Annotated in this window: 61 protein-coding genes and 2 riboswitches (2 of these 63 only partly in view); of the genes, 34 read left to right on the top strand and 27 right to left on the bottom strand. The window is 66.7% G+C overall.

Features of this window, described 5'->3' with window-relative positions; translation table 11 throughout:
- Positions 1-123, top strand: a riboswitch (cobalamin riboswitch); it begins 117 nt to the left of the window's first position.
- Between the two features lie 72 nt (positions 124-195).
- The 16 genes from OOZ63_RS14895 to cobT all read left to right on the top strand — a co-directional run bounded on the left by OOZ63_RS14895 (position 196) and on the right by cobT (position 17,810).
- Positions 196-2,088: a TonB-dependent receptor domain-containing protein gene (locus tag OOZ63_RS14895; protein WP_266006319.1), complete on the top strand. Its 1,893-nt coding sequence runs from the start codon at positions 196-198 to the stop codon at positions 2,086-2,088.
- Between the two features lie 3 nt (positions 2,089-2,091).
- A complete protein-coding gene (cobU, locus tag OOZ63_RS14890) occupies positions 2,092-2,658 on the top strand; it encodes a bifunctional adenosylcobinamide kinase/adenosylcobinamide-phosphate guanylyltransferase (protein ID WP_266006318.1) in 567 nt (188 codons plus the stop codon).
- A gap of 393 nt (positions 2,659-3,051) precedes the next feature.
- Positions 3,052-3,118, top strand: a riboswitch (guanidine-III (ykkC-III) riboswitch).
- Positions 3,119-3,215: 97 nt separating this feature from the next.
- On the top strand, positions 3,216-3,566 hold the full coding sequence (locus OOZ63_RS14885) for an ABC transporter substrate-binding protein (protein ID WP_266006317.1): 351 nt from the start codon (positions 3,216-3,218) through the stop codon (positions 3,564-3,566).
- Positions 3,566-4,561 (top strand): FecCD family ABC transporter permease, encoded by a 996-nt coding sequence (locus OOZ63_RS14880; protein WP_266006316.1) that lies wholly within the window; start codon positions 3,566-3,568, stop codon positions 4,559-4,561. The genes OOZ63_RS14885 and OOZ63_RS14880 overlap by 1 nt, the downstream gene beginning before the upstream one ends.
- A complete protein-coding gene (locus OOZ63_RS14875) occupies positions 4,558-5,325 on the top strand; it encodes an ABC transporter ATP-binding protein (RefSeq protein ID WP_266006315.1) in 768 nt (255 codons plus the stop codon). Before OOZ63_RS14880 ends, OOZ63_RS14875 begins: the two co-directional genes overlap by 4 nt.
- A gap of 5 nt (positions 5,326-5,330) precedes the next feature.
- On the top strand, positions 5,331-6,629 hold the full coding sequence (locus OOZ63_RS14870) for a cobyrinate a,c-diamide synthase (RefSeq protein ID WP_266006314.1): 1,299 nt from the start codon (positions 5,331-5,333) through the stop codon (positions 6,627-6,629).
- Positions 6,626-7,090 (top strand): MotA/TolQ/ExbB proton channel family protein, encoded by a 465-nt coding sequence (locus OOZ63_RS14865; protein ID WP_266006313.1) that lies wholly within the window; start codon positions 6,626-6,628, stop codon positions 7,088-7,090. The genes OOZ63_RS14870 and OOZ63_RS14865 overlap by 4 nt, the downstream gene beginning before the upstream one ends.
- Positions 7,087-7,407 (top strand): DUF2149 domain-containing protein, encoded by a 321-nt coding sequence (locus OOZ63_RS14860; RefSeq protein ID WP_266006312.1) that lies wholly within the window; start codon positions 7,087-7,089, stop codon positions 7,405-7,407. The genes OOZ63_RS14865 and OOZ63_RS14860 overlap by 4 nt, the downstream gene beginning before the upstream one ends.
- On the top strand, positions 7,404-11,402 hold the full coding sequence (cobN, locus tag OOZ63_RS14855) for a cobaltochelatase subunit CobN (protein ID WP_266006311.1): 3,999 nt from the start codon (positions 7,404-7,406) through the stop codon (positions 11,400-11,402). The genes OOZ63_RS14860 and cobN overlap by 4 nt, the downstream gene beginning before the upstream one ends.
- Before the next feature lie 4 nt (positions 11,403-11,406).
- A complete protein-coding gene (gene bluB, locus OOZ63_RS14850) occupies positions 11,407-12,075 on the top strand; it encodes a 5,6-dimethylbenzimidazole synthase (RefSeq protein ID WP_266006310.1) in 669 nt (222 codons plus the stop codon).
- Positions 12,065-12,634: a cob(I)yrinic acid a,c-diamide adenosyltransferase gene (gene cobO, locus OOZ63_RS14845; protein ID WP_266006309.1), complete on the top strand. Its 570-nt coding sequence runs from the start codon at positions 12,065-12,067 to the stop codon at positions 12,632-12,634. Before bluB ends, cobO begins: the two co-directional genes overlap by 11 nt.
- A 23-nt stretch (positions 12,635-12,657) precedes the next feature.
- Entirely contained in the window at positions 12,658-13,569 is a 912-nt protein-coding gene (gene cbiB / locus OOZ63_RS14840; protein WP_266006308.1) for an adenosylcobinamide-phosphate synthase CbiB, read from the top strand.
- Positions 13,566-14,546 carry an aminotransferase class I/II-fold pyridoxal phosphate-dependent enzyme gene (locus OOZ63_RS14835; protein ID WP_266006306.1) on the top strand — a complete coding sequence of 327 codons (981 nt, stop codon included), beginning with the start codon at positions 13,566-13,568 and terminating at the stop codon, positions 14,544-14,546. The genes cbiB and OOZ63_RS14835 overlap by 4 nt, the downstream gene beginning before the upstream one ends.
- Positions 14,543-15,991, top strand: coding sequence for a cobyric acid synthase (locus OOZ63_RS14830; protein WP_266006305.1), 1,449 nt, complete (start codon positions 14,543-14,545; stop codon positions 15,989-15,991). Before OOZ63_RS14835 ends, OOZ63_RS14830 begins: the two co-directional genes overlap by 4 nt.
- The gene (locus OOZ63_RS14825; RefSeq protein WP_266006304.1) at positions 15,988-16,785 is read left to right on the top strand and encodes an ABC transporter substrate-binding protein; all 798 of its coding nucleotides are present in this window, start codon (positions 15,988-15,990) and stop codon (positions 16,783-16,785) included. The genes OOZ63_RS14830 and OOZ63_RS14825 overlap by 4 nt, the downstream gene beginning before the upstream one ends.
- Positions 16,773-17,810: a nicotinate-nucleotide--dimethylbenzimidazole phosphoribosyltransferase gene (gene cobT / locus OOZ63_RS14820; RefSeq protein ID WP_266006303.1), complete on the top strand. Its 1,038-nt coding sequence runs from the start codon at positions 16,773-16,775 to the stop codon at positions 17,808-17,810. Before OOZ63_RS14825 ends, cobT begins: the two co-directional genes overlap by 13 nt.
- Here cobT and OOZ63_RS14815 read toward each other — a convergent pair.
- Both OOZ63_RS14815 and OOZ63_RS14810 read right to left on the bottom strand, forming a co-directional pair.
- Entirely contained in the window at positions 17,794-17,937 is a 144-nt protein-coding gene (locus OOZ63_RS14815; protein ID WP_266006302.1) for a hypothetical protein, read from the bottom strand. The two genes, cobT and OOZ63_RS14815, sit on opposite strands and share 17 nt — an antisense overlap.
- Positions 17,938-17,982: 45 nt before the next feature.
- Positions 17,983-18,204, bottom strand: coding sequence for a hypothetical protein (locus OOZ63_RS14810; protein WP_266006301.1), 222 nt, complete (start codon positions 18,202-18,204; stop codon positions 17,983-17,985).
- Between the two features lie 85 nt (positions 18,205-18,289).
- On the opposite strand from OOZ63_RS14810, the gene OOZ63_RS14805 reads away from it, so the two are divergent.
- Complete coding sequence (locus tag OOZ63_RS14805) at positions 18,290-19,831, top strand: DUF3369 domain-containing protein (RefSeq protein ID WP_266006300.1); 1,542 nt, start codon at positions 18,290-18,292, stop codon at positions 19,829-19,831.
- The gene (locus tag OOZ63_RS14800; protein WP_266006299.1) at positions 19,824-21,158 is read left to right on the top strand and encodes a sensor histidine kinase; all 1,335 of its coding nucleotides are present in this window, start codon (positions 19,824-19,826) and stop codon (positions 21,156-21,158) included. Before OOZ63_RS14805 ends, OOZ63_RS14800 begins: the two co-directional genes overlap by 8 nt.
- A gap of 7 nt (positions 21,159-21,165) precedes the next feature.
- On the opposite strand, the gene OOZ63_RS14795 is transcribed toward OOZ63_RS14800, so the two are convergent.
- The 3 genes from OOZ63_RS14795 to OOZ63_RS14785 all read right to left on the bottom strand — a co-directional run bounded on the left by OOZ63_RS14795 (position 21,166) and on the right by OOZ63_RS14785 (position 24,180).
- Complete coding sequence (locus OOZ63_RS14795; RefSeq protein WP_266006298.1) at positions 21,166-22,920, bottom strand: monovalent cation:proton antiporter-2 (CPA2) family protein; 1,755 nt, start codon at positions 22,918-22,920, stop codon at positions 21,166-21,168.
- A gap of 82 nt (positions 22,921-23,002) precedes the next feature.
- Positions 23,003-23,467 (bottom strand): hypothetical protein, encoded by a 465-nt coding sequence (locus OOZ63_RS14790; RefSeq protein WP_266006297.1) that lies wholly within the window; start codon positions 23,465-23,467, stop codon positions 23,003-23,005.
- Positions 23,467-24,180, bottom strand: a complete 714-nt coding sequence (locus tag OOZ63_RS14785) for a PEP-CTERM sorting domain-containing protein (protein ID WP_266006296.1) — start codon at positions 24,178-24,180, stop codon at positions 23,467-23,469. Before OOZ63_RS14785 ends, OOZ63_RS14790 begins: the two co-directional genes overlap by 1 nt.
- A 155-nt stretch (positions 24,181-24,335) precedes the next feature.
- Here OOZ63_RS14785 and OOZ63_RS14780 point away from each other — a divergent pair, with 155 nt between their 5' ends.
- Both OOZ63_RS14780 and OOZ63_RS14775 read left to right on the top strand, forming a co-directional pair.
- Positions 24,336-25,124, top strand: coding sequence for an adenosylcobinamide-GDP ribazoletransferase (locus OOZ63_RS14780; protein ID WP_266006295.1), 789 nt, complete (start codon positions 24,336-24,338; stop codon positions 25,122-25,124).
- Positions 25,117-25,656, top strand: a complete 540-nt coding sequence (locus OOZ63_RS14775; protein WP_266006294.1) for a histidine phosphatase family protein — start codon at positions 25,117-25,119, stop codon at positions 25,654-25,656. Before OOZ63_RS14780 ends, OOZ63_RS14775 begins: the two co-directional genes overlap by 8 nt.
- Here the strand turns inward: OOZ63_RS14775 and OOZ63_RS14770 are convergent, their stop codons facing one another.
- From OOZ63_RS14770 to OOZ63_RS14695, 16 genes are all read right to left on the bottom strand, one after another.
- The gene (locus OOZ63_RS14770) at positions 25,657-25,911 is read right to left on the bottom strand and encodes a YfhL family 4Fe-4S dicluster ferredoxin (RefSeq protein ID WP_266006293.1); all 255 of its coding nucleotides are present in this window, start codon (positions 25,909-25,911) and stop codon (positions 25,657-25,659) included.
- Positions 25,912-25,917: 6 nt separating this feature from the next.
- Positions 25,918-26,415, bottom strand: coding sequence for a pantetheine-phosphate adenylyltransferase (gene coaD / locus OOZ63_RS14765; protein WP_266006292.1), 498 nt, complete (start codon positions 26,413-26,415; stop codon positions 25,918-25,920).
- A 32-nt stretch (positions 26,416-26,447) separates the two neighbouring features.
- Positions 26,448-27,008 (bottom strand): 16S rRNA (guanine(966)-N(2))-methyltransferase RsmD, encoded by a 561-nt coding sequence (gene rsmD, locus OOZ63_RS14760; protein ID WP_266006291.1) that lies wholly within the window; start codon positions 27,006-27,008, stop codon positions 26,448-26,450.
- Complete coding sequence (hisF, locus tag OOZ63_RS14755; RefSeq protein WP_266006290.1) at positions 27,005-27,778, bottom strand: imidazole glycerol phosphate synthase subunit HisF; 774 nt, start codon at positions 27,776-27,778, stop codon at positions 27,005-27,007. The genes rsmD and hisF overlap by 4 nt, the downstream gene beginning before the upstream one ends.
- 7 nt (positions 27,779-27,785) lie before the next feature.
- Positions 27,786-28,529: a 1-(5-phosphoribosyl)-5-[(5-phosphoribosylamino)methylideneamino]imidazole-4-carboxamide isomerase gene (gene hisA, locus OOZ63_RS14750; RefSeq protein WP_137943716.1), complete on the bottom strand. Its 744-nt coding sequence runs from the start codon at positions 28,527-28,529 to the stop codon at positions 27,786-27,788.
- A gap of 74 nt (positions 28,530-28,603) precedes the next feature.
- Entirely contained in the window at positions 28,604-29,251 is a 648-nt protein-coding gene (hisH, locus tag OOZ63_RS14745) for an imidazole glycerol phosphate synthase subunit HisH (RefSeq protein WP_137943715.1), read from the bottom strand.
- Position 29,252: 1 nt separating this feature from the next.
- Complete coding sequence (gene hisB, locus OOZ63_RS14740; protein WP_266006288.1) at positions 29,253-29,849, bottom strand: imidazoleglycerol-phosphate dehydratase HisB; 597 nt, start codon at positions 29,847-29,849, stop codon at positions 29,253-29,255.
- Positions 29,846-30,922, bottom strand: a complete 1,077-nt coding sequence (hisC, locus tag OOZ63_RS14735; RefSeq protein WP_266006287.1) for a histidinol-phosphate transaminase — start codon at positions 30,920-30,922, stop codon at positions 29,846-29,848. The genes hisB and hisC overlap by 4 nt, the downstream gene beginning before the upstream one ends.
- A complete protein-coding gene (locus OOZ63_RS14730) occupies positions 30,910-31,350 on the bottom strand; it encodes a PIN domain-containing protein (RefSeq protein ID WP_266006286.1) in 441 nt (146 codons plus the stop codon). Before OOZ63_RS14730 ends, hisC begins: the two co-directional genes overlap by 13 nt.
- A complete protein-coding gene (locus OOZ63_RS14725; protein WP_266006285.1) occupies positions 31,347-31,568 on the bottom strand; it encodes a CopG family transcriptional regulator in 222 nt (73 codons plus the stop codon). Before OOZ63_RS14725 ends, OOZ63_RS14730 begins: the two co-directional genes overlap by 4 nt.
- A gap of 105 nt (positions 31,569-31,673) precedes the next feature.
- Positions 31,674-32,069 (bottom strand): lysozyme inhibitor LprI family protein, encoded by a 396-nt coding sequence (locus OOZ63_RS14720; protein WP_266006284.1) that lies wholly within the window; start codon positions 32,067-32,069, stop codon positions 31,674-31,676.
- A 10-nt stretch (positions 32,070-32,079) separates the two neighbouring features.
- Positions 32,080-33,393, bottom strand: coding sequence for a histidinol dehydrogenase (gene hisD, locus OOZ63_RS14715; protein ID WP_416234736.1), 1,314 nt, complete (start codon positions 33,391-33,393; stop codon positions 32,080-32,082).
- Positions 33,394-33,401: 8 nt separating this feature from the next.
- Positions 33,402-34,040, bottom strand: a complete 639-nt coding sequence (gene hisG, locus OOZ63_RS14710) for an ATP phosphoribosyltransferase (RefSeq protein WP_262970157.1) — start codon at positions 34,038-34,040, stop codon at positions 33,402-33,404.
- Positions 34,041-34,139: 99 nt separating this feature from the next.
- Positions 34,140-34,403: a BolA family protein gene (locus tag OOZ63_RS14705; protein ID WP_266006282.1), complete on the bottom strand. Its 264-nt coding sequence runs from the start codon at positions 34,401-34,403 to the stop codon at positions 34,140-34,142.
- 16 nt (positions 34,404-34,419) lie between these two features.
- The gene (locus OOZ63_RS14700) at positions 34,420-35,190 is read right to left on the bottom strand and encodes an ABC transporter permease (protein WP_266006281.1); all 771 of its coding nucleotides are present in this window, start codon (positions 35,188-35,190) and stop codon (positions 34,420-34,422) included.
- Entirely contained in the window at positions 35,187-36,116 is a 930-nt protein-coding gene (locus tag OOZ63_RS14695) for an ABC transporter ATP-binding protein (RefSeq protein WP_266006280.1), read from the bottom strand. Before OOZ63_RS14695 ends, OOZ63_RS14700 begins: the two co-directional genes overlap by 4 nt.
- A gap of 102 nt (positions 36,117-36,218) precedes the next feature.
- On the opposite strand from OOZ63_RS14695, the gene OOZ63_RS14690 reads away from it, so the two are divergent.
- From OOZ63_RS14690 to OOZ63_RS14680, 3 genes are all read left to right on the top strand, one after another.
- Positions 36,219-36,881, top strand: coding sequence for a TetR/AcrR family transcriptional regulator (locus OOZ63_RS14690; RefSeq protein WP_266006279.1), 663 nt, complete (start codon positions 36,219-36,221; stop codon positions 36,879-36,881).
- A gap of 9 nt (positions 36,882-36,890) precedes the next feature.
- Positions 36,891-37,664: a hypothetical protein gene (locus tag OOZ63_RS14685; protein WP_266006278.1), complete on the top strand. Its 774-nt coding sequence runs from the start codon at positions 36,891-36,893 to the stop codon at positions 37,662-37,664.
- 94 nt (positions 37,665-37,758) lie between these two features.
- Positions 37,759-38,064 carry a hypothetical protein gene (locus OOZ63_RS14680; RefSeq protein ID WP_266006277.1) on the top strand — a complete coding sequence of 102 codons (306 nt, stop codon included), beginning with the start codon at positions 37,759-37,761 and terminating at the stop codon, positions 38,062-38,064.
- A gap of 3 nt (positions 38,065-38,067) precedes the next feature.
- On the opposite strand, the gene OOZ63_RS14675 is transcribed toward OOZ63_RS14680, so the two are convergent.
- On the bottom strand, positions 38,068-39,471 hold the full coding sequence (locus OOZ63_RS14675) for a wax ester/triacylglycerol synthase family O-acyltransferase (protein WP_266006335.1): 1,404 nt from the start codon (positions 39,469-39,471) through the stop codon (positions 38,068-38,070).
- A 118-nt stretch (positions 39,472-39,589) separates the two neighbouring features.
- On the opposite strand from OOZ63_RS14675, the gene OOZ63_RS14670 reads away from it, so the two are divergent.
- Entirely contained in the window at positions 39,590-39,841 is a 252-nt protein-coding gene (locus tag OOZ63_RS14670; protein WP_266006276.1) for an acyl-CoA-binding protein, read from the top strand.
- Between the two features lie 36 nt (positions 39,842-39,877).
- Here the strand turns inward: OOZ63_RS14670 and OOZ63_RS14665 are convergent, their stop codons facing one another.
- From OOZ63_RS14665 to OOZ63_RS14655, 3 genes are read right to left on the bottom strand one after another with little or no spacing between them, the layout of a single operon-like run.
- Entirely contained in the window at positions 39,878-40,210 is a 333-nt protein-coding gene (locus tag OOZ63_RS14665; protein ID WP_266006275.1) for a polyhydroxyalkanoic acid system family protein, read from the bottom strand.
- A 9-nt stretch (positions 40,211-40,219) separates the two neighbouring features.
- Complete coding sequence (locus tag OOZ63_RS14660; RefSeq protein ID WP_323055753.1) at positions 40,220-41,245, bottom strand: aminopeptidase; 1,026 nt, start codon at positions 41,243-41,245, stop codon at positions 40,220-40,222.
- A complete protein-coding gene (locus tag OOZ63_RS14655) occupies positions 41,242-43,296 on the bottom strand; it encodes a molybdopterin-containing oxidoreductase family protein (protein WP_266006274.1) in 2,055 nt (684 codons plus the stop codon). Before OOZ63_RS14655 ends, OOZ63_RS14660 begins: the two co-directional genes overlap by 4 nt.
- A 92-nt stretch (positions 43,297-43,388) precedes the next feature.
- Here OOZ63_RS14655 and OOZ63_RS14650 point away from each other — a divergent pair, with 92 nt between their 5' ends.
- The 9 genes from OOZ63_RS14650 to OOZ63_RS14610 all read left to right on the top strand — a co-directional run bounded on the left by OOZ63_RS14650 (position 43,389) and on the right by OOZ63_RS14610 (position 51,994).
- Positions 43,389-44,507, top strand: coding sequence for an ABC transporter substrate-binding protein (locus OOZ63_RS14650; RefSeq protein ID WP_323055752.1), 1,119 nt, complete (start codon positions 43,389-43,391; stop codon positions 44,505-44,507).
- A 93-nt stretch (positions 44,508-44,600) separates the two neighbouring features.
- Positions 44,601-45,797: a M20 aminoacylase family protein gene (locus tag OOZ63_RS14645; RefSeq protein WP_266006273.1), complete on the top strand. Its 1,197-nt coding sequence runs from the start codon at positions 44,601-44,603 to the stop codon at positions 45,795-45,797.
- Complete coding sequence (locus OOZ63_RS14640; RefSeq protein WP_266006272.1) at positions 45,797-46,879, top strand: M14 family metallopeptidase; 1,083 nt, start codon at positions 45,797-45,799, stop codon at positions 46,877-46,879. Before OOZ63_RS14645 ends, OOZ63_RS14640 begins: the two co-directional genes overlap by 1 nt.
- Positions 46,876-47,421, top strand: coding sequence for a DUF1415 domain-containing protein (locus OOZ63_RS14635; protein WP_266006271.1), 546 nt, complete (start codon positions 46,876-46,878; stop codon positions 47,419-47,421). The genes OOZ63_RS14640 and OOZ63_RS14635 overlap by 4 nt, the downstream gene beginning before the upstream one ends.
- Positions 47,422-47,521: 100 nt before the next feature.
- Positions 47,522-48,094: an isochorismatase family protein gene (locus tag OOZ63_RS14630; protein WP_266006270.1), complete on the top strand. Its 573-nt coding sequence runs from the start codon at positions 47,522-47,524 to the stop codon at positions 48,092-48,094.
- A gap of 10 nt (positions 48,095-48,104) precedes the next feature.
- Entirely contained in the window at positions 48,105-49,076 is a 972-nt protein-coding gene (locus OOZ63_RS14625; protein WP_266006269.1) for a GlxA family transcriptional regulator, read from the top strand.
- 94 nt (positions 49,077-49,170) lie between these two features.
- Positions 49,171-49,773, top strand: a complete 603-nt coding sequence (locus OOZ63_RS14620; RefSeq protein WP_266006268.1) for a TetR/AcrR family transcriptional regulator — start codon at positions 49,171-49,173, stop codon at positions 49,771-49,773.
- A 97-nt stretch (positions 49,774-49,870) separates the two neighbouring features.
- The gene (locus OOZ63_RS14615) at positions 49,871-50,572 is read left to right on the top strand and encodes an SDR family oxidoreductase (protein ID WP_266006267.1); all 702 of its coding nucleotides are present in this window, start codon (positions 49,871-49,873) and stop codon (positions 50,570-50,572) included.
- A gap of 12 nt (positions 50,573-50,584) precedes the next feature.
- Complete coding sequence (locus OOZ63_RS14610) at positions 50,585-51,994, top strand: DHA2 family efflux MFS transporter permease subunit (RefSeq protein ID WP_266006266.1); 1,410 nt, start codon at positions 50,585-50,587, stop codon at positions 51,992-51,994.
- Between the two features lie 9 nt (positions 51,995-52,003).
- Here OOZ63_RS14610 and OOZ63_RS14605 read toward each other — a convergent pair whose 3' ends face one another.
- The gene (locus tag OOZ63_RS14605; protein ID WP_262970172.1) at positions 52,004-52,162 is read right to left on the bottom strand and encodes a DUF3309 domain-containing protein; all 159 of its coding nucleotides are present in this window, start codon (positions 52,160-52,162) and stop codon (positions 52,004-52,006) included.
- 257 nt (positions 52,163-52,419) lie between these two features.
- Between OOZ63_RS14605 and OOZ63_RS14600 the strand changes: the two genes are divergently transcribed.
- Entirely contained in the window at positions 52,420-52,929 is a 510-nt protein-coding gene (locus tag OOZ63_RS14600; protein WP_266006265.1) for a hypothetical protein, read from the top strand.
- Between the two features lie 37 nt (positions 52,930-52,966).
- Here the strand turns inward: OOZ63_RS14600 and OOZ63_RS14595 are convergent, their stop codons facing one another.
- Positions 52,967-53,213: the 3' portion of a hypothetical protein gene (locus OOZ63_RS14595; RefSeq protein ID WP_266006264.1), read on the bottom strand. Its footprint extends 161 nt past the window's final position; 247 of the gene's 408 nt are visible here — the last part of the coding sequence; the start codon falls outside the window, past its right edge; it ends in the stop codon at positions 52,967-52,969.

Genomic DNA, 53,213 nt, shown 5'->3' with positions numbered 1-53,213 from the left:
TGGACGAAGTCGCCAAGCGCGGCTTCCGGTTCTGTACTCGCTCCACTGGCGCTTGATGCGCTGGGAAGGACACAGAGCTTGCATCCACCAGCCCGGATACCGGCCAACAAGTGATGTCTCGGCGTTTGCCGGCGCATCGTTCCACAGGACCCGCGGGGAAGCTGGTGTCCTGGATGTACTGTTGTTGGTCCGTAAATGAATACTACTGTTCGGCGTCCCGCACGCGCGACGAGCGCACTGCTGCGCATGACTCCCTTTGCCCTGGCGCTGCTGGCGGCCTTGCCCGAGGCCCACGCCCAGTCCGCTGGCCGCAAGGGTCTTGACCCGGTCTTTGTGACCGCCACCCGCAGCCCGCAGGCGCTAAGCCAGGTGCTGGCTGATGCCACTGTGATCACCCGCGCCGACATCGAGCGCCAAGCCTTCGGCGGCCTGGCCGATCTGCTGCGCAGCCAGGCCTGTTTCGAGATGGTCCGCAACGGCAACCCCGGCGCCAACACCAGCTTGTTCGTCCGCGGCGCCGAAACCCGCCACACCAAGGTGCTGATCGACGGCGTGCCCTACGACTCGCAGCGCACCGACGGCGCATCCTGGCAGTCGCTGCCCCTGGCGCAAATCGAACGCATCGAGATCGTGCGCGGCGCCGCAAGCGCGATCTATGGTTCCGATGCGATAGGTGGCGTGGTTCAGATCTTCACCCGCAAGGGCGAGGGCGCACCGCTGCTGGAGCTGGGTGTGGGCGGCGGCAACAACGGCCTGGCCAAACTGGACGCCAGCATCAGTGGCCTCAACGGCGCTTTTGACTACGCGCTCTCCGTCGCCAGCGAGCGCAGCGATGGCTTCAACACCCGACCGGTGATCGGCGATCCGGGCTACAGCCCCGATATCGACGGCTACCGCAGCCGCAGCGTCAGCCTGCGCCTGGGCGCGCAGCTGAGCAAGGCCCACCGCGTCGACCTGATCGGCATCGACAGCCATATCAACAGCCAGTACGACGCCACGGCCAAACCCAAGGTCGACGACCGCAATATCAACGCCGCCCGCGCGCTGCGCGCAGCCTGGGCGGCGCAGTGGAGCCCGGCGCTGGACACCAGCTTCAGCGTCGGCGAATCCACCGACAACTACGAAACCAAGCCCAGCGTCTACAAGACCGAGACCCGCACCCGCTCCACCGCGCTCAGCGCCGGCCTCAAGCTCGGAGGCGGCCAGCTCATCGGCTCGCTGGAGCGCCGCGAGGACAAGCTGGTGAACACCAGCGTGGCCGGCGGCAAGGCCGATCGCGACCAGGACGCCGTGGGGCTGGGATATCTCTGGTCGGCCGGCCCGCTGTCGCTGCAGGCCCATGCGCGCCATGACCGCGACAGCGAGTTCGGCAGCGCCAACACGGGCACGCTGGCCGCCGGCTACGAGCTGAGCCCGCAGTGGCGGCTGCTGTCTTCCTATGGCACAGCTTTTAAGGCGCCCTCGCTCTATCAGCGCTTCAGCCAGTACGGCAAAGCAGATCTGCAGCCCGAGAAGGGCAAGAACGCCGAGATCGGCCTGCATTTCACACAAGGTGCCCATGGCGCCAGCCTGACGGCCTACCGCAATCTCATCAATGACCTGATTGTTTTCGGCGCCCCCGGTCCCTGCCCGGACGGATTCGGCTGCTATGAAAACGTCGGCAAAGCCCGCCTGCAAGGGCTGAGCCTGAAGGCCAACACGAGCCTGGGTGCGGTTCGCCTGTCCGGATCGCTAGACCTGCAATCGCCCAAGGACGTCACCGAACGTGCCGGCCACAAAAACTACGGCAAGGTGCTGGCCCGGCGCGCCAAGACTCATGGCAGCTTGCGCGCAGAGACCGATGTGGCCGGCTGGGCCCTGGGTGCCCAGGTCATGGCCAGCGGCAAGCGCACCGACAACCTGAACACTGGGATCAAGCTGGGCGGCTATGCCACGCTGGACCTGGATGCGCAGTACAGCCTGAATCAGCAGCTGCGCCTGCAGCTCAAGCTGGACAACGCATTCGATCGCAAGTACGAGACAGCGCGCGGCTATGCCAATGCGCCGTTCCAGTTCTTCGTCGGCCTGCGGTACACCCCGACGCTCTAGGCCATGAGCGCCGCTCAGCACCACCTGATCGTCGGCGGCCAGCGCAGTGGCAAGTCGCGCCATGCAGAAATGCTGGCGCAGGCCTGGCTGACCGCTGCGCCCGGCCACACGGTCACGGTGCTGGCCACGGCGCTGGCTTTTGATGACGAGATGAGCGCACGCATCGCGCGCCATCAACTAGACCGACCGGCGGGCTTCGACACCCTCGAGGCACCGCTGGCAATGGCTCAGGGACTCTCTGCCATCGCCGCCCCCGGGCGGCTGATTCTGGTCGACTGCCTGACCTTGTGGCTGACCAACTGGCTGATGCCTATGGACGACAAACCCGATCTGGCCGGCTGGCAGCTCGAGCGCCAGCGCATGCTGGACCTGCTGCCGACGCTGCCCTCGCCGGTACTGTTCGTCTCCAACGAGGTCGGCTGGGGTGTATCGCCGATGTCCAGTGCGGCGCGCTTTTATGTTGACGAGCTGGGCCGACTGAACCAGGCCGTGGCCAGGCGCTGTCAAGACCTGACACTGATGGTGGCAGGCCAGGCTTGGACCCGAGCGGTGGAGAAAGAAAAGCGATGAAACATCTGTTGGCAAGCATGCTGATGGTGCTGGCGGGACTCGCTCAGGCTGCAGTCAACGTCAAAGACGACCGCGGCCATACCGTCACGCTACCCGAGGTACCCAGGCGCATCGTCAGTCTGCTGCCCTCGCTGACCGAGACGGTCTGCGAGCTGGGCGACTGCGCCCGGCTGGTCGGCACCGACCGTTTCTCCAACTACCCGGCCACAGCCCGCGCCTTGCCCAAACTGGGCGGACTGGACGACACCAGCATCGAGGCTGTGGTGGCGTTAAAGCCCGATGTCGTGCTGCTGGGCATGTCCTCTCGCCTGATGGACCGGCTGGAGGCGCTGGGCATCAAGGTCATTGCGCTGGAGCCCAAAACCCTGGGCGATGTGCAGCGCGTACTGGGCAAGCTGGCCCAGTTGCTGGGCAAGCCGGACGAGGCGCGCCGTATCTGGAACCGCATCGACGGCGCCATCACGCACAGCGCGGCCAACCTGCCGCCGGCCGCGCGCGGTCTGCGCATCTACTACGAGGTCGATGCCGCACCCTATGCCGCCGGCACCGCGTCCTTCATGGGCGAGATCCTGAGCCGGCTGCACGGCCGCAATATCGTGCCTGCCGAGCTGGGACCCTTCCCGAAGCTCAATCCCGAGTTCGTCGTGCGCGCCGATCCGCAAGTCATCATGGTGGGCCAGCGCAGTGCGTCGGGCCTGCCACAGCGCCCCGGCTGGGGCGCGATCCAGGCGGTCAGGAACAAGAAAATCTGCGTTTGGGTGCCGGCCGAATCGGATGTGCTGGTGCGCCCCGGCCCGCGAATGGACGAGGCAGCCGCGCTGATGGCGCGCTGTCTGCGCGAGGCCGCCGCCGGCCCGGTAGCGCTGCCCACCGTGCCCTTCAATGCGCCGCCGGGGGGCATGCGCTGATGAGCGCTCGCCATGGCCTGTGGTTGCTGATCCTGCTGCTCGGCAGCACCGCGCTGCTGGCACTGGGCCTGGCCATAGGCAGCACCGGCTGGAGCCCCTGGGTCGACAAGGATCCGGTGATGCAGCAAATCCTCTGGGACATCCGTGCGCCCCGCTCCTTGGGTGCCTGGCTGGCCGGGGCGCTGCTGGCGCTGGCCGGCGCGGTGGCGCAAGGCCTGTTCCGCAATCCGCTGGCTGACCCCTATCTCCTGGGCTGCTCTGCCGGCGCCTCGCTGGGCGTGGCCGTGCTGCTCTTCATGGTCGGTTTCTCGCCGGCCGCCACCGCGCTGGCCCTGCGTGTGGGCATGACAGGCGCAGCTTTTGTCGGCGCGGTGGGCGCGGTGCTGCTGACCCTGCTGCTGGCGCGCGGCGTCGAGCAGACGCTGCGGCTGCTGCTGGCTGGCGTCGTCGTCGGCGTGGTGCTGGGCTCGGGCTCGGCCCTGCTGACCCTGATGAATCCCGACATCATGCGAGCCATGCAGGCCTTCATGCTGGGCAGCACAGGCTTTGTCGGCTGGAACGCAGTGATGATCATGGCAGCGACCCTGCTGGCCTGCCTGCTGGTGGCCCTTGGCTGCAGCCGCAGCCTCGACGCGCTGAGCCTGGGCGAGGCGACCGCGCATTCGCTGGGCGTGCGTCTGGCCCTGGTGCGGGTGCTGCTGATCGCCGTGCTGGCCCTGGCCACGGCGGCTGCTGTTGCGCAATGCGGCCTGATCGCCTTTGTCGGCCTGGTAGCTCCCCATCTGGTGCGCAGCTGGGGGCCGGTGACGCACCGCGACTTGCTGCTACTGAGCCCACTGGCCGGCGGCATGCTGCTGCTGGCGGCCGATATCGGAGCGCGCTGGGTGATCGCGCCGCAGGAGCTGCCGGTGGGCATCATCACCGCGCTGCTGGGCGGCAGCTATCTGCTATACCTGATGCACCGGCGTTCCTCGGGACTGGGGAAGCGGCCATGAGCGCTGCGCCCTTGCTGAGCCTGGAGCTACGCTCGCTGAAGCTCGGCGGCAGCACCATCTTGCAGCCGCTGCGCTTCGCGCCACAGGCGCGCGCCTGGACCGCCGTCGTGGGACCCAACGGCGCCGGCAAGTCGACCATGCTGCGCGCGCTGACCGGTCTGCTGCCCTTCGACGGCACGCTGCAGCTGCAAAACCAGCCCTGGCACAGCTGGCCGGCGCGCGAGCGCGCCCGCCAGGTCGCCTGGCTGGGCCAGAACGAGGCCAGCGCCGACGAGCTCAGCGCGATGGACGTCGTGATGCTGGGCCGCCTGCCACACCAACCCTGGCTTGCACCAGCTAGCAGCGCCGACCACGCGGCGGTAGAGCAGGCGATGCGCATGACACAGAGCTGGGACTGGCGCGAGCGCCCGCTGGGCCAGCTCTCCGGCGGCGAGCGCCAGCGCGTGCTGCTGGCGCGTGCGCTGGCCGTGCGGGCTCAAGCCTTGCTGATGGACGAGCCACTGGCCCATCTTGACCCGCCGCACCAGAGCGACTGGGTGCAGATCGTGCGCGGCCTCGTCACCGAGGGCGTGACCGTGGTCTCGGTGCTGCATGAACTCAATATCGCACTGCAGGCCGACAGCGTCGTCGTGATGGACGCCGGCCGCATCGTCCACCAGGGCCCGCCCGCGGCCTGCGCCACCCACGCCGCGCTGCAGCAGGTTTTTCAGCAGCGCCTGCTGATCCTGCAGGTGCAGGGCCGCTGGCTGGCCTTGAACGCATGACAACGATGAACACCTGCCCCGCCCTGATGATCAGCGCCCCGTCCTCCGGATCGGGCAAGACCAGCGTCACCGCCGCGATCGCACGCCATGCCCGCAATGCGGGCAAGCGGGTGCGCGTCTTCAAGACCGGCCCCGACTATCTGGACCCCATGGTGCTGGAGCGCGCCAGCGGCCACCCGGTCTATCAGCTGGATCTATTCATGGGCGGGCTCGCGCACTGTCAGGGCCTGCTGGCCCAGGCTGCGTCAGAGTCCGACCTGATCCTGGTCGAGGGCGTGATGGGCCTGTTCGACGGCACGCCCAGCAGCGCCGATCTGGCCGCGGCGCTCAAGTTGCCGGTGCTCGCAGTGATCGACGCCTCGGCGATGGCCCAGACCTTTGCGGCGCTGGCCGTCGGGATGCAGACCTTCCGCCGCGATATCCGCCTGTGCGGCGTGGTCGCGAACCGGGTCGGAAGCCCCGCCCATGCCCGCATGGTGGCCGAAGGCCTACCCGAGGATCTGCCCCTGGTCGCGGCGCTCCATCGCAGGCAAGACCTGGCCCTGCCAGAGCGGCATCTGGGCCTGGTGCAGGCGCTCGAAATGCCCGGGCTCGACGCACAACTGGACAGCTGGGCCCAGGCTTGGGGCGAGGCCTCGGCCGGCTTCGAGTTCCGGGCGACTCGCTTCGAGTTCGAGCCCGAGCCGGCCCTGCCGCCACTGTTAAAAGGCCGGCGCATCGCGGTGGCCCAGGACGCCGCCTTCTCCTTCATCTACCCCGCCAATCTCGACTGCCTGCGCGCCCTGGGCGCCGAGGTCCTGACTTTCGCGCCTATCGAGGGTAAGGTCTTGCCACCCTGCGACGCGCTATGGCTGCCCGGCGGATATCCAGAGCTGCATGCACCGGCTTTGCGCGCCAATGCGAGCTTCTTCGCCGATCTTGCCGCTCATCTTGCGGCCGGAAAACCGCTACTGGCCGAATGCGGCGGCATGCTGGCGATGGCGGAGAGTCTGACAGACACCGAGGGCATGAACCATGAAATGGCCTGCCTGATGCCCGGCCGCGCTCAGATGCAAAAGCGCCTGGCGGCTCTGGGCATGCAAAAGATCGAGTGGCCTGAAGGTGAGCTGCGCGGCCACACCTTCCATTACTCGCTGCTGGCCACGTCGCTTGAGCCCATTGCGCGGGCCACCAATCCCAATGGCGGCAAGGCAGCCGAGGCGCTTTACGCACAGGGCAGTCTTCGCGCCAGCTACGTGCACCACTACTTCCCGTCCAACCCCGAGGCCATCGCTGCCTTCTTCCTTACCCAACACGCCTCATGATGCTCGAACAAGGTTTTGCCCAGATCGCCCAAGCCCTGCTGTGGCCGGTCCTCGTGCTCGTGGGCCTGGGCTTCATCTACGCGCTGTGGGTGGCCGGCGCCACGCTGATGGAGGCTGCGCAGCGCTGGCGATCACCGAACTACCGGACCCTGCACGCCCATGCAGACAAGCCGCTCGAAGAGATCGAGCTGCAGGTCGTGCGCCAGTTGGAGCCGCTGCGTCTGCTGGGCCGCGTCAGCCCGCTCTTGGGCCTGATCGCGACGATGGTGCCGCTGGGCCCGGCGCTGCAAAGCGTTGCCGCTGGCCAGGGCCAGCAGGCACTGGCAGTGTTCAGCGGCGCTTTCGCCGGCGTCGTGCTCGCGCTGGCGGCTGCGGCAGTCGGCCTGGTCGCTTACTCGGTGCGCCGCCGCTGGCTGATGAGCGAACTCGTCGCTATCCGTAGCGCGCGAGGCCAGGCATGAAGCATCTGTCCATCCTCGGTGAGGAAGACGACGACCCAATGCTGTCGGCTGTCAATCTGGTTGATGTGTTTTTAGTGCTGGTCGTCGCGCTGCTGACCGCGGTCGCGCTGCAGCAGCAAGAGGACGCGAACGAGAACGTCACCATCATCAAGAAGCCGGGTGAGCCGGACATGGAAATTGTCGTGCGCCAGAACGGCAAGGAGATCCGCTACAAGGGCAATGGCGGCAGCAGCGAGGGCCAGGGCGTGCGTGCGGGCGTGGCCTACAAGCTCAAGGACGGCAACATCATCTATGTGCCCGAGGGCGACAAGCCGTGATCAAAGCCTGCCTGGTCTTGATGCTGTCACTGCTGCTGGCTCCCGCGTGGGCCGCCGGCGCCAAGACGGGCCTGCTGCTGTGGATCACGCTGGACGTGACGCCGGCCGCGCGCAGCGCGCTGATCGAGCGTGAAGCGGCGGCCGCCGGCCTGGCATTCAAGGCGATGGACTACCCGCTGCGCAGCACAGCGCTGGATGCCTCGCAAGCGCGCGAACTGGCGCAGGCGCTGAGCCAGGCCCAGCTGGTCTGGATAGACGCGCCCCATCCCAGCGTCGAGGCCAAGCTACGAGCTATGCTGGGCCAGGCGCTCAAGCAACATGCCATCGCCACACCAGTCTGGATCGCGGCCGGCGAGCCTGCCGCCGGCGATCGCTCGCTGCGCGCCTATCTGCAGGCCGGCGGCATCGCCAACACCCGTCACGCCTTCGCCCTTGTCAAGGCCCAGCTGACCGGCCAGCCTGCGCCCGATCTGCCGTTACCGACCCTGCTGCCGCAGCGCGGCCTCTATCTGCCGGGCGCGCCGGGCCTGTTCGCAAACGCGCAGGCCCTGTCACGTTGGGCCGAAGCCCAAGGCGACAAACGCCCGGCCGTCGCGCTGCTGCTGCACCGCTACCACTTTGTGCAGGGCGCCACGGCCTGGATCGACGACTGGCTGCAGCGCTTCGACCGTCAGGGGCTGCTGGCCTATGCGGTGTTCAGCTCGCGCTTTAGTGAAGGGACGGCCGGCGATTCGCTGGCCCCGCTGATGGAACTGCCAGATGGCAAGCTGCACGCCTCGGTGATCGTCAACCACGCGCTGCTGCCCCAGTCCGGCGGCCTGCAGCCGCTGTTTAATCGGTGGGGCGCCCCGCTGCTGCAGACCCTCCCCTATCGCAGCGGCGGCACGGCCGACTGGGAGGCCAGCGAGACCGGTCTGAGCATGAGCGATCTGCCCTTTTACTTTGCCCAACCCGAGGGCGCCGGAGCGATCGACCCGCTGATGGTGGTCGCCCATGCGAACAAAGGGTCTAAAGGCCAGGAAGGGCCGCAGCTGATCGGGCGCCAGGCCGAGGCCGTGATCGCCAAGGCCAGACGTTTGATCGTGCTGCAGACCAAGCCCGCATCGAGCAAGCGCCTGGTCGCCTTCGTCTACAACTACCCGCCGGGCGGCGACCATTTCGGCGCAAGTTTTCTGAACGTCCCGCGCAGCCTGGAGCGGGTCTCCATGGGCTTGCGCGAGGCCGGCTACGGCGTGCAGCCGCTGCCCGAGGCCGAGTGGATCGCGCAGCTCAAGCCCCTGATCGCGGCCTACTATCCCAGCGCCGATCTGCAAGCCCTGCTGGCGCGCGACCAAGCCGCCGCACTCCCGCTGGCCGACTACGAGGCCTGGTTCAAGACCTTGCCGGCGGCGCTGCAGCAGCACATCAATGGCCAGTGGGGCGAGCCGGCCCGCAGCCGCTACATCGTCAGCCATGAAGGCCGCCCTGTCTTCGTAATCCCTCGCCTGCAGCGCGGGGGCTTGAGCGTGCTGCCGCAGCCGCCGCGCGAGGAGACGCTCAGGCGGGGCCAGGACCCCTTCATGCACAAGAACAAGACGCCGATCTCGCATCACTACCTAGCCACTTACCTATGGGCCCGTCAGGCGGACGCCTTGATCCACTTCGGCACCCACGGCACGCAGGAATGGGCGCCCGGCAAGCTACGCGCACTGGACATCCATGACGAAGCCCTGCTGCCACTAGGCGATGTGCCGGTGATCTACCCCTATATCGTGGACAACCTCGGCGAAGGCCTAACGGCCAAGCGCCGCGGCCGTGCCCTGATGGTCAGCCACCGCACCCCCAGCTTCGCGCCGGCCGGCTTCAATGCCCGCATGGCCCATATGCACGAGCTGATGCACGAGTGGGAAACGGTGGACGCCGGCCCGACGCGCCAGGCGCTGGAGCGCCAGATGGTCAGCGCTTTTGTCGAGCACCAGTTGCACCGCGACCTGGGCTGGACTGCCCAGCAGATCGCCGCCGATTTCAGCGGTTTCCTAGAGCTGCTGCACCCCTGGCTGGACCGGCTGGCGCAAAGCTCCCAGCCCAAGGGCCTGGCGGTGTTTGGCCAGGTGCCGCACGAGAGTGCCCGCCACACGACGATTCTGCAGATGCTGCGCCAGCCCTTGATTGAAGCGCTGGGCGAGGACATCGATGAGGCCTTTCTGATCAATCACGAGAGCGTCGCGACGTCGCGCCCGGCGCGCTGGCTCCATGTCGCGTTGAAGGACGCCCAGGCTGCGAGCACCTTGGATCTGCGCCCGCCCGAGCCTCAGAGCCATGTGCCCAACCGCGCCTCGCGCAAAGCCATCGACACCCCCGCGTTGCTGCAGTTGGCCGAGCGCGCCCAGGAGCTGGAGCGTCGCCTGTCCACCGAGGGTGAGATGCCAGGCCTGCTTGCCGCGCTGCAAGGTCGCTTCCTGCCTGCGGCCTACGGCGGCGACCCACTGCGCAACCCCGACAGCCTGCCAACAGGCCGCAACCTGACAGGCCTGGACCCGAGCCGGCTGCCGACCAAGCAGGCCTATGAGGTGGCGCAGCGCCTGTTCGCGCAGTGGTACGAGGAACAGGCGAAAACAGGCAAGCCCCCGCAGCGTCTGGCGCTGTCGCTGTGGGCTGGCGAGACGCTGAGACACCAAGGCCTGATGGAGTCCCAGGCACTGGCCGCTTTGGGCGTGCAACCCATCTGGGACGACAGTGGCCGGCCCACCGGCGTCAAGCCGATGCCGCTGGCGGAACTGAAGGGCAGACCCCGGGTCGATGTGCTCTTGAGCATCACCGGCTCTTACCGCGACCAATTCCCGGCGCTGATGAATCTGCTCGACCAGGCCGTCGCGGCCGCTGCGGCCGCAGAGCCCGGCAACATCGTCGCGCGCAACACCGCCACCGTGGCTGCCGAGCTACGTCGCCAGGGCCTGAGCAAGGCCGAGGCCCTGGCCCTGGCGCAGGCACGCGTGTTTGGCAATGCCAGCGGCGACTACGGCACCGGCATATCCGAAGCCGCCCAGGACAACGGCTTGAAGGCCGACGACGCGCGACTGGGCCAGCTCTTTTTGCAGCGAATGAGCCAGCCTTATGTCAACGGTGAGCCGCTGCGCCTGAGCCGGCCGGCCGTCGCGGCGCAGGCCCTCGGTGCGCATCTGAAGCACACCGATGCGGCGCTGATGTCGCGCAGCTCGCATCTGTATGCGATGCTGAGCTCGGACGACCCTTTTCAGTACCTCGGCGGCCTGTCCGCCGCCGCCAAAGCGGCCGGTCGCAAAGACGGCTTGAGCCTGCATGTCAGCCAGCTGCAGGACGCCACTGAGCTGCACACCGAGAGCGCGGCCAGCAGCCTGGCGATGGAGATGCAGTCGCGCTATCTGCACCCCGGATGGCTGAAGGCCCAGCAGGCCGAGGGCTGGGCCGGCGCCTTGCAGGTACTCAAGGCCGTGCAATACACCTTCGGCTGGCAGGCCATCGCGCCGGGCACCGTGCGGCCCGACCATTGGCAAAGCCTGTACGACACGCTGGTGCGCGACAAGCAGCAGCTCGGTCTGCCCGAGTGGCTGAAGCAGAACAAGCAGGCTTATGCGCAGGCGCTGGAACGGATGATTCAGGCCGAGCGCCTGGGCTACTGGAAGCCCGACGCGGCGACCCGGGAGCAACTGGCCGCTACATATCAGAGCCTGAGCAGCGAGGCCGGTCTGCATCAGGAGCTGGCGGCAGTGCGGCAATGGGCTGCCGACCAGCTGCACACGCCGGTGTCCCAGGCCACGGCTTCGCCTGCCGCGCCGGCCACTGCCGAGGCAGCACCCCCCCCGCCGCCCAGCACACGCGGCCTGCTGCTGGAACAGCAACAGCCACCGCAAGACCTGGTCGCACCACAGCTGCAGAACCAGCTCTCGCAGGCCCTGGCCTGGGTCGCGATGGCCTTGCTGATGAGCCTGGGTGCGGTCTGGCAGGCGCGACGACCGGCTTTGCCTGCAACCGCCTGATGCCATGACGCACGACACCCAGCACCAGTTCAAGCCAGCCGAGCGCGACGCGGTCTACCGCGCCATCGCACTGCGCCGCGACACCCGGCATTTCAAGCCGGGCCAGCTACTACCGGAAGATCAGCTGCAGCGTCTGCTGGAGGCCATGCACCAAGCGCCGTCGGTCGGGCTGATGCAGCCCTGGCGGCTGCTGCGCATCCGCGCCCCCGGTTTGCGCGCCCAGATCGTCAGCGTGGTCGAGGCCGAGCGCCAGGCCACGGCGGCTGCGCTGGGCGCACGCAGCGACGAGTTCCTGCGCCTGAAGGTCGAGGGCCTGCGCGAATGTGCCGAGCTGCTGGCCATCGTACTGCCGCCAGATGACGGCACCGTCTTCGGCCGGCGCAGCATGCCGCGTGAGATGGCCATCGCCTCGCTGGGCTGCGCGGTGCAGAACCTCTGGCTGGCCGCGCGCGCCGAAAACCTGGGCCTGGGCTGGGTCTCGATGTTCGAGCCGCGCCAGCTGGCCGCGCTCCTGCGCCTGCCCGAGGGCGCGCAGCCCCTGGGCCTGCTGTGCCTGGGACCGGTCGACAGCTTTTACGAGGCGCCGATGCTGGAGCTCGAAGACTGGCGCCGGCGCCGGCCGCTGGACGAGTTGTTGATGAACGATTTTTGGAGTGACCAAGATGGAAATTGAGAAGCCCCCGGTCGACCGCGAACGCATCATTCCAACGGCCGAGCGCCGCGGCTTGATCCTCGTGCACACCGGTCCCGGCAAGGGCAAGAGCACAGCCGCCTTCGGCCTGGCGCTGCGCGCGCATGGCCGCGGGAAGACGGTCAAGATCTACCAGTTCATGAAAGTGCCCAGCGCCCGCTTCGGCGAGCACCGTGTATTCGAGCAGCTGGGCGTGCCCATCGTCGGTCTGGGCGACGGCTTTTCGTGGAAGAGCAAGGACCTGGACCACAGCGCCGAGCTGGCCCGCCATGGTTGGGCGCAGGCCGAGGCGACGATACGCGCCGGCGAGACCTTTCTGGTCGTGCTCGACGAGATCATGTATCCGCTGCGCTATGGCTGGGTCGCGCTGGAGCCAGTGCTGCAAGCTTTGCGGGAGCGGCCGGCCCATGTGCATGTGGTGCTGACCGGACGCGGCGCGCCGCAGGAGCTGATCGACTTGGCCGACACGGTCACAGAGATGGCCATGATCAAGCATCACTTCAAGGCCGGCGTGCCGGCCCAGCGCGGAATAGAAGATTGATCTCGCTGCTCCTGCCCCTGGCCATGCTCATCGCACTGCTGGTGGATCGCCTGCTGGGTGAGCCACCGACCTGGGCACATCCCGTGGTGGGCATTGGCCACTATCTCAATGCCTTCGGAGCGCGGTTGGCTGCGATGCCACCGGCCCAGGCCTTCACCGGGGGTGCGCTGGTCTGGCTGCTGGGCGCACTGCTCGTCTCGGTGATGGCGCTGGGGCTGGAGATCGCGCTGATGCAGGGGCTGCAGCCCTGGACCTCCTGGCCGGCCCTGCTGGGCAGCGCGCTGGGGCTGGGCCTGCTGCTGAAGCCGCTGCTGGCCTGGGCCATGCTGGTCGACGAGGTGCTGGCGGTGGAGCGCGCGCTGGGTGAATCGCTGCAAGCCGGGCGGGCCCGGCTCTCGCGCCTGGTCAGCCGCGACACCGCCGCGCTCAGTGCGGCCGAGGTGCGCGAGGCCGCGATCGAGACCCTGGCCGAGAACCTCAACGACTCCGTCGTCGCTCCGCTGTTCTGGTTCGTGATCGCGGGCCTCCCCGGCGCTGCGGTCTATCGTTTCGCCAACACCGCCGATGCCATGTGGGGCTATCGCGATCATCGGGAGTGGTCAGGCAAGTGGGCCGCGCGCGCCGACGATGTGTTGAGCTGGATTCCGGCCCGCATCACCGCGCTGGCGCTGATGGGTCTGCGCCCGGCGCTGTTGCCGCGTCTGGCCGGCGAGGCGTCGCGCACGCCCTCGCCCAATGGCGGCTGGCCGATGGCGGCGATGGCGCTGCGCTTGAATCTGCGCCTGGCCAAGCCGGGCGTCTACAGCCTCAACGACGGCGGCGCTGCGCCGCAGGGCGCCGATCTGCGGCGTGCAGCCGGCCTGGCCCGACGTGCGATGCTCGGCTGTGCGCTCCTGCTTGCCTTCGCGGCCCTGAGCCTGAGGTTGCCCCTATGAGCAGCATCCACGGCGGCAGTGACAGCGGCCCGACCCTGCTGCACGACTTCTCGACCAATGCGAACCCGCTGCCGGTGCCCGCATCGCTGAGCACGGCCTTGCAAGCGGCCGACCGGAGCCGCTACCCGGATCCTCGATATCTTGCACTGCGCGAGCACCTAGGCCGCGCCCATGATGTATCGCCCGAACGCATACTGCCGGCCTCCGGCGGCGCCGAGGCCATACGCCGGCTGAGCCTGGCGGCGCTGCTGCACGGGATGCGCGAAGTCTGGGTGCCCTCCCCCGGCTTTGGCGACTATGCGGCGGCGGCCCAGGCGCTGGGCCTGCGCGTGCGCTCCTATGCGGATGTCACGCAGCTGCTGCAAGAGCTCAGCGGCTCGGCCATGGTCTGGATCTGCGAGCCCTGCAACCCGACCGGCGAGAGCCTGACCAGCGCGCAGATCGCAGCCGTCGCCGCGCGCGCCGCGCTCACCGTGCTGGACCGCGCCTACGAGCCGCTGCGCCTGGCCGGCACAGCGCCGGAGCTGCCGTCGAACTGCTGGGCATTGCACTGCCCCAACAAGGCCCTGGGCCACACCGGCGTGCGCGCCGCCTATCTGATCGCCCCCGAGGCCGACGCTCTGCGCCACCGCATGCAGGAGCTGGCGGCCAGCTGGGTGCTGTCGGCAGAGGGCCAGGTCTTGCTGATGCAGCTGCACCGCCCCGAAATCCAGACCTGGCTGGCCGACTCGCGCGCCCAGCTGCGGCGCTGGAGCGTGCAGCAGCGCGAGATGCTGATGCGATCAAGCTGGCAGCAGCGCGAGAGCTGCACGCCCTTCTGGCTGGCCCGCCCCCCCGCGCCGCTCAACCACGAGGCCCTGCGCGCCCATGGCATCAAGCTGCGAGACGCCAGCTCCTTTGGCCTGCCCGGCTGGGTGCGTGTCGCGACCCTGCCGCCACAATCGCAGCTGGCATTGAAGAAAGTGATCACGCAATGACAGCCAAGGCTGTGATGGTTTTGGGCACGACCAGTGGCGCCGGCAAGAGCTGGCTGGCCACCGCGTTGTGCCGCTGGTATGCCCGCCAGGGGCTGAGGGTGGCGCCCTACAAGGCGCAGAACATGAGCAACAACGCGCGGGTCGTGCCCGGCCTGAACGGGCGCATGGGCGAGATCGGCAGCGCCCAGTATTTCCAGGCCCTGGCCGCGCGCCGCACGCCCGAGGTGCGCATGAACCCGGTGCTCCTGAAACCTGAGGCCGACACGCGCAGCCAGGTGGTACTGATGGGCGAGGTGAGTGCGGAGCTGGGCGCGATGCCCTGGCGCGGCCGCAGCGAGAAGATCTGGCCCACCGCCAGGGCAGCACTGCACGAGTTGCTGGCTGAAAACGATGTCCTCGTGATCGAGGGCGCCGGCTCGCCGGCCGAGATCAATCTGCATGCCAGCGATTATGTGAATATGCGCACCGCGCTGGAGGCCAGGGCCGCCTGCTTGCTGGTCACCGATATCGACCGCGGCGGCGCCTTTGCCCATCTGTACGGCACCCATCAGCTGCTACCGCCGAACGAGCGCGCACTGATCAAGGGCTTTGTGCTGAACCGCTTCCGCGGCGATGCCGCGCTGCTGGCGCCGGGGCCCGAGCAGCTGCAGGCGCTGACCGGCGTGCCTACCGTGGCCGTGCTGCCGATGTGGCGTGGGCACGGCCTGCCCGAGGAGGACGGTGTGTACGACGACCGCCCATCGGGGTCAGGTCTGCACATCGCCGTAGTCGCCTATCCGCGGCTGTCCAACCTCGACGAGTTCCAGCCGCTGCGCAGCCTGCCGGGCGTGCGCCTGGTCTGGGCCCGCACGCCGGCCGAGCTGGCCGGTGCCGACTGGATCATCCTGCCAGGCTCCAAGGCCGTGGCCGCCGATCTGGCCTGGCTGCGGGCACAACAGCTCGATGCCCCCATCGCCCGCCACGCCGCAGCCGGCAAGCCGCTGCTGGGCATCTGCGGCGGCCTGCAGATGCTGGGCGAGGCCTTGATCGATCCGCACGGTCTGGACGGCAATGCGCCAGGCCTGGGCCTGCTGCCGCTGGTGACCCAGTTCGAGCTTGAGAAGCTGCTTCGCCCGGCCGAGTTGCGCTTTGAAAGCCTCGAAGGGTCCTGGCAGGCCCTCAGCGGCATTCAGGCCCACGGTTACGAGATCCACCACGGCCGCACGGCCCAGCACCCCTCGCTGCCGACGGCGCGCGTGGCGGTGCGCAGCGACACAGGCGAAGCCATAGGCTGGCAGCAAGGCTCGGTGCTGGGCTGCTATGCCCACGGCCTGTTCGAGCAGCCGGCCGTCATTGCCGCGCTGTTCGGTCACAACCTGCCGACCCTGGACAGCGTGTTCGAGGGCCTGGCCGACTATCTCGACGCGCATTTCGAGCCGGGCCGGCTGATGGCACTGATCCGATGAACGGCCCGATTCCTCAGCGCATCGCCTGCCTGTCCACCGAGGCCGTGGAGGTGCTGTACCGCCTCGGCGCCCAAGATCATGTGGCCGGCATCTCCGGCTACACCGTGCACCCGCCCGCAGCGCGCGCCGAGAAGCCCAAGATCAGCGGTTTTTCCAGCATGAAGGTCGAACGCCTGCTGGCGGTGCAGCCGGATCTGGTGATCGGCTTCTCGGACCTGCAGCGCCCGCTGCTTGATGAATGCGAGCGCGCCGGACTGCCCACGCTGTGGTTCGACCAGCGCAGCATTGCCGGCATCCATGCCATGGTGCTGCGCCTGGGCGAACTGGTCGACCGCCCGCAGCAGGCACTGACGCTGAACCGGCAGTTGCAGGCCTGCCAGGACGAGATCGCCGCCGCTGCGGCCGCACTGCCCTGCCGGCCGCGCGTGTATTTTGAAGAATGGGACGAGCCCATGATCTGCGGCATCGGCTGGGTCAGCGAGCTGATTGCTCTGGCCGGCGGCGAGGACGTGTTCGCCGAACGCTCGCGCGCCGGTTTCGCGCGGGAACGCATCGTCGATGCCGGCACGGTGCTGGCTGCCGCACCCCAGCTGATCCTGGGCTCCTGGTGCGGCAAGCGCTTCGTTCCCGACAAGGTCCTGGCCCGCCCTGGCTTTGCCGCGCTGAACGCCCGGCTCGTCGAAGTCAAGTCCGCCGACATCCTGGCCCCAGGACCGGCCGCCATCGAACGCGGCGCCCGCCAACTGCAGGCCGCCATTCAGACCACTGCCGAGGCCCTCGCATGCAAGACCTGATCCCCGCCATCGCCCCGCTGCACAACGCCGCCCTCGCCGCCGCATTGCAGCGCCGCATCGACGCCAAGACCAAGCCGCTGGGCGCCCTCGGCCGCCTGGAGTCGCTGATGCTGCGCCTGGGTTTGATCCTCGGCAGCGAGACACCGCAACTGCGCGAGCCGCAGCTGATGGTGTTCGCCGGCGACCACGGCCTGGCGGCGCGCGGCGTGTCGGCCTATCCTAGCGATGTGAGCTGGCAGATGGTCGAGAACTTCCTGGCCGGCGGCGCGGCGGTCAGCGTCCTGGCCCGCCAGCACGGCCTGGCCCTGAGCGTGGTGGATGCCGGCGTGGCCCACGACTTCGCGCCGCGCGAGGGCCTGATCATCGCCAAGATCGCGCCGGGCACGGCCGATGCGTTGCAGGGGCCCGCGATGAGCGCCGACCAGTGCGCCACCGCGATTGCCGCCGGCAAGAACCTCCTGCACAAGCAGCCGGGCAATGTGCTGCTGCTGGGCGAGATGGGCATAGGCAACACATCGGCGGCGGCCTTGCTGCTGGCGCGGCTGCAGGGCGTGCCGATTGCCGACTGCACCGGCCGGGGGACAGGTCTTGACGATGCGCAGCTGCAGCACAAGACCGACATCCTGCGCCAGGTGCTGCAGCGCCACGGCGAAGTGGCCACGCCGCTGGCGGCGCTGGCGGCGTTCGGCGGCTTCGAGATCGCAATGATGGTAGGCGCGGTGCTGCAGGCGGCGCTGGAGCGGCGCGTGATCGTCGTCGACGGTTTCATCTGCGGCGCGGCGGTGCTGGTGGCGGCCAAGCTGCAGCCGGCTGTGCTGGAACGCTGTGTTTTCGCCCATGCATCCAATGAGAGCGGACACCGGCTGATGCTGGACGCATTGGGGGCCGAGCCCTTGATCGACCTGGGCATGCGTCTGGGTGAGGGCTCGGGCGCGGCGCTGGCCTGGCCGCTGCTGGAGTCCGCCTGCCGCATCCTGGCCGAGATGGCCAGCTTCGAATCGGCCGGCGTCAGCCAGAAGTCCTGAGCAGCAGGCGCTGCAGCTCAGCGCGAAAGCGCTCCAACTGCAGCGGCTTGGTCCAGTAGTCCTCGGCTCCGGCCGCAAGCGCCCGCGCCACCTCCTCGGGCATCGCATTGGCCGACAGCGCGACCACGCGCAGCCCAGCACAGGTCGGGTCGGCATGCAGTCGGCGCAGCAGCTAGAGGCCATCCATGTCCGGCAGGCGCATGTCCAGCAGCAGGTCCGGCCGCAGCTCAGCCGCTAGCCGCAGGCCCTGAGCCAGTTCCCGCCAGTCCCAGCGTCGCCCGTGCGGCTGCCCGGCCGGCGCCAGCAGCGCGTAGGCCAGCACCAGCAGGCTTAGCAGGCCGAGATTGATGCCGAGCTCGCGCAACAAGTCGGCATGTTCAAGAATCGCAGTCATCGCTGGATTACCTTAATTTTTCTGCTGCCCAAGTCAACGAGCCATGCTCATAATCTCCTGAACGCAGACTCTCAAAAGGCCATCCATGACGGACTTGGTATTTGCGGACGAAACGCCGGGGCCACCGCAGAACAGCCGCTCGCTGGACCCCTGGGTGGTGATGATTGTCGACGACGACCCCGCGGTCCACGAAGTCACCCAACTGGTGATGGCGGACTTCGAGTTCGGCGGACGGCGCCTGCAATTCCTCGATGCCTACAGCGGCATCGAGGCGCGCGAGCTGCTGGCGCATCGCCAGGACATTGCGCTGATCCTGCTCGACGTCGTGATGGAGAGCGAGCATGCCGGGCTGGATCTGGCCCGCCATATCCGAGAGGTGCAGCAGAACCACCATGTGCGCATCGTGCTGCGCACCGGTCAGCCAGGTCAGGCGCCCGAGGAACATGTCATCAAGACCTATGACATCAACGACTACAAGGAAAAGACCGAGCTGACCAAGCGCAAGCTGATCACAGTCTTCTACTCGGCGCTGCGCAGCTACCGCGACATCATGATCATCGAGGCCTCGCGCCAGGCGCTGCGCCGCTCGATCGATGCGATCACCAAGGTCTACGACTCGCAGAACCTGCGCCGCTTCGCTTCAGCGGTGCTGGAGCAGGTCTCGCATCTGCTGGGTCTGGATGCCCAGGGCTTCAGCGCCAGCCGGGTGTCGGCCTATGCGGCCTCACATGTCGAGGGTCGGCTCAAGGTGCTGGCGGCCACGGCCGAGTACTCGCGCCTGCTGGTGGAGGAGGAACTCGACGCCCTGCCTGTCGAGGTGCGCGAAGCGCTGAATCTTGCGCTGAGCACCCAGCAAAGCCATTTCGACGACCACCATTTCGTCGGCTACTACCGCAGCAGTACTGGCAACGAGAGCCTACTCTATATGGTGTTTTCCGAACCGGTCGACGAGACGGCACGCGAGCTGCTGGAGATCTTCTGCGCCAATGTCGCGATCACCTACGAGACCCTGCTGCTACGCGAGGAGATCCAGGAAACACAGCGCTCCACCGTCTTCATCCTCGGCGAGGCGGTCGAGAAGCGCTCCAAGGAAACCGGCTCGCATGTACGCCGCGTCGCCGAGCTGTCGGCGCTGCTGGGCGACGCGGTGGGTCTGGCCGCTTCGGATGTGGAGTTTCTGCGCCAGGCCGCGCCGCTGCACGATGTCGGCAAGATCGGCATCCCGGACCGGGTCCTGAACAAGCCGGGCAAACTCGACGAGGAGGAATGGGAGGTGATGAAGACCCATGCCCGCATCGGCTACGAGCTGCTCAGCAAAAGTGACAAGCGCATCCTGCAGCTGGGGGCGACGATCGCCCACGAACACCATGAGCGCTGGGACGGCCAGGGCTATCCGCGCGGCCTAGCCGGCGAGCAAATCAATATTGTCGGCCGTATCGTCGCGCTGGCCGATGTGATGGATGCGCTGGTCAGCACCCGCTGCTACAAGCAGCGCTGGCCCTTCGAGCAGGCCGTCGACTATCTGCGCGCCGAGTCCGGCCGCCAGTTCGATCCCAAGCTGGTGAGCCTGCTGCTGGAGCGGCTGCCCGAGCTGCGCGACATCTACGAGCGCTATCCCGATGCCTGAGACGCCACGCTTCAGCGAAGCCGAGAAACGCCGGTTGTCAGAGGCCGCGCTGCGCTCGATCACCCTGTCGACCTCGCGCGTGCAGGGCGAGGCCTTCTTCCGCGTGCTGGTCAAGGACCTGGCCGCCGCGCTGGACGTGGCCTATGTGATCGCCGGCCGACTGATCCCCTTCGAGGGCGGCGAGGGCATACAAACCCTGGCCGTCTGGGGCGGCAGCGACTGGTTGCCCAATATGAGCTATTCGCTGACTGGCACGCCCTGCAGCAATGTGGCCGACCAGAGCATGTGCTTCTATCCCTGCGGTGTGCAGCAGGCCTATCCGGACGACCATCTGCTCGGCGAGATGGGCGCGCAAAGCTATGTAGGCATGCCCATGGTGGGTACGACCGGAGCCAGCCTGGGCATTCTGGTGGCGCTGGACAAGCGCGAGATCGATGCCGACAAGCATGTGCTGGCCCTGTCCCTGCTTTCGATCTTTGCGGCCCGCGGTGCGGCGGAGCTGCAGCATCAGGACCGCGAGGCCGAGCTGGAGGGCCTGGTGCTGGCGCGCACCGAGGAGCTGCGCCATGCCACGGCCACGCTGGTGGAGCGAGAGAAGCTGGCCGCGCTGGGTGGTCTGGTGGCGGGAGTCGCACACGAGGTCAATACGCCGATCGGCATCGCAGTGACGGCGGCCTCAGGGATGGAGGAGTTTGCGCGCGAGATGCTGGCCATGCTGGCCGGCGACAAGGTCAGCCGCAGCGAGCTGCAAAACCTCGCGCGGCGCGTCGAGAGCGCGGCCAGCCTGGTTTGCAGCAATCTGGCCCGGGCCGCTACGCTCGTGGGCAATTTCAAGACGCTGGCGGTGGACCAGAGCAGCGAGCTGGCCATGCCGCTGGACCTGGTCGACTATGTGCGCGCCATCATCCGCACTCATGAGCCGGTGCTGCGCAAGGCCCAGGTCGAAGTAGCGCTGGAAGCGCCGCAGCGGCTGCCAGTGCGCATGGCCGGAGGCACGCTGTCGCAAATCATCTCCAACCTGCTGCTCAACGCCATCACCCATGCCTTCGAAGGCCGGTCGCAGCGGCACATCATGATCGCACTGCGAGCCGCAGGGGATAGCGGTGTCGAGCTGCGCCTGCGCGACAACGGCAACGGCGTGCCCGACGAGATACGCTCGCGCCTGTTCGAGCCCTTCTTCAGCACCAAGCGCGGCGATGGCGGCTCGGGCCTGGGCCTGCACATCGTGCAGACCCTCTGCCAGCGCCTAGGCGGCTCGGTGCAGTTGGATACGGCGCCGGGTGCCGGTCTGGGCTTTGTGATCAGGCTGCCGCGCAACAGCGTCTAAGCCGGTCTTAGGCGTCCTTCGCCGCCACATTGCCCAGAATCATCGCCCGACCGGCGAAGACACCGCCGACCGCCTCCAGCTCGAAGCGCTCGGTATCGCGCCGACGTACCTCGGTCATCACCTCGTCGGCCTCGTCCGGCGTCGCGCCGGTGGCCAGCGCCGCCTCGCGCCCCAGCGCCATAGCTGACTCGAAGGTCTCGCGAATCTGGTAGTCGACGTCGGACTTCAGCAGCTCGTGCGCATGCTCGCGGTCATAGGCCCGCACCAGCAGCTTGGCCTGAGTGCAGCTCATGCGCGCCTGCTCGACGATGCGATTGACTGCGGCCTTGTCATTGATGCAAACCAGGATCACGCGCGCATGGTGAGCGCCGGCCGCATGCAGCACGTCGGCGCGGTCACCGTCGCCGTAATAGACCTTGAAGCCGAATTCGGCGGCGTCACGTATCACCTCGGTGTCGTTGTCGATGATGGTGATCTGGGCACCACGGGCCAGCACCGCCTGGCTGGCCACCTGGCCGAACCGGCCGAAGCCGATGATCAGCACGCTGGCAGCCAGGTTCGCGGGCCGCTCGATACCCTCCATCGAGGGCCCGAGCTTGGGGGTGAAGCGGCGCAGCGCCAGCACGCTCAGCGGGGTCAGTGCCATCGACAGCACGACGATGGCCGTCATGTTCGCATTGACTTGTGCATCGATGACACCGGCCGCCAGCGCCGCCGCATAGAGCACGAAGGCGAACTCGCCGCCCTGGGCCATCAGCACCGCGCGGTCGATCGCATCGGCGTGAGAGGCTCGCGCTAGACGCGCCACCGCATAGATGCACAGCGTCTTGACCACCATCATCGCCAGCACGCCGGCGATGATCAGCTGCCAGTTCTGAGCCACCGCCGCGAGGTCCAGTGCCATGCCGACGCCGATGAAGAACAGCCCGAGCAGCAAGCCGCGGAAGGGCTCGATATCGGCCTCCAACTGATGGCGAAAGCTCGACTCCGACAGCAGTACCCCGGCCAGGAAGGCGCCCAGCGCCATCGACAAGCCCCCGAGCTGCATCAGCAGGGCCGCGCCCAACACCACCAGCAGCGCGGCAGCCGTCATCACCTCGCGCGCCTTGGCGCGCGCCAGTACCCGGAACAGCGGGTTCAGCAGCCACAGGCCAACGGCCACCAACGCCGCCAGCGCCCCAAGGCCCAGCAGCACCGCGCTCCAGCGCGAGCCGGCCGCCGCCGGCTGGGCCGAGGTCGGTGCGATAAAGGCCACCAAGGCCAGCAAGGGCACGATCAGCAGGTCCTCGAACAGCAGGATGGCGACGATCTTCTGCCCGCGCGGCGCGGCGGTATCACCGCGCTCGCCGAGCAGCTGCATCACGATGGCGGTCGAGGTCAGCACAAAGCCCATCGCGCAGACAAAAGACACGGCCAGCGCAAAGCCGAAGGCCAGGCCAACTGCAGTCAGCAAGGCGCCGCAGACCACCACCTGCAGGCTGCCCAGGCCGAAGATGGCGCGGCGCAAGGCCCACAAATGCGAGGGCCGCATCTCCAAGCCAATGACGAACAAGAACATCACGACGCCCAGTTCGGCGACGTGCAAAATCGTCTGCGCGTCGCTGAACAGGCCCAGGCCAAAGGGCCCGATGGCCAGGCCGGCCGCCAAATAGCCCAGCACCGAGCCCAGACCCAATCGCTTGAACAGCGGCACCGCCACCACCGCCGCGCCCAGCAGCGTTACGACCTTGATCAGGTCCCCTGCACTTCCCTCTGCCGCCATCTCTTGCCTTTCGCAGGTCAAGCCGATCACAACGGATCAGCCTTGGAGTGCGCATTCTCCATGCAGCCGCGATGGCGGGATATCAGTGCTTGGTCAGGCGCAGGCTCAGCAGCAAGGTCTGGATCTCATCAAGCCTGGTCGCATCCTCGGTCTGAGCCAGCAAGGTCAGCCGGATCGGGCCCATCGCCGTCGCCCGCAGATCCGGCAAGTGCAGGCCGATGAAATAGCGCGTCAAGTCCGGCTGCTGCCAGCGCACCAGACGTGCCGGTCGGCCGTCAACCACCACCGCCCTCTCCTCGTAGCCGCTGACGCCTTCGCGGCTGTGCAGGGGATCGCTGTACAGGCCCAGGTCGTAGTCGATCAGCAAGCCCGCGCCATGCAGCCGGCCTGCCTTCGAGTCGACGCTGCCAGTGTGCTGCACCAACGTCGCCGGCAGCTTCAGCGAAAAGCCGCCAAGATCGCGACGCGGCAGCGGCTCAGCGGCGACCAGGGTGACTCCCCACAACAGCGACAGGCAAAGCCAGCTCAGCCGGCGGGCCAACCCCATCAGGCCTGGCCCAGGCCGCTACGGCGCCCGCGTGTCGCGCCGGCCAGCAGCACACCGCCTAGCAACAGCATGGCCCAGGTGGAGGGCTCGGGCACCGGCGCGGCGGCCAGCACGGCGATTGGCTGGATCGTAATGAACTTGCCCTGCGCATCGCTTTGCACCAGGGCGCTGCTCAGGATGGTCGTGATCTGGGCGGCGGTCAGCGCGAAGCTGGTCGACAGCGTGGGATTCATCAGATTGCTGCCGTTGTTGGGCAGCACATGACCCAGCCCCAAGTTATGGGCCAGTTCATGACCGAGCAGATTACCGCCAAGGCTCGCATGGGCCGCCCAGCTGGAGTCGAGCGCCATCAGGTTGCCGGGCGTGTCCGCGCAGCCGACGATATTGGTGCCCGGATCGCCGCACCAGCGCACCTTGTCAACAAAGAACATATTGACGACGGGCGCGTCGAAGTTGACAGCCAGCCCGGCCATCTTGTCCCATTCGGCAAAGCTGTCGATCGAGGTCAGACTGGCATCGATGATGCTTGTCTGGCTGTTGAAACGAATGTCTATCTTGTCGGCAGCGGCGAAACCGGCCTGCGAGAAGATTGCGTCCAACTTGGCCTCATTGGTCGTCACGTAGCCGTCGGCAGCCCAGCTGGCAACCTGCGCCACAGCGAGTGCGGCAGCGGCGGCCAGACGAAGGCTTGATTTGAGAATGGTCGGCTTCATAGGGTTCTCCGGCATGAGGATGCAGATGGACAAGACTTGATTGCGGCCGCCACCTTATCCAAGAGCCCGCCCAGCATCAATCCCGAGAAACGAAGCCGCCGTGGCTCGCCAGGCGCACCGACGATAATCGGCGCGCTCCCCGCTCTCGCCCGCGCATGCGTCTCGTCCTCCACGAACTCCGTCTGTTCTTCATCGCACTGCAGTTCTTCACCCGGGTGCCGATCCCGCGCTGGGTGGGTTTCGAGCCGCTGTGGCTTCAGCACTGCGCGCGTCACTTCCCGCTCGTGGGCCTGTTGGTCGGTACCTTCAGCGCGCTTGTGCTTTGGGCCGCACTATGGCTATGGCCGGCCGGTGTCGCGGTAGGCCTGGCGATGGCCGCCAGCGTTTGGCTGACCGGCGGATTCCACGAGGACGGCTGGGCCGACACCTGTGACGGCCTGGGCGGTGCGGTCAGCCGCGACAAGGCCTTGCTGATCATGAAGGACTCGCGCATCGGCAGCTATGGCGCGCTGGGGCTGATCCTGATGCTGGGGCTCAAAGCGGCCCTGCTGGTTTCTCTCGTGGAGCGGGACTGGCTGCTTGCGATGACGGCCCTGATCTGGGCTCACTGTGCCTCGCGGGCCGCGCCGGTCTGGCTGATTCGCTCCTTGCCCTATGCCGGTGATGCGGATCACGCCAAGGCCAAGCCTCTGGCCACCCAGGCCAGCATCCCAACGCTGCTCACGGCCTTGCTCTGGGTGCTGCTGCTGAGCCTGCTGATCGCCTGGCAACAGCCACAGTGGCTGTTGCAGCTGGGACTGGCCGTGCTGGCGGCCGCCGCCGCGACCCGGGTTATGCAGGCATGGCTGAACCGGCGCCTGGGCGGCTATACCGGCGACAACTTGGGCGCGACCCAACAGGTGGTGGAGCTGGCCGCGCTGCTGGCCTGGCTGGCCCATGTCTGAAGATCAACGAGTCTGGGCCTGGCGCCATCCGCGGCCCGAGGGGGCGGCCGGACGCTGCATCGGCGCCAGCACCGATCTGCCGGTGCATTGGCGCCGCGCCAAGCGCTTGGCCCGCCGCATCCAGGCCACTGCCCGGCGCGAGCGCCTGCCGCACTGCATCCACAGCTCGCCGCTGCGCCGCTGCCGCGACGTCGGCGCCTGGCTGCGGCGCTGGGGCTGGACCCACCGGGTCGATGCGGCTCTCCTGGAACTGGACTTCGGCAACTGGGAGGGCAAGACCTGGCACGCCATCGGCCGGGCCGAAGTCGATGCTTGGTGCGCGGACTTCAGTGCTTATGCGCCGGGCGGCGGCGAGGCGCTGAATGCGCTGCTGGCCAGGGCCGGGGAGTGGTCGGTGCACAAACCGGCGCTGGTCGTCAGCCACGGTGGCTGGATGCTGGCCAGACGCTGGGTGTCGCAGGCCAGGCCGCCACCAGCTTCGGCCGCAGACTGGCCGACCGCGCCGCGCTACGGCGAGCTCTGGCGGCTCTGATCAGGCGGCCTGGGCCGTCAGACGCAGATACTTCTGCATCAGGGTTTCGCGGCTTTCGATATGGGCCGGGTTGACTGGGATGCAGGCCACCGGGCACAGCGCCACGCACTGCGGCTCTTCATGATGGCCGACGCATTCGGTGCACTTGTCATGAGCGATCTGATAGAACTCCTCGCCCATCGAGATTGCGTTGTTCGGGCACTCGGGTTCGCAGACATCGCAGTTGATGCATTCGTCGGTAATCATCAAAGCCATGGCTGCCTACCCTCTCTTGATGCGCTCTTCCAAACGCGCGCGCACCGAGGGTGACACGAATTTGGAAACATCACCGCCTAAGGTGGCAATCTCGCGGACGAAGGTGCTGGAGATGAACTGGTAATGGTCTGAGGGGGTCAGGAAGACGGTCTCGACATCGGGCATCAGCTGGCGGTTCATGCCGGCCATCTGGAACTCATACTCGAAATCGCTGACGGCGCGCAGGCCGCGTACCACCACCTTGCCGCCGTTTTCGATGACGAAGTCGCGCAGCAGGCCGCGGAAGGGGATCACCTCGATGTTCGGGTACTTGGACGACAGCTCCTGGGCCATCGCCAGGCGCTCCTCAATCGTGAACATCGTGCGCTTGTGATGACCGGCGGCGACCGCGATGATCAAGCGCTCGAACAACCGGCTGGCACGGCGGATCAGATCCTCATGACCGAGCGTCATCGGATCGAAGGTGCCGGGATAGACGGCGGTCAGGACGGTCACAGAGGTCAACAGAGCACTCCTTGGCTGGGCTGTGGGCGGGATTATCCGCTGCGCTGCAGCAAATGGTAGTGGACCGCGCCGGCCCGGCCCGTGCGCTTGGGGCTAAGGCCCAGCTCGGGCGGGGGGCTCAGGTTTTGCGGGGCTTCCAGGTAGACATAGCCACCGGTCGCCACCAGGGGCGCCGCGGCACGCAGCGCTGCATCGAACAGGTCCTGCTGAAAGGGCGGATCAAGCAGCACCAGCTCGAAGCGCGCCGGCGCACAGCGGGCCATCCAGGCCAGCGCATCGGCGCATTCGACGCGCAACGTCTCGGCCTTGAGCCGCGCACGGCTGCTGTTGAGGCTGCGGCACAGCTCGGCGTCGCGCTCGACCAGCAGCACTTCCGAGGCCCCTCGCGAGGCGGCCTCAAAGCCCAGTGCGCCGCTCCCGGCGAACGCGTCCAGCACGCGCCAGCCGTCGAGGTCTTGGCCCAGCCAGTTGAACAGGGTTTCGCGCACGCGGTCGGGGGTTGGGCGCAGACCGGGCTTGTCGGCCACCGGCAATTTCGAGCGTTTCCACTGTCCGCCGATGATGCGAACCTCTCTAGCCTGGACCTTGCTCATTGACGAACAGGAATCCCACGCGCCGCCATCAAGGCCTTGGCCTCGCCGACCGTGTGCTGACCATAGTGAAAGATGCTGGCGGCCAGCACCGCGTCGGCGCCGCCTTGCTGTACGCCGTCGGCCAGGTCGTCCAAGGAGCCGACACCGCCGGAGGCGATCACCGGCACATTGATCGCGTCGCTGACGGCGCGGGTCAGCGCCAGGTCGAAGCCGCTTTTGGTGCCATCACGATCCATGCTGGTCAAGAGGATCTCGCCGGCGCCATGCTCGGCCATCTGCTTGGCCCAGCTCACGACATCCAGGCCGGTGTTCTTGCGGCCACCATGGCTGTAGACATCCCAGCCGTGGCCACGTGAGTCACCATCAGCGCGGCGCTTGGCATCGATTGCGACAACGATGCACTGGGCGCCGTACTTCTCGGACGCATCGCGGATGACTTGCGGATTGGCGATCGCGGCCGAGTTGAAGCTGACCTTGTCGGCGCCGGCGTTCAGCAGGCGCCGAACATCGGCCACCTCGCGCACGCCGCCACCCACCGTCAGCGGAATGAAGACTTGGCTGGCGACGGCTTCGATGATGTGCAGGATCAGATCGCGGCCATCGCTGGTCGCGGTGATGTCCAGAAACGTCAGCTCATCGGCGCCCTGCTCGTTATAGCGGGCGGCGATCTCGACCGGATCACCAGCGTCGCGCAGTTCCAGAAAGTTGATGCCCTTGACGACGCGACCGCCGGTCACATCCAGGCAGGGAATGATGCGCTTGGCCAGCATCGCTCGATCAGCCCCGGCTCAACTCGTCAGCACGCACCTGAGCGGCGGCCAGGTCGAGCGCGCCGGTGTAGATGGCGCGGCCGCAAATCACGCCCTCGACGCCCTCGTCCTCGACCGCGCACAGCGCCTCGATGTCAGCCATATTCGACAGGCCGCCGGAGGCGATCACTGGAATCGTCAGCGCCCTCGCCAGCTTGACAGTGGCCTCGATATTGATGCCAGTCAGCATGCCGTCGCGGCCGATGTCGGTATAGATCACGCCCTCGATGCCGTAGTCCTGGAACTTCTTGGCCAGATCGATCACCTCATGACCGGTCAGCTTGCTCCAGCCGTCGGTCGCGACCTTGCCGTCTTTGGCATCGAGGCCGACGATGATGTGGCCGCCAAACGCGGTGGCCGCGTCCTGCAAAAAGCCGGGGTTCTTGACGGCGGCCGTGCCGATGATGATGTAGCTAAGGCCGTCATCGAGATAGCGCTCGATGGTGTCGAGGTCGCGGATGCCGCCACCCAGCTGCACCGGGATCTCGCTGCCGACCTCGCGCAGGATGGCCTTGATGGCCGGTTCGTTGACCGGTTTGCCGGCAAAGGCCCCGTTCAGGTCCACCAGATGCAGACGGCGCGCGCCGGCGTCCACCCATCTTCGGGCCATCGCGGCGGGATCTTCGCCAAAGGTGGTGGAGACATTCATGTCGCCTTGTTCAAGGCGAACACACTTGCCGTCTTTCAGGTCAATCGCAGGGATCAGCAGCATGGCCGAGGCAGAAGTGGTGAGAAATGGGAGAAGAAGGACGAGAACAAGTGCAGGGGAAGAAGACGTGGATGTCCTCAAGGCTTCCAAAGCAGGAAGTTGCGGTACAGGGCGAGCCCGAGCGCGGCACTTTTCTCAGGGTGGAATTGGGTAGCAAAAATATTATCCCGGGCCACCGCACAGGTAAAGCGCAGGCCGTACTCGGTTTCCCCCGCGCTGTGGTGCGCATCTAACGGCTGTGCATAAAAACTGTGCACGAAATAAAACCAGGATTCGTCGGGTACACCGGCCCATATCGGGTGGGGCCGGCTCTGGCGCACACGGTTCCAGCCCATCTGTGGCACCTTGTAGCGGCTGCCATCAGGCTGGATCTGGCCTTCGAGCCGAAAACGCCTGACCTGGCCCGGGATCAGGCCTAGACCTGGCGTGTCCTGTTCCTCGCTGTGGTCCAAGAGCATCTGCATGCCGACGCAGACGCCCATGAGCGGTTTGTTCGCGGCGGCGTCGAGCACGGCCTCCTTCAGACCCGAATCGGCCAGTTCACGCATGCAGTCACGCATCGCGCCCTGGCCCGGCAGCACGACCCGCTCGGCGGCATAGACCTCCTCGGGCTTGGCCGTGATCACCACATCCAGGCCCGAATCCTGCGCCACATGCAGCACGGCCTGCGACACCGAGCGCAGATTGCCCATGCCGTAATCGACGACCGCAACGGTACGGCTCATCTCAAAGACTTCCCTTGGTCGAAGGAATCACGCCGGCGCTGCGCGGATCCAAGGTCATCGCCATGCGCAGCGCGCGGCCGAAAGCCTTGAACATGGTCTCGGCCTGGTGGTGGGCGTTATGGCCCTTCAGATTGTCGACATGCAGACTGACCAGGGCGTGGTTGACAAAGCCCTGGAAGAACTCGAAAGTCAGCTGGGTATCGAAGGCACCGATGCTGCCGGCGGTGAACTTGCAGTCCATCTGCAGACCCGGGCGGCCGGAGAAATCGACCACCACACGCGATAGCGCCTCGTCCAGCGGCACATAGCTGTGCCCGTAGCGAGTGATGCCCTTCTTGTCGCCGATGGCTTGAGCCACGGCCAGCCCCAAAGTGATGCCCACGTCCTCGACCGTGTGGTGGCCGTCGATGTGCAGGTCGCCTTTGGCCTCTATATCCAGGTCAATCAAGCCGTGGCGGGCGATCTGGTCGAGCATGTGGTCGAAGAAACCGATGCCGGTGTTGAGCCTGGCCTCGCCACTGCCGTCCAGATTGACGCGCACCCTGATCTGGGTTTCCTTGGTGTTGCGGCTGACTTCGGCAATGCGTGGGGCGCTCATGACAGACTCTCTTTCAGTGCGGCCAGCATCGCCGCGTTTTCCTCAGGCGTGCCCACCGTGATTCGCAGGCAATTGGCCAGCAGCGGGTGCATGGCCGAAACATTTTTGATCAGCACGCCCCGGCCCTTCATCGCGTCGAAGCTGCGTGCCGCGTCGCACACCCTGGCCAGAATCATATTGCCCTGGCTCGGATAAGGGTGGATACCGGGTATTTGCGCCAGCTCGGCCAGCAGACGGTCGCGCTCGGCGCGCAGGATCTCGGCCTGAGCGGCATAGACCTCGGCATGCTCCAGCGCGAACAGCCCGGCCTCGGCATTGAGCACGCCGATATTGAACGGCGGGCGGACCTTGTCAATTTCCTTGATCAGCGCCTGCTGGCCGATCAAATAGCCGATGCGCACGCCGGCCAGGCCGAACTTGCTCATGGTGCGCATCACCAGGACATTCGCAAAGCGCGACAGCAACTCCATGCAATCGCGCGCCGCAAAGGGCTGGTAGGCCTCGTCCATCACCACCAGACCGGGGGCTGCCTCGACGATGCGCTCGATCGCGCCCGCGTCCCACAGGTTGGCGGTCGGGTTGTTCGGATAGGCCAGATAGATCAGGGCCGGCTGATGCTGAGCAATCGCGGCCAGCATGGCCGCCTCGTCGAGTTCGAAATCGGCCGTCAGCGTCACGCCGACGAAGCCAAGGCCCTGGTAGCGCGCCGAGATCTCGTACATCACGAAGCTGGGTAGCGGCGACAGGATCTTCGCGCCCGGGCGGCTGATCGCCATGGACAGCATCGTGATGATCTCGTCCGAGCCATTGCCCAGCGTGATGGCGCAGCCCGGCGGCATGCCGGCATGCGCGGCCAGCGCCGCGGCCAGCACGCCGGTGCGCGCCGCAGGGTAGCGGTTGATCGCGACCCGGCCCAGGCGTTCGCCCAGCTCGCGCTGCAGCGCCTCGGGCAGCCGGAACGGGTTCTCCATCGTGTCCAGCTTGATCAGGCCGGCGGCGCTTTGCACCGGATAGGCCTGGGTGGCGCGCACATCGTCGCGGATGAGGGCCAGGCTCTGCGTCAGTCGGTCCATGCGGTGGGCTCGCTCAGCAAGGGGTTGAGGGTTCGCACGCTGTCGAACTGCTGCTCGTGCGGCAGTTCCAGGCTCAAGAGCAGCTCACAGCCCTGGGCCTTGGCGGCCGCAACAATCAGTGCGTCGGCATAGGCCAGGCCGAAGCGGCTCTCGATCGACCAGGCGCTCTCAACCGTCGTATGGTCGATGGCCCAGGGGTTCCAGCGCTGGTAGCGCCGCACCTCGGCGCGGGCATCGCCATTGGGCATGGGCGGCTGAATGCGGGTCGTGACCATGCGGTAGAAGTCGTTCAGCACCTGGGTCGAGACCCGGCCAGCGCGCTGCTGCCACAACAACATCAACCAGGCCAAGGCCTTGGCCCGGGCAATGGGATCGGCACCGTCCTCGCTGAGGATCAGCACCGAGGTGTCCACAAAGACCGGCTTCATGCTTCAGCGCTGCGCGCCGGATAGGCCGCACCGTTCGAAACCCAGGAACGCTCCCGGTGCAGCCAATCCTGGAGCGCGCGCTGATAGGCGTCGTCATGCCGCATCTTCTCGGCCAGCATCTCGCCGAGCAGGCGGGACACGCTGGTATTGCGTCGCGCAGCCTCCAGCCGGGCCCATTCGGCGACGCTGTCCTCCATGCTGACGGTCACATTCTTCATAGCCCGAAATTTAACACGAAGTTCGTGTTGCACGAACTTCGTGTCTATTTCATCGATCAAGCTGAGACGCGAGCAGCGGCTGGGGGCGTAAGTCCCAAAAAGGGGCTAGCCACCTTGCCACTCCGAGGAAGCGAGATCCTTGATGCGCTGCTGCGTTCGCTCACGCATGCACCCGAGGTAGATCACATTTTTTATGGTGCCGCCTGCATAGAGCTGATATTTGGCCTTGCAATCAGCGTCGCGGAAATCGACCCAACGTCGCTGGGCTTTGACCAGTAGCGCTCTAGGACTATCACCAGTAATTCCAGGGTCGTTAGCTGCCGGAACGGCCTTTAGCAAGGCTTGGTACGCAACGTTCAGCAGTCTGTCTTGCTCGTCGAACTGAAGCTTCGCACAGGCATTAGTCTCCATGGTGTTGCTCTGCGTCTGGCACGGATCAGCGGCCCAAACGGTCAAAGGCAATATTGAGGCAGCAGCGAGCAAGGCTATTGCGTAGTTCATGGCGGCTAACTCAATTTTTCAAGCGCATCTCAGCAGCCCTGGCATGCCCTTGCAGGCCTTCGCCATATGCCAGTTCGGCAGCAATCGGCCCCAGCTTCTGGGCGCCGGCCTCGCTGACCTCGATCAGGCTGCTGCGCTTTTGGAAGTCATAAACCCCCAGCGGCGACGAAAAGCGCGCGGTGCCCGAAGTCGGCAGAACATGGTTGGGCCCTGCGCAGTAGTCGCCCAGCGACTCACTCGTGTAGGCGCCCAGGAAGATCGCGCCGGCATGGCGCAGCAGCGGCTCCCAGCTGTGCGGATCGGCGCTGGACACCTCCAGATGCTCCGGCGCGATGCGATTGCTGATCTCGCACGCCTCGTCCATCGAACGGGTCTCGATCAGGGCACCACGGCCCTCCAGCGAGGCTCGGATCACTGCGGCGCGGGGCATGGTCGGCAACAGGCGCTCGATAGCCTCGCGGACCTTATCGATATAGCCCGCATCGGGACACAGCAGGATGCTCTGCGCCAGTTCGTCGTGCTCGGCCTGGCTGAACAGGTCCATCGCCACCCAGTCCGGCGGGGTCGTGCCATCGGCCAGCACCAGGATCTCACTGGGGCCGGCGATCATGTCGATGCCGACCTGACCGAACACATGCTTCTTCGCGCTCGCCACATAGGCGTTGCCGGGGCCTGTGATCTTGTCGACGCGCGGCACTGTCGCCGTGCCATAGGCCAGCGCTGCGACCGCTTGGGCGCCGCCTATCGTGAAGGCGCGGTGCACGCCGGCCACATAGGCGGCGGCCAGCACCAGCGGGTTCTTCTCGCCCTTGGGCGTCGGCACCACCATGATGATCTCGGGCACGCCGGCCACATGGGCAGGAATGGCATTCATCAGTACGCTGCTCGGATAGGCCGCCTTGCCTCCCGGCACATAGATGCCCACGCGGTCCAGCGGGGTCACTTTTTGCCCCAGCAGGCTGCCGTCTTCGTCGCGGTAGCTCCAACTCAGGCCGCAGGCCTGCTTCTGGCGCTCGTGATAGCTGCGCACGCGCTCGGCAGCGGCCTGCAGCGCGCCGCGCTGGGCCGGGGTGATGGCCTCGAATGCAGCCTTCAGTTCCTCGCGCGTCAATTCCAGCACGGCCACGCTGGCGGCCTGCAGGCCGTCAAAGCGGGCCGTGTACTCCAGCACGGCCGCATCGCCGCGCTCGCGCACATCGGCCAAGATCTCGGCCACGCGAGTCTCGATGGCCGAATCTGTCTCGGCCGACCAGTGCAACACGCGCTGGAACTCGGCTTCGAACTCGGGGCTGGCGGTGTTCAGTTGGCGGAGCGTCAAGGACATCATGTGGCTCATTTCGGGATGGCGGAGGCAAAGGCGTCAATCAGGCGTCGCAAGGGTTCGCGCTTGAGCTTCAGCGCGGCCTGATTGACGACCAGACGGGCCGAGATGTCCATGATGAATTCGACCTCGCTCAGGTGGTTGGCGCGCAGGGTGTTGCCGGTGGAGACCATATCGACGATGGCATCGGCCAGGCCCGTCAGCGGTGCCAGCTCCATCGAGCCGTAGAGCTTGATCAGATCGACGTGCACGCCTTTCTCGGCGAAGTGCTGGCGTGCGATCTCGGTGTACTTGGTGGCCACGCGGATGCGCGAACCCTGCCTGACGGCCCCCGCGTAGTCAAAGCCCTGGCGCACCGCCACGCTCACGCGGCACTTCGCGATGTTCAGGTCCAAGGGCTGGTAGAGGCCCGCACCGCCATGCTCGATCAAGATGTCCTTGCCGGCCACGCCCAGATCGGCACCGCCATGCTGGACATAAGTCGGCACGTCGGACGCACGCACCATCACGATGCGGACTTCGGGATTGCTGGTCGCAAGAATCAGCTTGCGCGAGGTTTCAGGGTCTTCCAGCACCTCAATGCCGGCCGCGCGCAGCAGCGGCAGGGTGTCGTCGAAGATGCGGCCTTTGGAGAGAGCCAGGGTGATCATGGTGCGTCTGTCGTCCTTGTGAATCGGGTTCAGCGGGACGGCAGCGGGTTCACCTAGCGGCGCCTCGCCGCCACCCGCTTGCAGAAAAGCGGATGGCGCTCAGGAATGATGGTGCTCGGCCGGGGCCGCAGCATGCTCGGCCGGCGTTAGCGTTTTCATGGACAGCGCGTGGATTTGCTCGCGCATACGGTCACCCAGGGCCTGGTACACGCGCTGATGGCGGCGCACACGGGACAGGCCTTCGAACTCGGTGGAGACGATGGTGGCGAAGAAATGCCGGCCATCGCCTTCCACCTGCAGCGTTTGGCAGGGCAGGCCGTTGGCGATGAATTGCTGAACTTCTTGGGGAGTGGGATCGGCCATGGTGGACGTGATTCTACTAAGACCGGATCTTGTAGCCGCGGCGCAGCAATTCGAGCGCCAAGGCGGCAAGCAGCAGGAAGCTCACGCCAACCAAGCCCAGGCTGATCCAGGGCGAGACATCGCTGACGCCGAAAAAGCCGCGCCGGAAGCCGTCGATCATGTAGAAGAAGGGGTTCAGATGGCTGACGCCTTGCCAGAACGGAGGCAAGGACTTGATCGAATAGAACACGCCGGACAGAAAGGTCATCGGCATGATGATGAAGTTCTGGAACGCGGCGATCTGGTCGAATTTTTCGGCCCACAGTCCCGCGATCAGACCCAAAGTGCCCATGATGGCGGCGCCGAGCAGGGCGAAGCTGATGATCCACAGCGGATTGGCCAGACCCGGCGGTGCAAACCAGAAGGTCACGAGGATCACGCCCAGCCCAACGACCAAGCCGCGCACGATGGACGCGCCGACGTAGGCGACGAACCAGGCCCAGTGCGACAACGGCGTCACCAGCAGGAAGACCAAATTGCCGGTGATCTTGCTCTGTATCAAGGACGAGGAGCTGTTGGCAAAGCTGTTCTGCAGCACGCTCATCATCACCAGGCCCGGGATCAGGAAGCTGGTGTAGCCGACGGAGTCGTAAACCTTCACATGATCCTCCAGCACGTGGCCGAAGATCAGCAGGTACAGCACAGCGGTCAGCACCGGCGCGGCGACGGTCTGGAAGCTGACCTTCCAGAAGCGCAGCACTTCCTTGTAAAACAGCGTCCGAGCGCCTTGCAAACGAATGGCGCTCATTGATGGGCTCCCTGCATGATTTCCAGAAACACGTCCTCCAGATCGGCGCGGCCGATCTCCAGGTCTTCGATGGGGCAGCCCGCCGCACGCAGGCTGGCCAGAATGGTCTCGACCTCGGCCGCGTCATGGGCCTTGATCTGCACGATGCGCCCGGTGACGCGCGACTGATCGAGCAGTGCAGTCGGCAGCGACGCATCGGTCTTGAAGCGCAGCATCGTCGAGGCCTTGCCCTTGAGAAGCGCAGAAGTGCTGTCCAGCGCGACGATACGGCCTTGCTTGAGCATCGCAATACGCTGGCACAGGGCCTCGGCTTCTTCCAAATAGTGCGTGGTCAGCAACACCGTGTGGCCTTCGCGGTTCAGGCGCGCGATGAAGGCCCACAGGGTCTGGCGCAGTTCGACGTCGACGCCGGCGGTCGGCTCGTCCAGCACGATGACCGGCGGACGGTGCACCAGGGCCTGGGCTACCAGCACCCGGCGCTTCATGCCGCCGCTGAGCTGGCGCATATTCGCGTTGGCCTTGTCGGCCAGGCCGAGGTTCTCCAGCAGCTCGTCGATCCAGGCCTCGTTGCCCTTCACACCGAAATAGCCGCTCTGGATTTTCAGCGACTCCCGGACGCTGAAGAAGGGATCGAAGACCAGTTCCTGCGGCACGATGCCAAGGGCCTTGCGCGCCGCAGCATAGTCGCCAACCACGTCGTGACCATGCACCTTGACCGCGCCGCCGCTGGCCTGCGACAGCCCGGCCAGGATGCTGATCAGGCTGGTCTTGCCGGCGCCATTCGGGCCTAGCAGGCCGAAGAACTCGCCGGGCTGGATGTCAAAGGACACGCCATCAAGGGCCCTGACCTGCCCTCCCCGGTATGTTTTGCTGACGTTCTGGAAACTGATGGCGGGCTGGTCGGCCGGCTGTGGCTGGATAGGCATGGGCGGGCATTGTAGGGAGCGCCCACCAATCCCGCTCGGCAAAGGGTTTGCCCGGAGCAAGGCTTGGCAAAGCGCACAAGCCTTGATGCCAGAATCGGCGACATGGTCACCAAAAAACCGCGCCGTACCGCGGAACGCATCCTCGAAGTCACGCTGGACTTGTTCAACCGCTTCGGCGAGCCCAATGTCTCGACCACACTGATCTCGGCCGAGCTCAATATCAGCCCTGGCAATCTTTACTACCACTACCCGGCTAAGGACGAGCTGATCAACTCGCTGTTCGGCAACTACGAGCGCGAGCTCGGCGAGTTGCTGGGCGCAGCCGACAACGTGCGCAATGTCGAGGACGCGTGGTTGTTCTTCCACATGTTGATCGAGCTGATCTGGAAGCACCGCTTTCTTTATCGTGACCTGAACGACCTGCTGAGCAAGAATCGCAAACTGGAGACGCATTTCCAGAGCGTGCTGGAGAGCAAGGCACGGGCCATGCGCGCGGTGCTGGCGGGGCTGCAGTTCGGCGGCGCGCTGAAGATGCAAGCCCGCGAGGCCGCGCCGGTAGCCAACTCGATGGTGGTGCTGATGAGTTACTGGCTGAGCTACGAATATGTGCGCAACCCGCGCAACGCGCTGGAGCCGGCCCAGGCCGGAGCAGCGCTGATGCGCGGCGCATTCCATGTGCTGAGCCTGTTGCTGCCCTACCTGGAAAGCAACTCGCGCGAGCATCTGTTTGCCCTGGCGGGCAAGTATCAAGAGATGGATAGCTAGGAGCTGATGATGGCCAAGTGGACCGCCTTCCCCTATGACAACACCGCCTACCAGTACGACGTGGCCGCGCTGAAGAAGCATTGGGCGCGCCTGCATGCCGGCGATGCCGAGCCCTGGCCCAAGGAGGCGGCCGTGGTCCAGGCCTGGATCCATTTCCATGCCGGCGAGTTCCACAAGGCCTACGAAGCAGGGCTCGCTGCGGGCGCTGCCGGCACCACGGTCGCCAACAAGGCCCAGGCCATCTACGCCAACTATCTGGAGAAGAAGGAACAGACCAAGCTGGAAATGTTCCTGGAGGTGGCGGGCCGGGCCGAGACCCAGCAGGCCGACGACCCCAAGAATCCCAACGCCTGGTACTGGCAGGCCTACGCCCTGGGCCGCTATGGCCAAGGCATCAGCGTCACGAAGGCCCTAGCCCAAGGACTGGGCGGCAAGATCAAGGGCGCACTGGAGACCACCATCAAGCTCGCGCCCAAGCATGCCGATGCCCATATCGCCTTGGGCGCTTTCCATGCCGAGGTGATCGACAAGGTCGGCAAACTCCTGGGCAAGACCCAGGGCGCCGATCTCGCGACCGGCCTGGCAATGTTTGCCCAGGCCGTCAAACTCAATCCCACCAGCGCGATCGCGATGATCGAGCGGGCCAACGGCCTGGTGATGCTGGAGGGCGACAAGCGCATGAAGGAGGCCGAGACGCTATATGCCGATGCGGCGGCCTGCGAACCGCTGGATGCGATGGAGTGCCTGGACGTGGAGCTGGCGCGGGAAGAGTTGGACGAGTGAGAAACCAGGGCTTTCCCGCCCCGCAAGCAGGGTGAGGCCGAAGCGGGCTGCTGCAGCTAAGCTGAAGCCACGTCACCACCACCCAAGCGCAAAGATGAAGAACACCCTGCTCGCCCTGCTGCTGACCCCGCTGGCAGCCACCTGCTGGGCCTCCGCCTCCAGCCCCGAGATCCAGGCCCTGCGCGCCGACTGCGCCAGCAGCTATAGCGTCAAGCTCGGCACGCCGGCCGCCGACGAGCACCACTTCGTCTACGACAAGGGTCAGTACAAGGGCGAGCACCGAGCCGGCCAGAACCTGGCCTGCACCGAGTCGCAGTACGTCGCCTTTTTGGACAAGGCCGACCCGGGCCGCGTGATGATGGCCTACCCCAGCGCCGCCGGCCGACCCAAGGCCAAGTAAGCCTCAGTCGCAGTCGCCCCAAGGCAGCATCAGCGCCAGCAACAAGAGCTTGTTGAACTCGGGCGCAAAGCGCTCGACGATGGCCTCGGGATCGGGGCACAGGGTGCTGTCGGTGATCAGGCCGAATTGCACCTGGCCTGCATAGGTCAAGATGCTGACCCCCATGCCGACATCGCCGGACTGCGGAACCCAGAACATGACGCGCGTCACCGTCGAGCCGCAAAAACTCAGAGCCTGGGCCGGCCCCGGCACATTGGTGACGACGGCCGTGGTCTTCTTCGCGAAGATGTTCAGCATCGCGTGTTGCACCGGCTTGATCAGCAGCCCGGCGACCGACAGCAGGCCGAAGGCCAGCACGGGCTGGAAGCTGCCCTTGAGCTCTTGCATCCGCGCCTTCACCGCATACAGCCGCTCGACCGGATTGGCGATGCCGATCGGCAGCACAAGCGGCACCAGGCCGAAGCGGTTGCCGAGCTGGTAGGCCTTCTCCAGCGGCCGCAGATTGACCGGCACCATGGTGCGGATCTCCTTGCCCGCCGGGTCCTCGCCGCGCTCAGCCAAATAGCCGCCGATGGCCCCGGCCACGCAGGACAGCAACACATCATTGATCGAGGCATTCATCGCCTTGCCGACCGCCTTGACCGCATCCAGCGGCAGGCCGTCGGCCCAGGACACGCGCTTGGCACCGCCAGGCTTGCCCTTGAGCCGGGTCGGCGAATCATCCGGCATCAGCGCAAAGGCCGCGATATCGCTGACCGCCTGATAGCCGATACGCGCCATCTCCATCGAGCTGTCGACCGGGTGCGGCGGGTCTATCCAGGCATCGACACCCTTGGCTGCGCCCGCACCGGCCATACGGATCGCCTTGATGCTCATATCGCTGAGCGGGCGCAGCAAGGTGTCGGTCAGCCAGTCCTGGTCGTCGCGCGGCTGCTGCTGACGCTTGGGCGGCGCCTTGCCGCCATCGGTGATGGACAGCATCACCGCGATCAGCGCAATGCCGTCGGCAATGCAGTGGTGTATGCGCGCCAGCAGCACGCTCTGCCCGTCCTCGAAATCCTCAATCAGCTGGAACTGCCACAGCGGCCGGGCGGCGTCCAAGGGCGTGGCCGCGAGCTCGCCGACACGGGCCTGCAGCGCGGCCTCAGCGCTCTGGCCGCGCAGCGGCAGCAAAATCTCAGCCTGCACATGGTTGGCGATGTCGAAGTCCTCATCCTCCACCCATTGCGCCCCCAGCGCGTCCTCGACCACTTTCTGGCGAAATCGCGTGTACTGCAGCAGCCTGGCCTCGACTCGCTCGCGCAGCGCTGCCAATGTGATGCCGGGCCTGATGTACCAGACGCCGACAATCATCATCAGATTGGCGTCGGTATCCATGCGCAGCCAGGCGGTGTCCACCCGCGACATGCGTTCATGCAGCTGTGCCAAGTCCGTCTCCTTGATGTTCTAGAGTTCTGTGCCCAGACAATGCTGGTTAACATCGCCAGCGTCCATCCCGATCAACACCAAGCAGGAGACATTCAAGATGAGCCTGAAAGACCAGTTCGAAGCCGCCGTAGCCGGATCCAAGAGCCTGCCCGAGCGCCCCGACAATATGACCCTGCTGAAGCTCTACGCGCTATACAAGCAAGGTAGCAGCGGCGATGTCGAGGGCTCGCGCCCGGGCTTCACCGATATGGTCGGCCGCGCCAAATGGGACGCCTGGAACGAGCTCAAGGGCACGGCCACCGAAGAGGCCATGCAGCAGTACATCGACCTGATCGAGTCGCTGAAGTAACGCCCCGACCGCAGACCTCGATTGCCAAGCGACCGCTCAGGTCGCTTTCTTCTTTTTGGCTGCCGTCTTCGCCGCAGCGCCAGCGGCCAGCAGGCCATCGAGCTCCTTCTGGATCTCGCCCTCGATGGTGGACTTGAAGGCCCCGAGCAGCAGGCCCAACTTGGCATGCAGATCAAAATGGTCGGCCGCGACGATCAGCTCTCCCTTGACGCCCGAGCGCGTAAAGGTGACCGTGTCGCTGGTCTTGCCCTCCAGCACCGCGCACTCCATATCGAACTTGGCCTCGACCTGCTCGGCCCAAGCCCAGGCGATCTCGCGGGCGCGCTTCAGGCCCAGCTCATGGTCGCGGTGGATGCGGATTTCGGCCATCGTGGTCTCCTAGGGATTCATCAGTAGTTGTTGGCGCCGCTGCGCCTTCGGCAAGTCTGCCAGACGCCGCACCTCGGCATAGAAGGTCGGCCAGTCGCGCCCCTGGCGCTCGAACAGCGCCTCAAAGGCCGGGCTCAGCTGGTTGTAGCTCGCCAGCAGGGCCAGGCTGGCGTTGTTGGCGCGCGCATACCAAGCCTCATAGCCCGGCGGCGGCGCGGCCCGCATCTGCCGCTGCAGCTCGGCTTTGGCGGCGCGCTTGGCCGCCTCGTCCAGCGGGCCCGCATACACGCTCTCCAGCTTGAGCCGCCAGGCCATCGCTTCGGTCTGGAAACGCCGGCGCCGCTCGTCGCCCTGCAGATACTGCTCGCGGGCCGCCGCCCGTTCGGGACCAGCCAGCCACGTCAACACGCCCAGACGCTCCACCGTGGTGGCAAACGACTCGTTGAACTCGGTATCGTCGGGCGCATAAGCCACCTGATGCGCCAGCTCGTGAAAGATCATGCGCGCCAGCTCGCCCTCGGGATAGGTAATGAAGGTATTGAGCAACGGATCGCCGCCGAACAAGCGGCTCCAGCCCAGCGTCGAATAGGCCGGCACGCCATAGACCAGCACCTCAAGCCCCTCATCGTCGCGCAGCCGCTGCGCATAGGCCTCGGCCTCGGCCCGGTCGAAGAAGCCGCGGTAGCCGGCGCAGCCCATCACCGGATAGCACCAGGTCTTCAGGCGCAAGCTCAGCTCCGGCGTCGCAACCACATTCCAGACCGCCGCGCCGCGCCGCAGATCGGCGTAGCGACGGTAGCTTGCGTTATCGGGAAGGGCCAGCTCGCGGCTCGCGAAATCGCGGATGCGCTGGCTCAGCGCCAGGCGCTCGCGCAGCCGCTCGTCAAGCGACGCATCGGCCACCAACTCTGGCACGGGCCTGGCAGCCCAGACCAGGCGCAGATGCCCGTCAACCGCCTGACTCAGATACCCGATCTGCGCGCAGCCGCTCAGCAGCGCTGCGGCCATCAAGCACAGGCCGGTCGCCGCCCTCACCGCGCCGCTTCCACCTCGACCAGGCAGTCGTAAAAACTCGGCGCCCGGCCCAGATCGGTCAGGCGCTGGTGCGTCACTTCGTTGACATTGCTGCCGCGCAGTCCCAACTTGCGCCACCAGACGCCCAGGCCGTTGACGACACCGGGGCGGGCCCGCGCGCTGATACGGGCGATGCAGTGGTAACTGCCGCGCTCGTTGAACACCCGCACCTCGGCGCCATCGGCCAGGCCGCGCGCGGCGGCATCGTCGGCATGGATCTCCAGCAGCGGCTCGCCTTCGATATCGCGCAGGCTCTTGACGTTGACGAAGCTGCTATTGAGGAAGTTGCGCGCCGGCGGCGAGATCATCGCCAACGGGAAGCGCGCGGCCAGCTCGGGCGTCGACGCGGCGCTCTCGTAATTGGGCAGATAGTCGGCCCCGCCGGCCTGTGCGCGGCCGCTGGGGGTCAAGAACTGCCCCTGCGCAAAGGGTGCCTCGGCCACCGGCAGCGATTGCCAGCCCTGCTCGCGCAAGGCCTCGAAGTCGATCGCATCGGTGAAAGCCTGGCGGGCAAGGTCCTCGTCGCTGTCTAGGAAGCAAGCTTCGGTGTAGCCCATCGCCGCCGCCAGCTCGCGGAAGATCTGCGTGTTCGGCTTGGCCTCGCCCAGCGGCGCGATGGCCGGCTCATTGATCAGCACATCGGTGTGGCCGTAGCTGGTGTGCACATCCAGATGCTCCAGCTGAGTGGTAGCGGGCAAGACATAGTCGGCCAGATCAGCCGTGTCGGTCATGAAATGCTCCAGCACCACAGTGAACAGATCGGCCCGCGCAAAGCCTGCCACCACTTTGGGCGACTCAGGTGCGACCGCGACCGGGTTGCTGTTGTAGACGATCAGAGCCTGGATCTTCGGGCCGAATTCATCAGACGCTTCGCGCAGCAAATCGTCGCCTATCGTGCTCATATTGATCAACCGCGTCGGCGCGTTTGCACGCAGCTCGGGCGCTTCAAGGGCCGGATTCTTGAAGGGTGCGAACCAGCCCGAACTCGACAGCAGCATGCCGCCGGCACGGTGCCGCCAAGCCCCGGTCAGGCAGGGCAGCAAGGCGATCAGCCGCACCGCATTGCCGCCGCCGCGCACGCGCTGCATGCCGTAGTTCAGCCGGATGGCGGCCGGAGCCTCGACCATATTCCGATGTCCGTAGTCGCGCGCCAGGCCGCGCACCTCGTCCGCGCCGATGCCGCAGACCTCAGCCGTACGCTCGGGCGGCCAGGCCAGGGCCTTGCCGCGCAACTCGTCCCAGCCCTCGACATGGGCGCTCAGATAGTCATGGTCCAGCCAGTCATGGGCAATCAGCTCATGCATCAGCCCCAGTGCCAGCGCACCGTCGGTGCCGGGCAGCAAGGCGATGTGCTGGTGACATTTGTCGGCCGTCTCGGTCTTGCGCGGGTCGATGCAGATCAGCTTGGCGCCCTCGCGCTTGGCCTTCATTGCATAGGTCCAGAAATGCAGATTTGATGCGATCGAGTTGCTGCCCCAGATCAGGATCAAGCGGCTCTCCGCGAAATAGGGCAGGTGCATGCCCAGCTTGTGGCCATAGGTCGCGCTCAGCGCGGCCGCGCCGGCCGAGGCGCAGATGGTGCGGTCCAGGCAGGAGGCGCCCAACTTATTGAAGAAGCGTCCCGCCATCGCCTCGCCCTGCAGCAGGCCCATGGTGCCGGCATAGCTGTAGGGCAGCACGGACTGCGGGGGCACAGCCTTGAGCCGCGCGGCAATGTCGGTCAAGGCCTGACCCCACTCGACCGGCTCGAAGCGCGGCGCCTCATGCTTGGCGCTGACCCGCTTCAGCGGCCGCAGCACCCTCTCTGCGTGGTAAGTGCGCTCGGGATAGCGCGAGACCTTGGTGCACAGCGCACCATGGGTGCTGGGATGGTCGGTCTGACCCTGCACCTTGATGACACGTCCGGCCTCGACCGTGATGCGCAGCGCGCAAGTGTCCGGGCAGTCGTGAGGGCAGGCACCTTTCACGGTAGTCGTATCTGATGGTGACAAGGCAGCGGCAATCGAGTTCATCCGCGAACTATTGCACAGAGCCGATAGCCCCATGGGCGCTACCCTTGAGCCCTGCCATTTTTGACCCTTTCATCCCCCTCAGGAGAGCCGATTTGCAACGACGTCACTGCCTCACCGGCCTGGCCGCACTGACCCTGCCGGCCTGGCTGCAAGCCCAGGAGCGCCGCCGCATCGTGCTCGGCCAATCGGCCCCGCTGACCGGCCCCGCCGCCCAGCTAGGCCTGCAGATGCAGGCCGGCGCCAAGCTGCACTTCGACGCCGTCAATGCGGCCGGCGGCATCAACGGCCTGCCCGTCGAGCTGCGCACCCTGGACGATGGCTACGAGCCCGAGCGCTGCAAGGCCAATACCGAAAAATTCATTGCCGAGGACGCGTTCGCGCTGTTCGGCTATGTCGGCACGCCGACCTCGCTGGCGGCGCTGCCGCTCGTGAATCAACACAAGATCCCCTTCTTCGCGCCCTTCACCGGCGCGGAGGCACTGCGCGATCCGGCCAGCCGCTGGGTCTTCCATGTACGCGCCTCCTACTTCGACGAGACCGCACTGATCGTCAAGCAGCTGACCCAGCTCAGTCTGAACAAGATCGCCGTGTTCCACCAGAATGACGCCTATGGACGGGCCGGCCTGGAGGGCGTGCAGCGCGCGATGCAATCCCGTTTGCTGAAACCCCAGGCCATCGGCACGGTGGAGCGCAACAGCGTCGATGTGGCCGCAGCCGTCAAGGCCCTGGTGCCGGGCGCGCCTGAGGCCATCGTGATGATCAGCGCCTACAAGAGCTGCGCCGCCTTCATCCGAGAGGCCCGCAAGGCCGGCTACGGCGGCGTGTTCTACAACGTCTCCTTCGTCGGCACCCAGTCGCTGTCCGACGAGCTGGGCAAGCAGGCGCTGGGCGTGGTCGTCAGCCAAGTCATGCCCTACCCCTTCGGCTCCGCCATCGGCATCGTCGAGGAATACCAGACGGCGGTGCAACGCGCCGGGGGCGATCTGCGCCCCAACTACACCGGCATGGAGGGCTTTCTGGCCGCCAAGGTGTTCAGCGAAGGCCTGCGCCGCATGGGGCGGCCCAGCCGCGAGGGCCTGGTAGCCGCGCTGGAGGGCATGCAGAACTACAACGCCGGCGGCTTCACGGTGAAGTTCGGCCCCGGCAAGCATGTGGGATCCAGCTTTGTCGAGCTGTCGATGCTGACCGGAGACGGCAAGGTCAGGCGCTGAGCCCCCGCTGCAAACGGCGCCACCCCCGGGTAAACTGACCCGACACCGGCGCCGGCCTGCCGCCGCGCGCCTCCCATACTACGGAGTGCCGCCATGAAGTTGATCGACTCAATCCTGGCCGATGCGCCAAGCATCGCGACCCTGCGACGAGATATTCACGCCCACCCAGAGCTCTGTTTCCAGGAAGAGCGCACCGCCGATGTGATCGCGCGTGCGCTGACCGAATGGGGTATTCCCGTGCATCGGGGCCTGGGCAAGACCGGGGTCGTCGGCATCGTCAAGAATGGCACCAGCGACCGCGCGGTGGGCCTGCGCGCCGATATCGATGCGCTGCCTATGACCGAGCACAACCAGTTTGCCCACGCCAGCAAGCACCCCGGCAAGATGCACGCCTGCGGCCATGACGGCCACACCGCGATGCTGCTGGCTGCCGCCAAGCATCTGGCCAAGCACCGCAATTTCGATGGCACCGTCTACCTGGTCTTCCAGCCCGCCGAGGAGGGCGGCGGCGGCGCGCGCGAGATGATCAAGGACGGGCTGTTCGACAAGTTCCCGATGGAGGCCATGTTCGGTGCGCACAACTGGCCAGGCATGGCGGCGGGCCAGTTCGCCGTCAAGAGTGGCCCAGTGTTCGCGTCCAGCAACGAATTCAAGATCGTGATCCGCGGCAAGGGCTCGCACGCCGCTCTGCCGCACAACGGCATCGACCCGGTGCCGGTGGCCTGCCAGATGGTGCAGGCCTTCCAGACCATCATCACCCGCAACAAGCGTCCCATCGACGCGGGCGTCATCTCGGTAACGATGATACACACCGGCGAGGCCACCAATGTCGTGCCCGACAGCTGCGAAATCCAGGGCACCGTGCGTACCTTCACCTTGGAGGTGCTGGACCTGATCGAGCGCCGCATGAAGGCGGTTGCCGAAGCCACCTGCCAGGCCTTCGAAGCCACTTGCGAATTCAGTTTCCACCGCAACTATCCGCCGACGATCAACCACGCGAAGGAAACGGATTTCGTGCGCGCGGTGCTGGGCGATGTGGTCGGCGCGCAAAACGTGCAGGAGTTTGAGCCGACCATGGGCGCCGAGGACTTCAGCTTCTTCCTGCTCGAAAAGCCAGGCTGCTATTTCTTGATCGGCAATGGCGACGGCACGCACCGCGAGGGCGGCCATGGCCTGGGCCCCTGCATGCTGCACAACCCCAGCTATGACTTCAACGACGAGCTGATCCCGCTGGGCGGCTCGATGTGGGTCCGCATGGCCGAAACCTGGTTGAACTCGCCCAAGCCCTGATGTCCGCTGCCCCCTTCTTTTCGCAGAGCTACGCCGAGGCGCGCGGCAAGTTCCTGGCCGCCGTCGAGGCCGCCGGGCTGGACAATGAGCCGCACTGGCATCCACTCTTGGGTCGCGACGGTGAGCGTCTGGCGATGGATGTGGTGCGCCAGGGCCCGCGCGATGCAAAGCGGCTGCTGATCATCAGCAGCGCCTGTCACGGCGTCGAGGGCTTTTGCGGCTCCGGCGTGCAGACCGGCCTGCTGTCCGATCCGGGCTGGCATGAAGCCGTCAAGGCCAGCGGTGTGGCCGTGCTCTATATTCACGCGCTGAACCCGCATGGCTTCTCCTGGTGGCGCCGCGTCACGCAGGAGGGGGTGGACCTGAACCGCAACTTCCACGACTTCCACCAAGCGCTGCCGCGCAACGCCGGCTACGACGAGATCGCCGCCGCGCTAATCCCCGCGCAATGGCCACCGACGCCGGCCGACGAGGCCCTGCTGTCCGACTATGCCGCACGGCACGGCGAGCGCGGGCTGCAGACCGCGATCACCAGCGGCCAGTACACCCATGAGCTGGGCTTGTTCTACGGTGGCCATGCGCCGACCTGGAGCAATGTCACCTTGCGCCATGTGCTCGAAGAACAGGGCCACGCTGCCGAGGCTATCGGCTGGGTCGATCTGCATACAGGCCTGGGTCCCAGCGGCCATGGCGAGCGCATCTTTGCTTGCAAGAACGATGCGGCGGCACTCGCGCGGGCTCGCGCCTGGTGGGGCACCGAGGTGACCTCGATCTATGACGGCAGCTCCAGTTCGGCCCCGCTGGTGGGCCTGATGTGGACCGCCGTCGCCGACGCCTGCCCCGATGCGGCCTACACCGGCATCGCGCTGGAATACGGCACCGTGGCGCTGGATCAGATGATCGGTGCCCTGCGCGCCGATCATTGGCTGGAAGCGCATCCCGAGGCGCCGGCCGAGCAGGCTGACCAGATCAAGCGCCAGATCCGCGACGCCTTCTACATCGATACCGACGAGTGGAAACAACAGATCCTGGACCAGGCCCAACAAGCCGCGCGCCAGGCGGTCTTGGGACTGAGCGCATGACGCCCGCCGAACAGATCGAAGCCGACACCCGCGCCTGGCTGGAGAAGGCGGTGATCGGCTTGAACCTCTGCCCCTTCGCCAAGAGCGTGCATGTCAACAATCGGCTGCGCTATGTGGTCAGCGGCGCGACTTCGCCCGAGGAGCTGCTCAAGGAACTGGCCAAGGAGCTGCTGCTGCTGCGCCGCAGCGACCCTGACGAGATCGAGACCACGCTGGTGATCCATCCGCAGGTGCTACAGGACTTCCTGGACTTCAACGACTTCATCGGCGCCGCCGACGCCCTGGTCGAAGACCTGGAGCTGGACGGCGAGCTGCAGATCGCCAGCTTCCATCCCCAGTACCAATTCGATGGCACCGCGGCGGACGATATCAGCAACTACAGCAACCGCTCGCCCTACCCCACCCTGCACATCCTGCGCGAGAGCAGCATCGAGCGCGCCGTCGAGACCATGGCCGATACCGACGCGATCTACGAAGCCAATATGGCGACCTTGGAAAAGCTCGGCTTGGACGGTTGGAAAGCGCTCGGGCTGAAGCCCTGATCACAATGTCCTGATTTGATCGCAGGCGGTCCAGACCCGGCGCGACGCGGCGGGCTTGCGGCAGCAAGATCGACGCACTCAAACCCATCGGAGTGCCGTCATGAAAACCGCCCTGCTGCTGATCGACATCCAGGAATCCTTTCGCCACCGCCCCTACTGGAGCGGGGCCGATCTGCCCGACTTCCTGGCCGCCAACGCCCGCCTGATAGAGGGCGCACAGGCCCTGGGCCTGCCCATCGTCCGCATCCTGCACAGCGACGGCCCGGAGCAGGCCAACAACGCCTTCGCGCTGGCCTCAGGCCTGGTCACGCCGCTGGAGGAGCTGCCGCGCTACGAGGCGGCCGCCGAGTTCATCAAGCACCGGCACAGCGCCCTGGTCGGCACCGGCCTGGCCGTCTGGCTGCACCAGCAAGGCGTCCAGCGCCTGATCGTCACCGGTATCCGCAGCGAGCAGTGCTGCGAGACCACCACCCGCCATGCCAGCGACGAGGGCTGGCTGGTCGACTATGTGAGCGAGGCGACGCTGACCTTCGCAATGACACACGCCAGCGGTACCACGCTCAGCGCGGCCGAGCTGAAGCTGCGCACCGAGACCGTGCTGCAGGACCGCTTCGCACAGGTGTGCACGGCCGAGCAAGCGCTGCAGCGGGCCCGGCAGGCGCTCGGGCGTTAAGCTGGCGGTCATGTCCGCAATTGATGTATTGATGCTGGTGCAGCCGCGTGCGCTGCTGCTGGACCTGGCAGGTCCGGCCGAGGCTTTGCGGCTGGCCAACCAGGCCCTGGCCGGGCGGGGCCGACCACCAGCCTTTCGGCTGCGCTTCATCGCGGCACAGCCGCAGTGTGTAAGCTCGGTGGGCCTGGCGCTAGCTGGGCTGGAGCCGCTGCCGGCGGCGCTGGCCAGCGGCAGCTGGCTGGTGCTGGTTGGCTGCCGAAACGAGCTGCCCGGCGAGCCGCCGCCCGACATTGCCGAGCTGGCGGCCGAGCTCGCGGGCCTGCGCTGGCTCGCGAAGCAGGGTCAGCTCTTGCTGGGCGGCGGTGGTCGGCTGCTGACGGTCTGCTCCGGCGCGCTGCTGGCGGCCCAGGCCGGCCTACTGGCTGGGCGACGCTGCACCACCCATCACGAACTGCTAGACGCGCTGCGCCGGGCCGAGCCACGAGCCCAGGTGGTAGACAACCGCGTGTTCGTGCTAGACGGCCCGCTGGCCAGCAGCGCAGGCATCACCGCCGGCATCGACCTGGCCCTTCACCTGATCGCCCAGCACTGCGGCGCGGCGATGGCCGCGACGGTCGCGCAGACCATGGTGGTCTACCTGCGCCGCAGCCCGGCAGACCCCGAGCTCTCACCCATGCTGGCGCACCGCCACCATCTGCACCCGGCCCTGCACCGCGTACAGGACGCGATCTGCACCGACCCGACCGAGGACTGGACCCTGACCCGCATGGCCGAGGCCGCCCATGTGACGCCGCGCCATCTGAGTCGACTGTTCGCCGCCCATGCCGGCATAACGCCGATGCGCTATCTGCAGGCGATCCGGCTCGAACGTGCCCGCCAGGCGCAGGCCAGCGGCCTCGCCGCCAGCCAGGCGGCACTGCAAGCCGGATTCAGCTCAGACCAGCAGTTGCGCCGGGCGCGCCGCACCGCCGCTCGTTGCTGAGTGGCCGGCAGAACCCCTGAACCCGACAAGGCGGTTGACGCCGCCGGTCGGCGCGGCTTAATATGACGATCATCATATTTATCAGCAAAGCCCCGTGACCGCCACCACGCCCAGCCGCAAGGAACTGACCCACGAGCGCATCCTCGAGACGGCGGCGCGCGCGATCCGGCGCGTCGGCTATGGCGGCATCGGCGTGGCCGATCTGATGAAGCAGGCCGGCCTGACTCATGGTGGCTTCTATGCCCACTTCTCATCCCGTGACGCGATGCTGGCCGAAGCCATGGAATGGGCTGGCCGGGACAGTGAGCGCAGACTCTCTTCACGCTTAGCCAAGGCCGAGCAGCACGGCAGCGACCCCTTCGTCGCCCTCGTCGAGGGCTATCTGTCACTCGCTCATCTGGCCGGCCCCGAGGCAGGCTGCCCGGTGGCGGCGCTGGCCTCGGAGATGCCGCGCCAGTCAGCCGAGGTGCTAGAGGCCGGACGCAGCCGCGTGCAGGCTTTGATGACGCGGGTGCAGCAAGTGCTGCCCTCGGCCGATGCCGACGAAGCCCGTGTCATCGTCAGCAGCCTGGTCGGCGCGCTGCAACTGGCCCGTGCGCTGGGCGACAACGAGCAGGGCCATGCGTTGCTGGCTGCCAATCGCCAGGCCTTGCTGGCCCGCCACGGGAAAAAGGGTCGGTCCGCCCTCTCCCCTTAGAACCAGAGCAAGCCACACCATCAGAGACTTGCCTTCGCCTCAAATTATGACGATCGTCATATTTCCCCCTCAAACCTCCTTGCCAGAAAGCCCCACCATGAAGCTCGAAAACTCCGTCGTTCTGATCACCGGCGCCAATCGTGGCCTCGGCCTGGCCTTTGCCCGCGAAGCCCTGGCCCGCGGCGCGCGCAAGGTCTATGCAGCCGCCCGCAACCCGGACAGCATCACGCTGCCCGGCGTCGTGCCGATCCAGCTCGATGTCAGCAACGCCGAGAACATCGCGGCGGTCGCGGCGCAATGCGGCGATGTCAGCATATTGATCAACAACGCCGGCATTGCCACCTTGGGCGGCTTCCTCGCACCCGATGCGATCGAGGCCGCGCAGCGCCAGATGGAGACCAACTACTTCGGCCCGCTGCGCATGGCGCGCGCCTTCGCGCCGGTGCTGGCCGCCAACGGCGGCGGCGCCTTGCTGAACGTGCTGTCGATCGCCAGCTGGATCAACGGCCCCCTGCTGGCCACCTATGGCGCGACCAAATCGGCCGCCTGGGCGCTGACCAATGGGCTGCGCCAGGAGCTCAGCGGCCAGGGTACGCTGGTGACCGGCCTGCACATGGGCTTTGTCGACACCGACCTGACCCAGGGCCTCGATGTGCCCAAGACCACGCCCGAGGCCGTGGTTACCCAGGCCTTCGACGGCCTGGCTGGCGGCGCCACCGAGGTGCTGGCCGACGAGCTGACACGCCACGTCAAGCAAGGCCTGGCGGCCGGTGTGTATCTGCAGGCGCTGGCGCACTGAGCGGCGCAAGCCATGAGCAGCATCGCCGCCACCGCCACCCCGCCCGCTGACGCCGGCGGCAACCGCTCACCCTGGCCGGTGTTCTGGGTCGCCAGCGTCGCCGTCTTTCTGGTCTCGCTGGACAGCACCTTGCTGTTCGCCGCCTTCGCGAGCTTGCGCGCCGCCTTTCCGGCGGCGACGGCTGCCGATATGTCCTGGGTGCTGAATGCCTACACAGTGGTCTATGCGGCGATGCTGATCCCGTCCGGTGGCCTGGCCGATGCGCACGGCCGCAAGCGCGTGTTCATGATCGGCGTCGTGCTGTTCCTGGCAGCCTCGGCAGCCTGCGGTCTGGCCGGCAGCGTCGGCTGGCTGATCGCGGCGCGGGTGCTGCAGGCCATCGGCGCGGCGCTGCTGACGCCCGCCTCGCTGTCCCTGGTGCTGGCGGCATTTCCGGCCTCGCGGCGCGCGGTGGCCGTGAGCTTGTGGGGGGCGGTCGGCGCGCTGGCAGCCGCGGTCGGGCCCAGCCTCGGTTCACTGGTGGTCGACAGCATCGGCTGGCCCTGGGCCTTCTACCTGAACCTGCCGCTGGGCGCGCTGTCGCTGTGGTTCGGCGCCCGGCTGCTCGGCGAGGCGCGCCGGCCCGAGGCGCGGCGACCGCTGGATCTGGTTGGCATGAGCCTGCTGATCGTGGGCGTTGGCGCGGTCACGCTGGCCATCGTGCAGTCGGAGTCGCCGAACTGGCGGCGCGACGAGCTGCTGATGGCCGGCGCGCTGGGCCTGGTCTCGCTGATCGGCTTTGTGTTGTGGGCCCGCCATGCGCCGGCGCCGCTGCTGGACCTGGCGCTGTTTCGCAGCCGAACCTACCGCTACGTGAACCTGGCGACGCTGGCCTTCGGCACCGCGTTCGCGATGATGTTCTTCACCTTCTTCTTCTACATGGCGCAGATCTGGCACTACAGCCTGCCGCAGGCCGGCCTGGCCGTGACACCGGGGCCGCTGCTGGTGATGCCCTCGGCCATCCTGACCGGCCGGCTCGCGGCCCGGCATGGCCACCGGCCCTTCCTGGTCGGCGGTGCACTGGTCTATGCCTGCAGCGGCCTGTGGTTTTTGCTGGTGCCGGGCGTTGAGCCGGCCTATCTGACGCAATGGCTACCGGGCCTGCTGCTCAGCGGCATCGGCGTCGGCATGGTGCTGCCCTCGCTGTCGGGCGCGGCGGTGATGGGCTTGCCGGCCCAGCATTACGCGGTCGGCAGCGCCGTCAACCAGGCCACCCGCCAGATTGGCGCGGTGCTGGGTGTGGCGCTCACCGTGCTGCTGCTCGGCCACGTGCAGCTGCAGCGGGCCGACTTCGACGCGGTCTACGCCGTGCATGTGGGCCTGGCCCTGCTGACTGGCCTGCTGTGCCTGGCGGTCAATACCAAGCCGACAGCGACAGCCTGAGTGCAGCGCCTAGATCCGTCCGAGCAGCAGCAGGACGATCAGGATCACGACGATCAGGCCGAGGCCGCCGCTAGGCCCATAGCCCCAGTTGCGGCTGTGCGGCCAGGACGGCAGCGCACCGATCAGGAACAGGATGAGGACGATGAGCAGGATGGTGCTGAGTGCCATGGTGGTCTCCCTATGAAGACCTCGACAGTAGGGCCGATCCGGCCGGCCGCAGGTAGTCCGGACCCGCCACCAGGCGTAGTCGGGCGGAGGGTCGCGGGCGGGTTGGTGTCCTACACAGACTGCAAACACCCTTCTACCTCTTCCGGCAGAGCCGGACACAGACCAGAGGGCGGATCCGAAGAAAGCGCGACTGGGGCATGGTCAGCTCACGGCAACCCGAGCTCGGCGCTCAAGCTCAGGGCCGCAAGGAGAACCCCATGTTCGGACTGACGACGCTCGGCTTCATCCACACCCTGATCAGCCTGGTGGCCCTCGCCGCCGCTCTGGTCGCACTGCTGCGAGACAAGGCCATCCTGCCGAACCGGACGGTCGGCAAGCTCTACATCTGGGCCACGGTACTGACCTGCCTGACCGGCTTCGGCATTTTCGAGCACGGCGGCTTCGGCAAGCCCCATGTGCTGGGCATTGTGACCCTGCTGGTGCTTGGCCTGGCGGCCTGGGCCGGCAAAAGCCGGCTGCTGGGCCGTGCTGCGCCCTATGTGGAGACGGTCAGCTACTCGCTGACGGTGTTCTTCCACATGATCCCCGGCGTCACCGAGACCTTCACCCGCCTGCCCAGCGGCGCGCCACTGTTCAGCAGCCCGGAGGACCCGAAGCTAGAAAAGGTGGTCGGCGTGATTTTCTTGCTGTTCCTGATCGGCACGACGCTACAGCTGCGCCGGTTGCGCGCAGCGCGCGGCTCGACCAGCCGGCCGGTCAGCGCCTGAACCGTCGAAGCCTGTTGACGGCAGCGATCTCCTGCGCTCAGATCCGCGCCTGAGGGGCCGACGTCCCCGCAACCTTGAGCGCGGCCAGCGCCCGCGAATGGGCCGGCACCAGTTCCGCCGACGCATCGAAATGCCACAAATAGCGCGTCGTGAACGGCTCGCTGCTGTGTCGGTCCAAGCTCAACAGCTCGCGGGCGCGCTGGGCCACGGTCGCCGGGGCCGAGAGGGCGTCGCCGTCGCCGTCCAGCGCTTCGTCCAGCATCACGATCAGGCGGCTCAGCGGC

This window comes from Paucibacter sp. PLA-PC-4, from assembly GCF_026241155.1.
Classification (GTDB): domain Bacteria; phylum Pseudomonadota; class Gammaproteobacteria; order Burkholderiales; family Burkholderiaceae_C; genus Roseateles_E.
This window is presented reverse-complemented; position numbering and strand designations above follow the sequence as displayed.

What these genes read in the sequence shown, in the direction of transcription:
- OOZ63_RS14895 (WP_266006319.1), top strand. Translation starts at nt 196, where the DNA reads ATGAATACTACTGTTCGGCGTCCCGCACGCGCGACGAGCGCACTGCTG.
- cobU (WP_266006318.1), top strand. Translation starts at nt 2,092, where the DNA reads ATGAGCGCCGCTCAGCACCACCTGATCGTCGGCGGCCAGCGCAGTGGC.
- OOZ63_RS14885 (WP_266006317.1), top strand. Translation starts at nt 3,216, where the DNA reads ATGGGCGAGATCCTGAGCCGGCTGCACGGCCGCAATATCGTGCCTGCC.
- OOZ63_RS14880 (WP_266006316.1), top strand. Translation starts at nt 3,566, where the DNA reads ATGAGCGCTCGCCATGGCCTGTGGTTGCTGATCCTGCTGCTCGGCAGC.
- OOZ63_RS14875 (WP_266006315.1), top strand. Translation starts at nt 4,558, where the DNA reads ATGAGCGCTGCGCCCTTGCTGAGCCTGGAGCTACGCTCGCTGAAGCTC.
- OOZ63_RS14870 (WP_266006314.1), top strand. Translation starts at nt 5,331, where the DNA reads ATGAACACCTGCCCCGCCCTGATGATCAGCGCCCCGTCCTCCGGATCG.
- OOZ63_RS14865 (WP_266006313.1), top strand. Translation starts at nt 6,626, where the DNA reads ATGATGCTCGAACAAGGTTTTGCCCAGATCGCCCAAGCCCTGCTGTGG.
- OOZ63_RS14860 (WP_266006312.1), top strand. Translation starts at nt 7,087, where the DNA reads ATGAAGCATCTGTCCATCCTCGGTGAGGAAGACGACGACCCAATGCTG.
- bluB (WP_266006310.1), top strand. Translation starts at nt 11,407, where the DNA reads ATGACGCACGACACCCAGCACCAGTTCAAGCCAGCCGAGCGCGACGCG.
- cobO (WP_266006309.1), top strand. Translation starts at nt 12,065, where the DNA reads ATGGAAATTGAGAAGCCCCCGGTCGACCGCGAACGCATCATTCCAACG.
- cbiB (WP_266006308.1), top strand. Translation starts at nt 12,658, where the DNA reads ATGCTCATCGCACTGCTGGTGGATCGCCTGCTGGGTGAGCCACCGACC.
- OOZ63_RS14835 (WP_266006306.1), top strand. Translation starts at nt 13,566, where the DNA reads ATGAGCAGCATCCACGGCGGCAGTGACAGCGGCCCGACCCTGCTGCAC.
- OOZ63_RS14830 (WP_266006305.1), top strand. Translation starts at nt 14,543, where the DNA reads ATGACAGCCAAGGCTGTGATGGTTTTGGGCACGACCAGTGGCGCCGGC.
- OOZ63_RS14825 (WP_266006304.1), top strand. Translation starts at nt 15,988, where the DNA reads ATGAACGGCCCGATTCCTCAGCGCATCGCCTGCCTGTCCACCGAGGCC.
- cobT (WP_266006303.1), top strand. Translation starts at nt 16,773, where the DNA reads ATGCAAGACCTGATCCCCGCCATCGCCCCGCTGCACAACGCCGCCCTC.
- OOZ63_RS14810 (WP_266006301.1), bottom strand. Translation starts at nt 18,204, where the DNA reads ATGACTGCGATTCTTGAACATGCCGACTTGTTGCGCGAGCTCGGCATC.
- OOZ63_RS14805 (WP_266006300.1), top strand. Translation starts at nt 18,290, where the DNA reads ATGACGGACTTGGTATTTGCGGACGAAACGCCGGGGCCACCGCAGAAC.
- OOZ63_RS14800 (WP_266006299.1), top strand. Translation starts at nt 19,824, where the DNA reads ATGCCTGAGACGCCACGCTTCAGCGAAGCCGAGAAACGCCGGTTGTCA.
- OOZ63_RS14795 (WP_266006298.1), bottom strand. Translation starts at nt 22,920, where the DNA reads ATGGCGGCAGAGGGAAGTGCAGGGGACCTGATCAAGGTCGTAACGCTG.
- OOZ63_RS14790 (WP_266006297.1), bottom strand. Translation starts at nt 23,467, where the DNA reads ATGGGGTTGGCCCGCCGGCTGAGCTGGCTTTGCCTGTCGCTGTTGTGG.
- OOZ63_RS14785 (WP_266006296.1), bottom strand. Translation starts at nt 24,180, where the DNA reads ATGAAGCCGACCATTCTCAAATCAAGCCTTCGTCTGGCCGCCGCTGCC.
- OOZ63_RS14780 (WP_266006295.1), top strand. Translation starts at nt 24,336, where the DNA reads ATGCGTCTCGTCCTCCACGAACTCCGTCTGTTCTTCATCGCACTGCAG.
- OOZ63_RS14775 (WP_266006294.1), top strand. Translation starts at nt 25,117, where the DNA reads ATGTCTGAAGATCAACGAGTCTGGGCCTGGCGCCATCCGCGGCCCGAG.
- OOZ63_RS14770 (WP_266006293.1), bottom strand. Translation starts at nt 25,911, where the DNA reads ATGGCTTTGATGATTACCGACGAATGCATCAACTGCGATGTCTGCGAA.
- rsmD (WP_266006291.1), bottom strand. Translation starts at nt 27,008, where the DNA reads ATGAGCAAGGTCCAGGCTAGAGAGGTTCGCATCATCGGCGGACAGTGG.
- hisF (WP_266006290.1), bottom strand. Translation starts at nt 27,778, where the DNA reads ATGCTGGCCAAGCGCATCATTCCCTGCCTGGATGTGACCGGCGGTCGC.
- hisA (WP_137943716.1), bottom strand. Translation starts at nt 28,529, where the DNA reads ATGCTGCTGATCCCTGCGATTGACCTGAAAGACGGCAAGTGTGTTCGC.
- hisH (WP_137943715.1), bottom strand. Translation starts at nt 29,251, where the DNA reads ATGAGCCGTACCGTTGCGGTCGTCGATTACGGCATGGGCAATCTGCGC.
- hisB (WP_266006288.1), bottom strand. Translation starts at nt 29,849, where the DNA reads ATGAGCGCCCCACGCATTGCCGAAGTCAGCCGCAACACCAAGGAAACC.
- hisC (WP_266006287.1), bottom strand. Translation starts at nt 30,922, where the DNA reads ATGGACCGACTGACGCAGAGCCTGGCCCTCATCCGCGACGATGTGCGC.
- OOZ63_RS14730 (WP_266006286.1), bottom strand. Translation starts at nt 31,350, where the DNA reads ATGAAGCCGGTCTTTGTGGACACCTCGGTGCTGATCCTCAGCGAGGAC.
- OOZ63_RS14725 (WP_266006285.1), bottom strand. Translation starts at nt 31,568, where the DNA reads ATGAAGAATGTGACCGTCAGCATGGAGGACAGCGTCGCCGAATGGGCC.
- OOZ63_RS14720 (WP_266006284.1), bottom strand. Translation starts at nt 32,069, where the DNA reads ATGAACTACGCAATAGCCTTGCTCGCTGCTGCCTCAATATTGCCTTTG.
- hisD (WP_416234736.1), bottom strand. Translation starts at nt 33,393, where the DNA reads ATGTCCTTGACGCTCCGCCAACTGAACACCGCCAGCCCCGAGTTCGAA.
- hisG (WP_262970157.1), bottom strand. Translation starts at nt 34,040, where the DNA reads ATGATCACCCTGGCTCTCTCCAAAGGCCGCATCTTCGACGACACCCTG.
- OOZ63_RS14705 (WP_266006282.1), bottom strand. Translation starts at nt 34,403, where the DNA reads ATGGCCGATCCCACTCCCCAAGAAGTTCAGCAATTCATCGCCAACGGC.
- OOZ63_RS14700 (WP_266006281.1), bottom strand. Translation starts at nt 35,190, where the DNA reads ATGAGCGCCATTCGTTTGCAAGGCGCTCGGACGCTGTTTTACAAGGAA.
- OOZ63_RS14695 (WP_266006280.1), bottom strand. Translation starts at nt 36,116, where the DNA reads ATGCCTATCCAGCCACAGCCGGCCGACCAGCCCGCCATCAGTTTCCAG.
- OOZ63_RS14690 (WP_266006279.1), top strand. Translation starts at nt 36,219, where the DNA reads ATGGTCACCAAAAAACCGCGCCGTACCGCGGAACGCATCCTCGAAGTC.
- OOZ63_RS14685 (WP_266006278.1), top strand. Translation starts at nt 36,891, where the DNA reads ATGGCCAAGTGGACCGCCTTCCCCTATGACAACACCGCCTACCAGTAC.
- OOZ63_RS14680 (WP_266006277.1), top strand. Translation starts at nt 37,759, where the DNA reads ATGAAGAACACCCTGCTCGCCCTGCTGCTGACCCCGCTGGCAGCCACC.
- OOZ63_RS14675 (WP_266006335.1), bottom strand. Translation starts at nt 39,471, where the DNA reads ATGTCGCGGGTGGACACCGCCTGGCTGCGCATGGATACCGACGCCAAT.
- OOZ63_RS14670 (WP_266006276.1), top strand. Translation starts at nt 39,590, where the DNA reads ATGAGCCTGAAAGACCAGTTCGAAGCCGCCGTAGCCGGATCCAAGAGC.
- OOZ63_RS14665 (WP_266006275.1), bottom strand. Translation starts at nt 40,210, where the DNA reads ATGGCCGAAATCCGCATCCACCGCGACCATGAGCTGGGCCTGAAGCGC.
- OOZ63_RS14655 (WP_266006274.1), bottom strand. Translation starts at nt 43,296, where the DNA reads ATGAACTCGATTGCCGCTGCCTTGTCACCATCAGATACGACTACCGTG.
- OOZ63_RS14645 (WP_266006273.1), top strand. Translation starts at nt 44,601, where the DNA reads ATGAAGTTGATCGACTCAATCCTGGCCGATGCGCCAAGCATCGCGACC.
- OOZ63_RS14640 (WP_266006272.1), top strand. Translation starts at nt 45,797, where the DNA reads ATGTCCGCTGCCCCCTTCTTTTCGCAGAGCTACGCCGAGGCGCGCGGC.
- OOZ63_RS14635 (WP_266006271.1), top strand. Translation starts at nt 46,876, where the DNA reads ATGACGCCCGCCGAACAGATCGAAGCCGACACCCGCGCCTGGCTGGAG.
- OOZ63_RS14630 (WP_266006270.1), top strand. Translation starts at nt 47,522, where the DNA reads ATGAAAACCGCCCTGCTGCTGATCGACATCCAGGAATCCTTTCGCCAC.
- OOZ63_RS14625 (WP_266006269.1), top strand. Translation starts at nt 48,105, where the DNA reads ATGTCCGCAATTGATGTATTGATGCTGGTGCAGCCGCGTGCGCTGCTG.
- OOZ63_RS14615 (WP_266006267.1), top strand. Translation starts at nt 49,871, where the DNA reads ATGAAGCTCGAAAACTCCGTCGTTCTGATCACCGGCGCCAATCGTGGC.
- OOZ63_RS14610 (WP_266006266.1), top strand. Translation starts at nt 50,585, where the DNA reads ATGAGCAGCATCGCCGCCACCGCCACCCCGCCCGCTGACGCCGGCGGC.
- OOZ63_RS14605 (WP_262970172.1), bottom strand. Translation starts at nt 52,162, where the DNA reads ATGGCACTCAGCACCATCCTGCTCATCGTCCTCATCCTGTTCCTGATC.
- OOZ63_RS14600 (WP_266006265.1), top strand. Translation starts at nt 52,420, where the DNA reads ATGTTCGGACTGACGACGCTCGGCTTCATCCACACCCTGATCAGCCTG.